The sequence below is a fragment of the Streptomyces sp. CAU 1734 genome, from assembly GCF_039888735.1.
In the GTDB taxonomy this organism is placed as follows: Bacteria; Actinomycetota; Actinomycetes; order Streptomycetales; family Streptomycetaceae; genus Streptomyces.
In genome coordinates this window covers 1-47,356 of sequence record NZ_JBDQQP010000028.1, presented here as the reverse complement: position 1 = coordinate 47,356, position 47,356 = coordinate 1, and the positions used below count along the sequence as shown (strand labels likewise).

Annotated in this window: 39 protein-coding genes, 4 tRNA genes and 2 pseudogenes; 24 read left to right on the top strand and 21 right to left on the bottom strand. The window is 71.6% G+C overall.

The annotated features are described in order from the left end of the window. Positions 1-326: 326 nt before the first annotated feature. The 3 genes from AAFN69_RS34305 to glmS all read left to right on the top strand — a co-directional run bounded on the left by AAFN69_RS34305 (position 327) and on the right by glmS (position 3,508). On the top strand, positions 327-1,262 hold the full coding sequence (locus tag AAFN69_RS34305) for a DUF4429 domain-containing protein (RefSeq protein ID WP_347732853.1): 936 nt from the start codon (positions 327-329) through the stop codon (positions 1,260-1,262). Positions 1,263-1,328: 66 nt separating this feature from the next. Further along, complete coding sequence (locus AAFN69_RS34300) at positions 1,329-1,619, top strand: hypothetical protein (RefSeq protein ID WP_347732852.1); 291 nt, start codon at positions 1,329-1,331, stop codon at positions 1,617-1,619. 71 nt (positions 1,620-1,690) lie between these two features. Beyond that, positions 1,691-3,508: a glutamine--fructose-6-phosphate transaminase (isomerizing) gene (gene glmS, locus AAFN69_RS34295; RefSeq protein WP_347732850.1), complete on the top strand. Its 1,818-nt coding sequence runs from the start codon at positions 1,691-1,693 to the stop codon at positions 3,506-3,508. Positions 3,509-3,609: 101 nt separating this feature from the next. On the opposite strand, the gene AAFN69_RS34290 is transcribed toward glmS, so the two are convergent. Together AAFN69_RS34290 and AAFN69_RS34285 are read right to left on the bottom strand one after the other, a co-directional pair. Further along, the gene (locus tag AAFN69_RS34290) at positions 3,610-4,185 is read right to left on the bottom strand and encodes a GPR1/FUN34/YaaH family transporter (protein WP_347732849.1); all 576 of its coding nucleotides are present in this window, start codon (positions 4,183-4,185) and stop codon (positions 3,610-3,612) included. 191 nt (positions 4,186-4,376) lie between these two features. Then, a complete protein-coding gene (locus AAFN69_RS34285; protein WP_347732848.1) occupies positions 4,377-4,898 on the bottom strand; it encodes a universal stress protein in 522 nt (173 codons plus the stop codon). Between the two features lie 794 nt (positions 4,899-5,692). On the opposite strand from AAFN69_RS34285, the gene AAFN69_RS34280 reads away from it, so the two are divergent. The 4 genes from AAFN69_RS34280 (at position 5,693) to AAFN69_RS34265 (ending at position 8,492) form a co-directional block, all read left to right on the top strand. Beyond that, complete coding sequence (locus AAFN69_RS34280; protein ID WP_347732847.1) at positions 5,693-6,067, top strand: hypothetical protein; 375 nt, start codon at positions 5,693-5,695, stop codon at positions 6,065-6,067. Positions 6,068-6,453: 386 nt separating this feature from the next. Further along, positions 6,454-7,659: a helix-turn-helix domain-containing protein gene (locus AAFN69_RS34275; protein WP_347732846.1), complete on the top strand. Its 1,206-nt coding sequence runs from the start codon at positions 6,454-6,456 to the stop codon at positions 7,657-7,659. A gap of 9 nt (positions 7,660-7,668) precedes the next feature. Then, positions 7,669-8,271, top strand: a complete 603-nt coding sequence (orn, locus tag AAFN69_RS34270) for an oligoribonuclease (protein ID WP_347732845.1) — start codon at positions 7,669-7,671, stop codon at positions 8,269-8,271. A 148-nt stretch (positions 8,272-8,419) separates the two neighbouring features. Then, positions 8,420-8,492, top strand: a tRNA-His gene (locus tag AAFN69_RS34265). 79 nt (positions 8,493-8,571) lie between these two features. Here AAFN69_RS34265 and AAFN69_RS34260 read toward each other — a convergent pair. The 4 genes from AAFN69_RS34260 to AAFN69_RS34245 all read right to left on the bottom strand — a co-directional run bounded on the left by AAFN69_RS34260 (position 8,572) and on the right by AAFN69_RS34245 (position 12,270). Continuing rightward, complete coding sequence (locus AAFN69_RS34260; protein WP_347732844.1) at positions 8,572-9,384, bottom strand: alpha/beta hydrolase; 813 nt, start codon at positions 9,382-9,384, stop codon at positions 8,572-8,574. Positions 9,385-9,541: 157 nt separating this feature from the next. Then, the gene (locus tag AAFN69_RS34255) at positions 9,542-9,850 is read right to left on the bottom strand and encodes a hypothetical protein (RefSeq protein WP_347732843.1); all 309 of its coding nucleotides are present in this window, start codon (positions 9,848-9,850) and stop codon (positions 9,542-9,544) included. A gap of 270 nt (positions 9,851-10,120) precedes the next feature. Continuing rightward, a complete protein-coding gene (locus AAFN69_RS34250; RefSeq protein WP_347732842.1) occupies positions 10,121-11,548 on the bottom strand; it encodes a HAMP domain-containing sensor histidine kinase in 1,428 nt (475 codons plus the stop codon). Next, positions 11,545-12,270, bottom strand: coding sequence for a response regulator transcription factor (locus AAFN69_RS34245; protein WP_347732841.1), 726 nt, complete (start codon positions 12,268-12,270; stop codon positions 11,545-11,547). Before AAFN69_RS34245 ends, AAFN69_RS34250 begins: the two co-directional genes overlap by 4 nt. Positions 12,271-12,390: 120 nt before the next feature. Here AAFN69_RS34245 and AAFN69_RS34240 point away from each other — a divergent pair, with 120 nt between their 5' ends. Beyond that, a complete protein-coding gene (locus tag AAFN69_RS34240) occupies positions 12,391-12,990 on the top strand; it encodes a hypothetical protein (protein ID WP_347732840.1) in 600 nt (199 codons plus the stop codon). 15 nt (positions 12,991-13,005) lie between these two features. Here the strand turns inward: AAFN69_RS34240 and AAFN69_RS34235 are convergent, their stop codons facing one another. Together AAFN69_RS34235 and AAFN69_RS34230 are read right to left on the bottom strand one after the other, a co-directional pair. Continuing rightward, complete coding sequence (locus AAFN69_RS34235) at positions 13,006-13,878, bottom strand: fused MFS/spermidine synthase (RefSeq protein WP_347732839.1); 873 nt, start codon at positions 13,876-13,878, stop codon at positions 13,006-13,008. A 111-nt stretch (positions 13,879-13,989) separates the two neighbouring features. Beyond that, complete coding sequence (locus tag AAFN69_RS34230) at positions 13,990-14,556, bottom strand: hypothetical protein (RefSeq protein ID WP_347732857.1); 567 nt, start codon at positions 14,554-14,556, stop codon at positions 13,990-13,992. Positions 14,557-14,741: 185 nt separating this feature from the next. Between AAFN69_RS34230 and AAFN69_RS34225 the strand changes: the two are divergent. Both AAFN69_RS34225 and AAFN69_RS34220 read left to right on the top strand, forming a co-directional pair. Continuing rightward, positions 14,742-15,035 (top strand): annotated as a pseudogene (locus AAFN69_RS34225) (Tat pathway signal protein); the annotation flags it as partial. A 176-nt stretch (positions 15,036-15,211) separates the two neighbouring features. Then, positions 15,212-16,771: an FG-GAP and VCBS repeat-containing protein gene (locus AAFN69_RS34220; RefSeq protein ID WP_347732838.1), complete on the top strand. Its 1,560-nt coding sequence runs from the start codon at positions 15,212-15,214 to the stop codon at positions 16,769-16,771. A 66-nt stretch (positions 16,772-16,837) separates the two neighbouring features. Here AAFN69_RS34220 and AAFN69_RS34215 read toward each other — a convergent pair whose 3' ends face one another. Genes AAFN69_RS34215 through AAFN69_RS34200 form a run of 4 tightly spaced genes read right to left on the bottom strand, consistent with a single transcriptional unit; the run spans position 16,838 to position 21,963 of the window. Then, entirely contained in the window at positions 16,838-18,196 is a 1,359-nt protein-coding gene (locus AAFN69_RS34215) for an AAA domain-containing protein (RefSeq protein WP_347732837.1), read from the bottom strand. Then, complete coding sequence (locus tag AAFN69_RS34210; protein ID WP_347732836.1) at positions 18,193-19,779, bottom strand: hypothetical protein; 1,587 nt, start codon at positions 19,777-19,779, stop codon at positions 18,193-18,195. Before AAFN69_RS34210 ends, AAFN69_RS34215 begins: the two co-directional genes overlap by 4 nt. Continuing rightward, complete coding sequence (locus tag AAFN69_RS34205; RefSeq protein ID WP_347732835.1) at positions 19,770-21,119, bottom strand: hypothetical protein; 1,350 nt, start codon at positions 21,117-21,119, stop codon at positions 19,770-19,772. Before AAFN69_RS34205 ends, AAFN69_RS34210 begins: the two co-directional genes overlap by 10 nt. Next, positions 21,013-21,963: a phosphatase PAP2 family protein gene (locus AAFN69_RS34200; protein WP_347732834.1), complete on the bottom strand. Its 951-nt coding sequence runs from the start codon at positions 21,961-21,963 to the stop codon at positions 21,013-21,015. The genes AAFN69_RS34205 and AAFN69_RS34200 overlap by 107 nt, the downstream gene beginning before the upstream one ends. Positions 21,964-22,179: 216 nt before the next feature. Between AAFN69_RS34200 and AAFN69_RS34195 the strand changes: the two genes are divergently transcribed. The 4 genes from AAFN69_RS34195 to AAFN69_RS34180 all read left to right on the top strand — a co-directional run bounded on the left by AAFN69_RS34195 (position 22,180) and on the right by AAFN69_RS34180 (position 24,295). Further along, positions 22,180-22,779: a histidine phosphatase family protein gene (locus AAFN69_RS34195; RefSeq protein WP_347732833.1), complete on the top strand. Its 600-nt coding sequence runs from the start codon at positions 22,180-22,182 to the stop codon at positions 22,777-22,779. A 196-nt stretch (positions 22,780-22,975) separates the two neighbouring features. Next, the gene (locus tag AAFN69_RS34190) at positions 22,976-23,317 is read left to right on the top strand and encodes a hypothetical protein (RefSeq protein WP_347732832.1); all 342 of its coding nucleotides are present in this window, start codon (positions 22,976-22,978) and stop codon (positions 23,315-23,317) included. 278 nt (positions 23,318-23,595) lie between these two features. Beyond that, complete coding sequence (locus tag AAFN69_RS34185; protein ID WP_347732831.1) at positions 23,596-24,231, top strand: bifunctional DNA primase/polymerase; 636 nt, start codon at positions 23,596-23,598, stop codon at positions 24,229-24,231. Further along, positions 24,222-24,295, top strand: a tRNA-Lys gene (locus AAFN69_RS34180). The genes AAFN69_RS34185 and AAFN69_RS34180 overlap by 10 nt, the downstream gene beginning before the upstream one ends. A gap of 66 nt (positions 24,296-24,361) precedes the next feature. On the opposite strand, the gene AAFN69_RS34175 is transcribed toward AAFN69_RS34180, so the two are convergent. Next, entirely contained in the window at positions 24,362-25,747 is a 1,386-nt protein-coding gene (locus AAFN69_RS34175; RefSeq protein WP_347732830.1) for a M6 family metalloprotease domain-containing protein, read from the bottom strand. Between the two features lie 597 nt (positions 25,748-26,344). On the opposite strand from AAFN69_RS34175, the gene AAFN69_RS34170 reads away from it, so the two are divergent. After that, the gene (locus tag AAFN69_RS34170) at positions 26,345-28,165 is read left to right on the top strand and encodes an EAL domain-containing protein (RefSeq protein ID WP_347732829.1); all 1,821 of its coding nucleotides are present in this window, start codon (positions 26,345-26,347) and stop codon (positions 28,163-28,165) included. 164 nt (positions 28,166-28,329) lie between these two features. Here AAFN69_RS34170 and AAFN69_RS34165 read toward each other — a convergent pair whose 3' ends face one another. The 3 genes from AAFN69_RS34165 to AAFN69_RS34155 form a co-directional block, all read right to left on the bottom strand. Then, positions 28,330-30,012: a glycosyl hydrolase family 18 protein gene (locus AAFN69_RS34165; RefSeq protein WP_347732828.1), complete on the bottom strand. Its 1,683-nt coding sequence runs from the start codon at positions 30,010-30,012 to the stop codon at positions 28,330-28,332. A 381-nt stretch (positions 30,013-30,393) separates the two neighbouring features. Beyond that, positions 30,394-31,539, bottom strand: coding sequence for an LLM class flavin-dependent oxidoreductase (locus AAFN69_RS34160; protein ID WP_347732856.1), 1,146 nt, complete (start codon positions 31,537-31,539; stop codon positions 30,394-30,396). Positions 31,540-31,633: 94 nt separating this feature from the next. After that, positions 31,634-32,506, bottom strand: a complete 873-nt coding sequence (locus AAFN69_RS34155) for a decarboxylase (RefSeq protein WP_347732827.1) — start codon at positions 32,504-32,506, stop codon at positions 31,634-31,636. A gap of 245 nt (positions 32,507-32,751) precedes the next feature. On the opposite strand from AAFN69_RS34155, the gene ehuB reads away from it, so the two are divergent. From ehuB to AAFN69_RS34125, 6 genes are all read left to right on the top strand, one after another. Beyond that, positions 32,752-33,684, top strand: a complete 933-nt coding sequence (ehuB, locus tag AAFN69_RS34150; protein ID WP_347732826.1) for an ectoine/hydroxyectoine ABC transporter substrate-binding protein EhuB — start codon at positions 32,752-32,754, stop codon at positions 33,682-33,684. Continuing rightward, a complete protein-coding gene (gene ehuC, locus AAFN69_RS34145) occupies positions 33,681-34,436 on the top strand; it encodes an ectoine/hydroxyectoine ABC transporter permease subunit EhuC (RefSeq protein WP_347732825.1) in 756 nt (251 codons plus the stop codon). Before ehuB ends, ehuC begins: the two co-directional genes overlap by 4 nt. Next, positions 34,436-35,086: an ectoine/hydroxyectoine ABC transporter permease subunit EhuD gene (gene ehuD, locus AAFN69_RS34140; RefSeq protein ID WP_347732824.1), complete on the top strand. Its 651-nt coding sequence runs from the start codon at positions 34,436-34,438 to the stop codon at positions 35,084-35,086. Before ehuC ends, ehuD begins: the two co-directional genes overlap by 1 nt. A 61-nt stretch (positions 35,087-35,147) precedes the next feature. Further along, positions 35,148-35,960 (top strand): ectoine/hydroxyectoine ABC transporter ATP-binding protein EhuA, encoded by an 813-nt coding sequence (gene ehuA, locus AAFN69_RS34135; RefSeq protein WP_347732855.1) that lies wholly within the window; start codon positions 35,148-35,150, stop codon positions 35,958-35,960. Between the two features lie 211 nt (positions 35,961-36,171). Beyond that, positions 36,172-36,930 (top strand): IclR family transcriptional regulator C-terminal domain-containing protein, encoded by a 759-nt coding sequence (locus AAFN69_RS34130; RefSeq protein ID WP_347732823.1) that lies wholly within the window; start codon positions 36,172-36,174, stop codon positions 36,928-36,930. 153 nt (positions 36,931-37,083) lie between these two features. Next, a tRNA-Lys gene (locus AAFN69_RS34125) sits at positions 37,084-37,157 on the top strand. Between the two features lie 294 nt (positions 37,158-37,451). Here the strand turns inward: AAFN69_RS34125 and AAFN69_RS34120 are convergent. The 3 genes from AAFN69_RS34120 to AAFN69_RS34110 form a co-directional block, all read right to left on the bottom strand. Continuing rightward, the gene (locus AAFN69_RS34120) at positions 37,452-38,042 is read right to left on the bottom strand and encodes a lytic polysaccharide monooxygenase auxiliary activity family 9 protein (RefSeq protein ID WP_347732822.1); all 591 of its coding nucleotides are present in this window, start codon (positions 38,040-38,042) and stop codon (positions 37,452-37,454) included. Between the two features lie 558 nt (positions 38,043-38,600). Continuing rightward, complete coding sequence (locus AAFN69_RS34115) at positions 38,601-39,836, bottom strand: SPFH domain-containing protein (protein WP_347732821.1); 1,236 nt, start codon at positions 39,834-39,836, stop codon at positions 38,601-38,603. Further along, on the bottom strand, positions 39,833-41,386 hold the full coding sequence (locus AAFN69_RS34110; RefSeq protein WP_347732854.1) for a peptidoglycan-binding protein: 1,554 nt from the start codon (positions 41,384-41,386) through the stop codon (positions 39,833-39,835). Before AAFN69_RS34110 ends, AAFN69_RS34115 begins: the two co-directional genes overlap by 4 nt. Positions 41,387-41,583: 197 nt before the next feature. Here AAFN69_RS34110 and AAFN69_RS34105 point away from each other — a divergent pair. The 3 genes from AAFN69_RS34105 to AAFN69_RS34095 all read left to right on the top strand — a co-directional run bounded on the left by AAFN69_RS34105 (position 41,584) and on the right by AAFN69_RS34095 (position 46,042). Next, a tRNA-Lys gene (locus AAFN69_RS34105) sits at positions 41,584-41,657 on the top strand. Between the two features lie 441 nt (positions 41,658-42,098). Then, entirely contained in the window at positions 42,099-44,090 is a 1,992-nt protein-coding gene (locus AAFN69_RS34100) for a cellulose synthase catalytic subunit (protein WP_347732820.1), read from the top strand. Next, a complete protein-coding gene (locus AAFN69_RS34095) occupies positions 44,087-46,042 on the top strand; it encodes a kelch motif-containing protein (RefSeq protein WP_347732819.1) in 1,956 nt (651 codons plus the stop codon). Before AAFN69_RS34100 ends, AAFN69_RS34095 begins: the two co-directional genes overlap by 4 nt. 75 nt (positions 46,043-46,117) lie before the next feature. Here the strand turns inward: AAFN69_RS34095 and AAFN69_RS34090 are convergent, their stop codons facing one another. After that, on the bottom strand, positions 46,118-47,113 hold the full coding sequence (locus AAFN69_RS34090; protein WP_347732818.1) for a glycoside hydrolase family 6 protein: 996 nt from the start codon (positions 47,111-47,113) through the stop codon (positions 46,118-46,120). 115 nt (positions 47,114-47,228) lie between these two features. Beyond that, a pseudogene (locus tag AAFN69_RS34085) lies at positions 47,229-47,356 on the bottom strand (IS481 family transposase); the annotation flags it as partial.

The window sequence follows — 47,356 nt, the reverse complement described above, 5'->3', positions numbered from 1 at the left end:
GTTCCCCGCCTTGTGAAACCGTCTCGGAACGCGCGGACGGGCAAAGCATCGTCATCACGCACTGGGCTTACTCGCGGAAGGGGGGACGCGCAGGAGCGGTACTGGGGCATCAAGCGTGATTTGCGGCGCAAACCCGGGCGAACAAAACAAGACCGGGTGCACGCGCCGTAAATCATGCAGCCCCAGTACCGAACCGGAGCGGCACCCAACCCGCACCAACAAGACCCCCACCCGGGCAAACAGGCAACCCGCACCAAGCAACAGCCCCGCCGAAGGCAGCCGCGCCGGGCCCAGGGCCGAGCCCCGGGAAATGAAACAATCACACCATGGCGGAAATCATCCAGAAGGACGGCACCTGGACCTTCGACGGCGACGCCGTCCGCATCGTCCCCGGCTCCGACAAATCCGTGAGTCTGCTGCGCAGGACCATCGGAGAGCTCACCGTCCCCCTGGAGGCCATCGCCGGGATCTCCTTCGAGGCGGGGCGGAAGACCGGACGGCTCCGGCTCCGCCTCCGCAACGGGGCCGATCCCCTGTTGCAGATAACCGGCGGCACCAAGTCGGACAGCATGGACCCGTATCTGCTGACCGTGGAGAGCGACCGTTCCGGCGTCGCCGAGTACTTCGTGGACGAGGTGCGGAATTCGCTGCTGCTGGAGCAGGTACCCACCGGGCCGGTGGACCGCTATCTGCTCCGGGGGCCGGATCTGCCGATCTCGGTCGGGGCGGGCGACGGCACCGCCGCCTTCGACGGGGAGCAGATCAGGCTCAGCTGGAACTGGAAGACGGAGGAGTCGAAGTCCTCCGGCGGCCCCCGCATCATCGCCGTCGAGGATGTGGAGGCGGTGGAGTGGCAGCCGTCGGCGGGGCTCGAAGGCGGGCATCTGCGGTTCGTGGTGGCGAGGGTCTCCGCGCGCACGCCGCCGAAGTACGACCCGTATGCGATCGATCTGTGGGGGTTCCGCAAGGACCCCCTGATGGCGCTGGTCGCCGCCGCGGTGGTGGCGCGGATGCCGCATCCGTACGCCGCGGGGCGGGACGAGCCACAGGACGCGGCACCCGCGGCCAGGGCCGACGGGGCCAGCGGGGCCGGCGGGACCGCCAGGACCGGCGGGGAGCCGGAGGGCACCGGCGCCGGGCAGGTCAGTGATCATGACGCGCTGCTGCGGCGGCTGAGGGAGCTCGGTGAGCTGCGGGAGGCCGGGATCTTGACGGAGGAGGAGTTCACCACCGCCAAACAGGCGATCCTGAAGCGCATGTAGCCGATCCCTGCCCGATTTCGGGCAGGATTCTTGCCATACCGCACAGTGAACCTTCAGTATCTACGAGTGCTCGAACAACGCCGGCCCATTCGTCTGCCCTCACATGACGACCTCATCGACCATCTGGTCCGCAGCACCGCGCTCCCGCGCGGCGAGGCTGCCCGGGTGGTGCTCGATGTGCTGGCGTACTTCGACGAGACGACCGAGGAGTATGTCCGCCGCCGCCACCGCGAGCTCCAGACCGCCGGCGCGGCCAACGCGGAGATCTTCGACCGGATCGCGGCCGAGCTGCCGCACCGGGCCGTGGCGCCGCCGGAGCTCTCGCTCCGGCAGCTGCGCCGCATCGTCTATGGCTGACCGCCCTTGTGCGGGGCGAACCGTCAGCCGTCGTTCGAGCGCCATCCGAACCATGGAGGGGTAACAACAAAATGTGCGGAATTGTTGGATATATCGGTAAGCGTGATGTGGCACCGCTGCTGCTGGAAGGGCTTCAGCGGCTGGAGTACCGGGGGTACGACTCCGCCGGGATCGTGATCACCGGCGCCAAGTCCGCCGGGCTGAAGCTGGTCAAGGCCAAGGGCCGGGTCCGTGAGCTGGAGGCCCGGATCCCCAAGCGGTTCGCCGGGACCACCGGTATCGCCCACACCCGCTGGGCCACCCACGGCGCGCCCAGCGACGCCAACGCCCACCCGCATCTCTCCCCCGACAGCACGGTCGCCGTCGTCCACAACGGCATCATCGACAACGCCTCCGAGCTGCGCCTCCGGCTGGAGGCCGAGGGCGTGGTCTTCGCCTCCGAGACCGACACCGAGGTACTGACCCATCTGATCGCCCGTTCCCCCGCGGACACCCTGGAGGAGAAGGTCCGCCAGGCGGTGAAGGCGGTCGAGGGCACGTACGGCATCGCGGTGATGCACGCGGACTTCAAGGACCGCATCGTGGTGGCCCGCAACGGCTCCCCGGTCGTCCTCGGCATCGGCGAGAAGGAGATGTTCGTCGCCTCGGACGTCGCCGCGCTGATCGCCCACACCCGGCAGATCGTCACTCTCGACGACGGCGAGATGGCCACCATCAAGGCCGACGACTTCCGTACGTACACCACCGAGGGCTCGACCACCACGGCCACCCCGACCACCGTGGAGTGGGAGGCCGAGTCGTACGACATGGGCGGCCACGACACGTATATGCACAAGGAGATCTCGGAGCAGGCGGACGCCGTGGACCGGGTGCTGCGCGGCCGGATCGACGACCGGTTCTCCACCGTGCACCTCGGCGGGCTCAATCTGGACGCCCGGGAGGCCCGGGGCATCCGCCGGGTGAAGATCCTCGGCTGCGGCACCTCGTACCACGCGGGCATGATCGGCGCCGGGCTCATCGAGTCGCTGGCCCGGATCCCGGCGGACGCCGAACCCGCCTCCGAGTTCCGCTACCGCAATCCGGTGGTCGACCCCGATACCCTGTACATCGCGGTCTCCCAGTCGGGCGAGACCTATGACGTGCTCGCGGCCGTCCAGGAGCTGAAGCGCAAGGGCGCCCGGGTGCTGGGCGTGGTGAATGTGGTCGGCTCCGCGATCGCCCGGGAGGCGGACGGCGGTGTCTATGTCCACGCCGGGCCCGAGGTCTGTGTCGTCTCCACCAAGTGCTTCACCAACACGGTGGTCGCCTTCGCGCTGCTCGCGCTGCATCTGGGCCGGATCCGCGATCTGTCGGTCGCCGAGGGCCGCCGGATCATCGACGGTCTGCGCAGGCTGCCCGAGCAGATCACCGAGATCCTGGAGGCGGAGGCGGACATCAAGAAGCTGGCGGAGGAGTACGCCGGCGCCCAGTCGATGATGTTCATCGGGCGGGTACGGGGCTATCCGGTGGCGCTGGAGGCGTCGCTGAAGCTGAAGGAGATCTCCTACATCCACGCCGAGGCGTATCCGGCGTCGGAGCTGAAGCACGGCCCGCTGGCGCTGATCGAGCCCGCGCTGCCGACCGTGGCGATCGTGCCCAACGACGATCTGCTGGAGAAGAACCGCGCGGCGCTGGAGGAGATCAAGGCCCGGAGCGGCCGGATCCTCGCGGTGGCCCACCGGGAGCAGGAGAAGGCCGACCACACCATCGTCGTGCCGAAGAACGAGAACGAGCTGGACCCGATCCTGATGGGCATCCCGCTCCAGCTCTTCGCCTACCACACGGCCCTGGCGATGGGCCGCGACATCGACAAGCCGCGGAACCTCGCGAAGTCGGTGACGGTGGAGTAGCGGACCCGTACAACACACTCCCCCCGCGCGTCGTCCGAAGACGCGCGCGGGGGGAGTGTGCCGGACGGCGCGCGGCCCAGTGCGCGCCGTCCTGCGCGGCCTCAGCCGATGGCCGTCACTCCCCGGCCGGCAGCGCGTCCTGAGAGGGTCGGCCAGTGCGCGAGCGCGGCCGTGGCGCCGTACCAGGCGCCGAGGCCCGCGGCGGCGGCGATCCAGCCGCCCGCCTTGGCCAGACCGCCGCTCTCGGCGAAGGCGGCCACCCCGAGCAGCACCAGGGCGACCGTGAAGAGCCCGTACACCCCCTGGGTGACGACTCCGGCGCCCGCCGACGCGGCCGTCAGGGTGAGCGACAGCAGCGCCCACAGCAGGAAGAAGAGGCCCGCGGCCTCCGCGGTGAGGTCGGGACCCGAGGCGATTCCCCAGGTGAACCAGAAGGCGCCGAGGCCGGCGAACGCCGTGCCCGAGCCTCCGTCACCCGCGCGGAAGGCGAGTATTCCGGTGACGAACAGCGCGACGCCACCGAGCCAGGTGGCTATCGCCGCGGCATGCGCGGCGGACACACCGTCGATCACACCGGTGTTGGCCACACCGAAGGCCAGCAGGGTCAGTCCGAGGGCGAGATGGCCGAGAGTCTGTGGTGAGGCGGTGGCACTTCCCGCGGAGACGTCCTTGTCCACAGCGGGCTCCCTTCATGTCCTTGTGCAGTTGCCGTACTGCGGCCCAGCGGCCGTTATGTACCCTTCACAAAGGCACAATGCACCTCTACGGATGAGTAGATTTCCTTGCGGCACAAGGGAGTTGACCGGCTGTCATCCGATCGGGGCCGGCCCTGCGCCCGGCCCGACGATACGTGCGGGGCGGGGCGGAGTCACGGAATGACGACCACCGGGCGCTGCGCGCGCCGGGCGAGCCGTCCGGCCACCGAGCCGAAGATTCGGCCGACGATGCCCTGGGTGGAGCCGACCACGATGGCGTCGGCCGAGTACTCCCGGCCGACCTCCTCCAGCTCGTGGCAGATGTCGCCGCCGCGCTCCACGAGGATCCACGGCACCTCGGTGAGGTAGTCGGCGCAGGCCAGCTCCAGGCCGAGGACCTCGGTGCGGTGATCGGGGACGTCCACGAAGACCGGGGGCTCGCAGCCCGCCCAGACGGTGGTGGGGAGCCGGTTGGCGACATGCACGATGATCAGTCCGGAGCCGGAGCGGCGCGCCATGCCGATGGCGTAGGCGAGCGCCCGCTCACTGGAGGTCGATCCGTCGAAGCCGACGACGACTCCGTGGCGGAACGCCGGGTCGCAGGAATGGCGTGACTCTTCCGCCGCGCGCAGATCCGACGTGGGGTCGGCTACCTGCTTGCGGTCCGCGGGTTCGGGGATCTCGTGACCTGCCATCGGTGTCTCGGCGAAGGAAGTCCTCAGTGAGGGGAACGACATGGCGGCGGATGCGGTGTCCGGGAATCATCTTCCCCGGCCCTACCCGCAAGGGTACGGCGACACTCTTCTCCTGCCCAGGACCGGTCGGCCCATTCAGGCGTTCAAGGGAGCATGCCTGAGGGCGTGCCGGTTGGCAATGCCGCTTGCGCCCTACAGCCGTCAGAGGGTACCTGGAAGGCCGTTGGGGCGGCGCACCCCTCCCCCCGGCGGTGCGCACCGGGGCCGCCGGGGAGGGCCGCCAGACGCCGTACGCGGCCGCCGGTGACAGCCGGCGACACCGCGCGAGGGATGCTTTTGAGCCGGGTGAGCAGGGAGAGATCGAGAGGGGTTCGAGAGACCTGGGAGGCCGGAGAGACAGCCGGCATCTCCTGGGCCGAAAAGCGATCAATGTGAGCCAGTCGCACAGCTGGATGAAAGGGTCGGCGGGGACTGAAGGGACGAGTGATACGGAAGGGGGTGAAGCCGCCACCTGGCCGAGGCACCGCGTGCCGCAGTGACCGGATGGCTCCGCGTCTCGTTGGCACCTCGGTCACCCCGCAGCCACCCCCCGTCCCGAGGGAGCCCCCGTGCCCGCACGCCCGCCCGCCCGGTCCCGCACTCCCGCCCCCGGCCTCCCCCGGCCGCCCCGCACCGCGCGTGACCGGTGCGAACAGACCGCACCCCCGCCCGAAGCCGCCGCGCGCCCCGCGTCGCCCGGCCCGGCGCCCCGTCCCGTACCGTGCACCGCGGCCCGCGCCGCGCCGCCGGACCCGGTGAGCGATGTGGTCCGCTGGGCCGCCTTCAGCTGTCTGCTCGTCCCCGTGGTGCTCGTCGCCTACGGGGCATCGGTCGGCGGCGCCGCCGCGGCGGCGGCCGGTCTCGCGGCGGTCACCACCGCCTGCCGGCTGGTGATCGGACACGCGGAACGCGGAGCCGCGCGGGCCCGCGCGGCGGACGCCCGCCGGGGCTCCGGGGGCCGGCGGGCGGCGGCGGGGGGCCCGGCCGGCGGCCGGCACGGAGGCCCGGCCCGGCGGCGGCGGACGGCCCGGACGGACCGCCGCGAGGACACCCGCGGAGACGGCCGGGAAGACGGTGGAGGAGAGGGCCGGGCAGGCCGTCACAGCGCCCGGCGCCCCACCGGAGACTGACCCATTCGTACGCACGCACCCGTATAGTTTCAGCCAACTTCGGGTTGGTGTCTCCCCCTTGGGGAAATGGCCTGCGTACCCCCTTGTCACCAGGCAGGAAAGGACTAATCGCGGCTCTTGCACCCTACGGGGACGGGCCATGCGCGTCAGGCGCACTTCCCTGGGGGCGCTGCGAGTGGAACGCTTCGTGATCGAATGCTTCGCGCCAAGTTCCCATGCAGACATAGCGGGGCATGCCGAACTTGTTACGGCGGAGTCACGGGACACAGTAGATTCGATCTTGAGTGTTGAAGGCTCGGGACTCGCGCAAAACCGAGGGGAAACGTGCAGCAGCGACAGGCCCGAAACGAACGGGGAGACGCGAATACCGAGGGGGGCTTAGCGTCATGAGTCAGGACTCCGCCGCACCGGAGGTGGCACGAAAGCTCTCCGGGCGTCGGCGCCGGGAAGTTGTCGCCGTACTGCTGTTCAGCGGCGGCCCCATTTTTGAGAGCTCCATCCCGCTCTCGGTGTTCGGAATCGACCGTCAGGACGCCGGAGTACCACGTTACCGACTGCTCGTCTGCGCGGGTGAGGACGGACCGCTGCGGACCACCGGCGGTCTCGAACTGACCGCGCCGTACGGCCTGGAGGCCATCGGCAGGGCGGGCACCGTCGTCGTGCCGGCCTGGCGGTCGATCACCTCGCCGCCGCCGCCGGAGGCGCTCGACGCACTCCGCCGCGCGCATGAGGAAGGCGCCCGGATAGTGGGGCTGTGCACCGGCGCGTTCGTGCTGGCCGCGGCCGGCCTGCTGGACGGCAGACCGGCCACCACGCACTGGATGTACGCGCCGACACTGGCCAAGCGCTACCCGTCCGTCCATGTGGACCCCCGGGAGCTCTTCGTCGACGACGGCGATGTGCTCACCTCCGCGGGCACGGCGGCCGGAATCGATCTCTGTCTGCACATCGTGCGCACCGACCACGGCACGGAGGCCGCCGGGGCGCTCGCCCGCAGGCTGGTCGTGCCGCCGAGGCGCAGTGGCGGGCAGGAACGCTATCTGGACAGGTCTTTACCCGAGGAAATCGGGTCGGATCCGTTGGCCGAGGTCGTTTCCTGGGCGCTGGAGCACCTTCACGAGCAGTTCGACGTGGAGACGCTGGCGGCCAGGGCGTACATGAGCCGACGCACCTTCGACCGGCGATTCCGTTCGCTCACCGGCAGCGCTCCGCTCCAGTGGCTGATCACTCAGCGGGTCCTCCAGGCCCAGCGTCTGCTGGAGACGTCCGACTACTCGGTGGACGAGGTGGCCGGCCGCTGCGGCTTCCGCTCGCCGGTCGCCCTGCGCGGGCACTTCCGGAGGCAGCTGGGCTCGTCCCCGGCCGCGTACCGGGCCGCCTACCGGGTCCGCCGGCCGCAGAACGACCCGGCGCCGCCCTCGGTGGTCGACTCGGTCGTCCCCGTACAGGCCAGACGGGCGGCGGCAGCGGCCGGAATGTCTCATTCGGGTGCGACCGCCTCCGTACCGCCGGAGCTCGGAAAGCCGCCATCCGGTGCTTACGCAGCAGGTCACGGCCGACCGAGCCTGCCCGGCCAGCGGAGCGCGCCATAAGGTAGACGCATGAACGATCGCATGGTGTGGATCGACTGCGAGATGACCGGGCTCTCGTTGACGGACGACGCACTCATCGAGGTGGCCGCACTGGTCACCGACTCGGAACTGAACATCCTCGGCGAGGGGGTGGATGTCGTCATCCGCCCCCCCGACGGGGCCCTGGCGACGATGCCCGAGGTGGTGCGGCAGATGCACACCGCCTCGGGCCTCCTCGACGAACTGGCGGACGGCACGACGCTCGCCGACGCGGAGGCTCAGGTGCTCGCGTATGTGCGCGAGCATGTGAAGGAGCCGGGGAAGGCCCCGCTCTGCGGAAATTCGGTGGGCACGGACCGGGGCTTCCTCGCCCGTGACATGGCCGCTCTGGAGAGTCACCTCCACTATCGGATCGTCGATGTCTCCTCGGTGAAGGAGCTGGCGCGCCGCTGGTATCCGAGGGCGTACTTCAACAGTCCGGAGAAGAGCGGCAACCACCGGGCGCTGGCCGATATCCGCGAGTCCATCGCCGAGCTGCGGTACTACCGGGAGGCGGTCTTCGTGCCGCAGCCCGGGCCGGACTCGGACACGGCCCGGAAGATCGCGGCCAGACACGTGCTGCCGGCCGAGTGAGCGGGCCGGCACACTCCGCGAGCCGGGCGGGCGGGCCCGCGGCGGCCCGGGGGGAGGGCGGCGCGTCGGCGGCGGAATAATCTGGCGCGAGCACCCTCCCCGACCCAGTACACTTTTTCTCGGCCGGTCGGTGGAATGACCGGTCGTGGTGGGTGTAGCTCAGCTGGCAGAGCACCTGGTTGTGGTCCAGGATGTCGCGGGTTCAAGTCCCGTCACTCACCCTGATGGATCAAGGGCCCCGGTCTTCGGACCGGGGCCCTTGGTGTGCGCCCGGGGGCGCCTCTCAGGGCGCCTCGGGGGTCAGCCGGGCAGGAAGGCCGCGACCTCCTTCAGAAAGACCGAGGGGGCCTCCAGGCTGACCATGTGACCCGCTCCGGCCACCCTGACGACCCGGCTGTCCGGTACGGCGGCGGCGATGGCCGCCGCGTTCCGCTCGATGTCCCCGCAGTCCAGCTCCCCCACCAGGGTCAGCACCGGGACCGCGATCTCGCCCAACCGCCCGTGCGCGCCGACCTCCCGCACCCGTGCGGTGCCGAGCTCGCTCGGATGGAGACAGACGTTCTCCACGGCGGCGGCCCGCAGCCGCTCGCGCAGCTCCGGATCGACGTCCCCGGGACCGCGGTACGGCCCGTCGACCCACATCCGCAGATACTCCTCCACGAACCCCTCGACGGCGTCGGGCCGGGTGACGGCCTTCATCTGCGCGGCCGTGCGCTCGATGACATAGGGGTCGGTGCACGGGCTGCCGCTGATCCCCGGCGCGGCGAGCACCAGTGATCCGGTCAGCTCCGGGTGGAGCAGGGTGAAGTCCAGTGCCGTGCGGGCCCCCAGGGAGAGTCCCACCAGATGGGCGCGCTCGACGCCCAGATGGGTCAGGAGGGCGTACAGATCCTCGGCGTGGGACCAGTCGCGGGTCACCGAGGACGAGCGGCCGTGCCCCCGGGCGTCGTAGCGGATCACCTGGTACTCGGCCGCGAGCGCCTCGAACTCCTCGTCCCACATGGTCAGATCGAGCAGACCACCGTGGAGCAGGACGACGACGGGACCGTCTCCCGCGATGTCATGGGCGAGACGCCCGTCATCGTCCACGGGTGCGGTCGGCAGGCTGTTCATCACAACTCCTCGTACTCGTCAGGGCGGCGAGGGGGCGGCCGACTGCACTTCTACCCGGCTTCGTCACCCATGACCATGACATTTACGGAGAAGCAAAAGGCGCGTCCCGGTCGGATTGGGGGAGCCGACCGGGACGCGCGGGTGGGGGGCGGATTCGTCAGGGTGTACGGCGGGGCGGGAGCTGTACCGGGAGCCATCCGGGACGGGACGCGGCCTGCCTGGCGGGGAGGTGCCGGGCGGCCGGTACGCCGCCGCCGAAGGAGACGGCGAGCGGGCGGGGGCGGCTGGTTGTGGGGGTACGGGTGCCGGTGCCGGGGCACTCGGTGCCACCGGCGTTCTGAGCGGCACGGGCACCCGTACCGGGGTTCTCGGCACCCGTCACCGCGTTCGCAGCCGTCGGCTGGGCCGTGTCGGCCGCCATGGCACGGGCGCTGGATCCGGACCGCCGGTGCGTCCTGGTCGCCATCGAGTGCCTGCCTCTGCGATGCGGGGGTGGGGGGTGGGTGCCGGTGTGGGGGGATCGGCGGACACGGCTCGGATGGGGGTTGGGCCGCGGACCGCCGGGTGCAGGAGCACGCTAGCGAGCCCGCGCCCGGCAAATCGACAGTTCCACCGCGTGATGGCTGTTCTTAGGGTCCTCTTAAGGACAGCATCGGAACCGATTAACCCAAAGACGCTTCGTGGGGTGAATTGTCCGGGTCCGGCTTGAAGGTACAGACCTGGCCGGGGGCCCGGTTCAGAGCTCCATGCCGCTGCCGACGCGGGGGCGGGAGCGGCCGGGGCGGAGCCGGCGGCGTTCGGTTCCCCGGTGGCCGCGGCGGCGTTCGCCGGGGGCGGCCACGCGCGCGTCCAGGCCGAGCCAGACGCGTACCTCCGTACCGCCCAGGACCGAGCTGCCGATGCGGACATCGCCGCCCGTCGACTCGGCGACCCGGCGCACTATGTCCAGGCCGAGGCCGGTCGAGCCGTCGCGGCCGTTGCTGTTGCCCCGGGCCATCGCGGCCTCGGGGTCGACGATGCCGGGGCCGGCGTCGGAGACGAGGACGATGACGGCGTCCTCGCCGTTGTGGACGTCGACGGAGAAGGCGGTGCCCTCCGGGGTGTGGCGGAAGACATTGCCGAGCAGCGCGTCCAGCGCGGCGGCCAGTTCGGGGCGGGCCACCGGGAGGCGTACCGGCCGCTCGACACCGGCGACGCGCACCTTGCGTCCCTCGTCCTCGGCGAGCGCGGACCAGAAGTCCATGCGTTCCCGGACCACTTCGGAGACATCGCACCCGGCGCCGGGGCCGGCGGCGGTGGTCTGCGGCTTGGCCTCGCGGGCGGTGCGGATGATGGTGTCGACCTCGCGCTCCAGCTGCTCGACCGCGGCCCGGGTCTGGTCGGCGGCCGGGCCCTCGCCGAGCGAGGCGGCGTTGAGCCGGAGCACCGTGAGCGGGGTCCGCAGCCGGTGGGAGAGGTCGGCGGCCAGCTCGCGCTCATTGGCCAGCAGCTGGACCACCTGGTCGGCCATGGCGTTGAAGGCGATGGCGGCGGAGCGGAGTTCGGGCGGGCCCTCCTCGGGCACCCGCGCGCCGAGTTTGCCCTCGCCCAGCTCATGGGCGGCGCCCGCGAGCCGCTGCGCGGGCTGCACCATCCGGATGCCCAGCCGGTCGGCGACCGCGACCGAGCCGACGATCAGCGCGATGCCGACTCCGGCGAGCATCAGCCAGGCGGTGACCACACCCCTGGAGACCTCGTCGTCGGGGATGAAGACCTCGACCAGCGCGATCTGCTTGGTGCTGATCATGGAGGGCTGGATCAGCGCCCAGCCGCCGGGGACCTCGGTGGTGGAGACCCGGGTGACGCGCCGGACGGTGGCGAGGTCCGCCGGGTCGGCCCGGCGGGTCCCGATCTCGATGGGGAAGCTGCCCGGTTCATTGGCCGCGGGCAGATGGACCGCCATCCGGTTGTCCGCACCGGCCTCGGTCGACTTCACCGCGAGCTCCAGCGGGCCGCGTTCATGGGTGATGGAGAGAGTGGGCCCGAGGGCGGCGGCCTGCCGCTCGGCATTGGAAAAGGCCCGGTCGCGGGCCATCTCCTTGATCACGAGCCCCAGTGGAATGGCGAAAGCCACCACAACCATCACGGTGACGGCCAGGGAGACCTTGACCAGCGCCCATCTCATCTTTGTTGTCCTCGTTGCTGTCCTGGGTGGGGGCCATTCGGCGGTTCGAGCTTCACTCCGACGCCGCGGAGGGTGTGCAGATAGCGGGGCCGGGCCGCGGTCTCTCCGAGTTTCCGCCGCAGCCAGCTCAGATGGACGTCGATGGTCTGGTCGTCGCCGTAGCTCTGCTGCCAGACCTCGGCGAGCAGTTCCTTGCGCGCGACCACCACACCGGGACGTCCGGCGAGAAAGGCGAGCAGATCGAATTCACGGCGGGTCAGATCGAGCCGGGACCCGTCGAGTTCGGCCTGTCGGCGGAGCGGATCAATGGAGAGACCGCCTACCTGGATCACCCGCGAGGGGGGAGCCTCCCCGGCCGAGGAGCGCGATCTGCGCAGTACGGCCGCCATCCTCGCGGAGAGATGCTCCACGGAGAAGGGTTTGGTGAGGTAGTCGTCGGCTCCGTCGTTGAGGAGCCGGACGATCTCCGTCTCATCATCGCGGGCGGTGGCGATGATCACCGGAACATCGGTGATCCCGCGCAGCATCTTCAGCGCCTCGGAGCCGTCCAGATCGGGTAGTCCGAGGTCGAGAATGACCACGTCAAACCGGAAATGGGCCACCTCACGCAGCGCCTCAAGTGCCGTACCGACGCTCCGTACCGTGTGGTGGGCCTCGGTCAGATGCCGGATGAGGGCGGAGCGTACGAACTGGTCGTCCTCGACGACGAGCACACTTGCCATGGGCGGCACCGTACGCCATTCGGAGTAGTACGGTCGCCATCCGCAGTCCTCTGCTCACTATCCGGAATAGGCCGGTCCCATCGGGGACAAGGTTGGGATGCGTGGTGCAGTATGGCCCCGATGCGTAGAGGACTTGTGCATGGCGTGGCGTGGTCGATGGCCACCGGAGCCGCGGTGACACTCACCTGGTGGGGCGTTCACACGGTCATGTCCGGAACCGCGTACAACCGGCCGATGGCGCTGCCGATCAACGCGCCCGCCGCGGACACACCGACGTCCGAGCCGAGTGTCTCGGCGACCCACCGGGAGCGGAGCACCACGGCCGAGCCCGGCTCGAAGACGGTTTCGGGCACGGGGGGCGGGGGCGGCGGCGGGTCCACCGCGCCGTCCGGGCCGACCCCGCGGCCCCCGGACGCCCCGCCGGGGAAGAGCCCGGAGGCTCCGGAACAGCCGGCCGACGGCGGTTCGCCGTCCGCCCCGGTGACGGCGGAGAGCGGCGAGATGAAGGCGTACACGGTCGAGGGCGGCCGGGCCGTCTTCAACATGCAGGAGAAAACGGCCACGCTGGCGTCGGCGACGCCCAACGCGGGCTGGCAGATGCATGTATGGAACCAGGAGGCGCAGATCCGGGTGACCTTCACCAAGGACGGCCGCGAGGCATCGGTCTTCTGCACCTGGAACGGCGGCACGCCGACGGTGATGTTCTACGAGGAACCCTGACGGGACGGCGCGTCCTCAGCGGAAGACGGCCGGCGGCGGTGCGGGTGAGGGCCTGGCGTTCGCGTCGGTGACCGCGAGCGCGCCGCCGGTGGAGTCGATGAGTTCCCGGCCGTGTTCCACCCGGCCGGGGTGCGGGTCGGTCGCCACCCGCCGGGTCAGTTCGGCGACCGGCAGCGGAAGGTCCGACGCCAGCAGGATCGCGTTGCCGAAGCGGCGGCCGCGCAGCACCGCGGGATCGGCCGCGAGGGCCAGTTCGGGGAAGACGGCCGCCGCGGTGGCCACCTGGGCGCGGAGATGCGCCAGCGGCGGGCCGTCGGCGAGGTTGGCGGCGTACTGCCCGCCGGGCCCGAGCACACGGCGGACCTCGGCCAGGAATTCGGTGCTGGTGAGGTGTGCGGGGGTACGGGCGCCGCTGAACACATCGGCGATGATCAGATCGGCCCAGCCGTCCGGTATCCGGCCGAGGCCGGCGCGGGCGTCGGCGGAACGCACCCGGATGCGCGCCCGCGCGTCGAGCGGGAGCCGCTCGCGGACGAGCTGGACCAGGGGCGCGTCGACCTCCAGGACCTGCTGGGTGGAGCGGGGCCGGGTGGCGGCTATGTAACGGGCGAGGGTGAAGGCCCCGCCGCCGAGGTGGACGGCCCGGAGCGGCTGTCCGGCGGGGGCGGCCAGATCGGCGACATGGCCGAGCCGGCGCTGGTAGGCGAAGGTGAGCCGGGCCGGGTCGGCGAGATCGACATGGGACTGGGGCGCGCCGTCGATGAGCAGCGACCAGCCGTGCGGCACCTCGGGGTCGGGTATCAGCTCGGCGACTCCGCCGTCCACCTGTGCGACGACGGTCTCGGGCCGGCCCGGCCCGCCCGCGCGGCCGCGCTTGCTCTTTCCCATCAGCCCATTATCCGCCCGGACGGCGGTCGGCTGCCCGGCGGGGGCGGGGAGACAGGGGATACGGGGATACAAGGGACAGGCGATACGCGGGTACGGGGACGGCGGCCCAGCTCAGCGGCGGCTGTCGGCGGCCTCGATGAGCCGGGCCGCCTCGCCCAGGGCCGCGCGGAGCGTCACCGGGTCGGTGACCTGGTCGGGGCCGTCGGGGGGCAGCAGCCAGCCGGTGCCGCGGACCGGGGGTTCGGTACGGAGGCGGGGGGTGCGGCTCCAGGTCTGGGTGCAGGCGCTGCCCGGCAGATTCCAGCCGTCGGCGGTGCCGGGCGGGACGAGGAAGCCGAGGGTGTCGCAGCCGCGGTCGTGGAGCACGGGGCCGACGCGCGGGGCCGCGGTGCGGCGCAGGATGTCCACCGCTTCGAGGCCCTGCCGGGCGGGGACGGTCACCAGATCGCAGGAGGCGGCGAGGGCCTCCGCGGGCAGGGTGCTGCTCTCGGGGCTGGGGAGGTGCCGGGCCGTGGAGACATTGCGGGCCGCCGCCCTGGTCACGCCCGGCCCGGCGGGGACGGCGGGGACGCCAGGCGCGGCGGGGACGGCGGCGGGTACTGCGGATGTGGCGATCACGGCGGGTGTCACGGACCCGCGGACGCCGTGCCCGGCGCCGCTCTGCATACCGGTCTCCATCACGGGGACCCCTCCTCACTCGGCCGGGGACACGGAGCGCGCCTCCGCGGGGTTCAACGCCTCCGGGTGTCAAGGGCTACGGCGCCACACCGCCCAAAGGATGGCGCTTCATGGCATTTCTCGGCGGAGTCGCCCTTTTGGCCGTCAAACTCCGGATACACGGATCGGCAGAGGGGGGCTCGGTCATGGCGTCGTCGTCACCGGCACGGGCGGAGCGGGGCGCGCCCCCGGTTCCCAACACGGCTTTCCGGCGGCTGCGCGGGCTGCTCTCGCCGGCGGAGTTCGCGGCCCGGGTGCGGCGGGCGGCACGCGAGATCGGCGAGCAGGTGTCGTGCGACGCCCGCTATGTCGGGCGGGTGGAGGCGGGCGAGATCCGCTGCCCCAACTACGCCTATGAGCGGGTTTTCCGCCATATGTTCCCGGGTCTGACGCTGGCGGATCTGGGGTTCACCGCACGGGAGCAGGTACGCGGCAGGCGCGGCGCGCCGGAGCGGTCCCCCGCCGCGGAGGAGGCCGGGGGCGGGGTCCCGGGGCCGGCGGCGGAGGGTCCGCACGGCCGGCTCGCGGAAGCGGGCAACCATCCGCCGGGCTCGCGGGTCAAGCAGGGGCACAACAGGTACGCCTGTCCCGTCGCACGGCATCCAGGGGATGACACATGACCTCGTACACCTCGCCCCGCAGTCACGGTCGCTCTCTCGGTCCCGGTCTCGCTCTCACCGCGGCCATCGCGGTCTCGGCCGCGCTGATCGCCCCGACGGCCTCCGCCGCCCCCGGGCACTCCGCGCGGCCGGCCGCCGCGCCCGCCGACCGGGCCGGGACGGCGGCCGGGGCAGTCGCCAAGCCGGTCGCCAAGCCGGAGGACTTCAACGGCGACGGCTACCGCGATGTCGCCGTCAGCGCCTCGCGCGCCACCGTGAACGGACACCGGAACGCGGGATACGTCGCCGTCCTGTACGGATCGAAATCCACCGCGCTCCCCGCGAAGAGACAGATCATCCACCAGGACACCCCGGGCATACCGGGGACCGCCGAGCCCGGTGACGGCTACGGCAGCACGCTGGCGGCGAGCGATCTCGACCGCGACGGCTACACGGATCTGCTCGTCGAATCCTCCGACGGCACCGGCGCCGACGGCAGGCACGGCATGATCTCGGCCGTCTGGGGCGGCCGGGGCGGTCTGAAGGGATCGGCCGTGGTGGCGCGGGGCAGCGCGCGGGACCGCATCGGCTCCGTGCTCACCGGGGACTTCGACGGCGACCGCAACCCGGACTTCGCCACCGTCCTCGGCGCGGAGACGGACGACGGCGGCCATGTCACCCAGCTCCGGGTCTCCTACGGGCCGTTCACCCGCGCCGGGACCGCCGCCCGGGTGGCCACGGCCGGGGAGCGCAAGGACCACTCCCACGACGATCTGGTGGCGGGCGATCTGAACGGCGACGGGAGAACCGATGTCGTCGCGGTGCGGGAGTGGATCGCGGACATCACCCCCAGGCCCTATGTCGAGGTGCGGATGGGCGGCGCCAAGGGACTGAGCGGGACCGCCACCCGTCTGCGCAAGGGCGACATGGATCTCCAGGGGCGCAGCCTGGGCATCGGCGATGTCAACAAGGACGGTTTCAAGGACATCGTCATGGGCGGCGGCGGCCGTTGGAGCACCCGCCCCGGCGACCATGTCCTCGGCGGGCTGATCACCTTCGTACCCGGCTCCGCGCAGGGCGCGGTCCCGCAGCGGGCGGCCTTCGTCCACCAGAACACCCCGGGGGTCCCGGGGACGGACGAGATGGGGGACGGTTTCGGGGTGGGTGTCTCGGTGGGCGACATCAACGGTGACGGCTACGCGGATGTCTCGACCGGTGTCCAGTACGAGGATCTCGACGGCGTCCGGGACGCGGGGGCCGTGGTCACCCTGCGCGGCTCGAAGAGCGGGCTGACCGGGGCCGGGGCCACGTCCTTCAGCCAGAACACCGCGGGCGTGCCGGGGGCCGCCGAGGCGATGGATCAGTTCGGCACCGCGACGAAGCTGGTGGACCTCGACAACGACAAGAGGGCCGAACTGCTCGTCGGCGCGCCGCACGAGAACGCCAGTGAGGGCGCCGTGTGGATCCTGCGGGCCACGAAGTCCGGGATCACCCCCAAGGGCGCGGTCACCTTCGGCTCCGGCACGCTCGGCATGAAGGCGCCCCGGGGCTGGCTGGGAACGGCCTTCAACCGCTGAGACACCGCGCCGCGCCCGCCCGGCCGGCCGCCTCTCCGGGGCGGCCGGCCGGGAGACCCCGGCCGGCTACTCCCGCAGGCTCACCCGGTGCTCCGCCAGCCGTGCCAGTACCGCGTGGTTCGCCTCCCAGCCGTCCGGGAATTTGACGGTCACCCCGAGCTGTACGGGCTCGGTGGAGGGGTGTTCGTCCAGGAGCTCGCTCACACCGGCGCGGCAGACCACGACGCAGGCGTGACGGTGCCGGGAGGCGAGCACGCAGAGGCGGCCGGTCTCCAGGTGGAAGGCGGTGGCGTCGGGGCGTCCGGAGAGCGGGTGCAGGACCACCGTGACGTCGAACTCGCGGCCCTGGAGGCGGTTGGCGGTGTCCACCGTGACGGCGGTGACGCCCAGTTCGGCGAGGGCCGCGCGGATGGCCGCGGCCTGGTCGCGGTGGGCGGTGCCGACCGCGATCCGGTCGGCGGTGACCGGTGCGGGGTCGGCGCCCGCGGTGGCGGTGGCGGCGCCGCCGCGGTCCAGCAGCCGGCGGACGACCCGGGCCACCGCCCGCACCGCCTCGGGGTCGGTGCGCGGGGTGTGCCGGGCGGGCAGCTCCAGCAGGCCCCAGCCGGACTCGGCCGCCTCGTCGATCACCCGGTCGTGTGCCGAACCGTCCGAGGCGACGCCGAAGGCGAGCTTGCGGTCCTCCGGGCCGGTGCCGCTGCGGAAGCGGGTGTACGGGTAGAAGGCGTCCGACACGAGGGGCGCGGCCGAGGCGGGGAGCCGCCAGGAGACCGGCAGGCGGTGCTGCGGGAGCTCGGGGTTGTGGGCCAGCAGGGTGGAGACCGCGCTGGCGGACGGGTCGTAGGACAGCCCGGCCCACTGGTCGGCGCCGACGATCGAGAACGGGTCGAGCTGGCCGGGATCCCCCACGAACAGGGCTCGTTCGAAGAGGCCCGCGACGGCGAGCAGGGCGTCCGAGCGCATCTGGTACGCCTCGTCCACGATGGCGTGGGACCAGGGCTCCACTCCCTGGACGTGCGCCCATTTGGCGGCCGTGGAGATGACGACGTCGAGGCCGGCCAGATCCGCCGCCCGCGATGACTTGCGTACCTGGGGGAGTCCGTCCAGCGCCCTGTCATAGGGGTCGGCGTCGGTGCTGTGCAGCCGCCCGACCGGGAGGTCGGGGTCCTTCTCGGCGAGGCGCAGCACCAGGTCGTCGACCTGGGCGTTGGTCTGGGCGATGACCATCAGCGGATGCCCGGCGGCGGCCAGTTCGCGGGCCGCGCGCACCACGAGGGTGGATTTCCCGGCGCCGGGGGGTGAGTCGACGACGACTCCGCGGTGACCGCCCCCGAGGGTGTCGGCGAGGATCGCCCGGGTGGCCCGCGCGGCCTCGGCGGCGGGGTCGAAGTCCCGGGGCGGCGGCGGGATCGGCGGGGCGGTCACAGGATGTCCTCCGAGGTGACGGGGTCGGGATTCTCCGCCGCTGTGCCGGGCGGTCCGCCGTGGGTCCACGGCGTCTCCTCCGGGTCGGGCAGCTTGGGCCCGCCCCGCTGGTCGTGCTCGAAGAGGGTCCAGGCGATCCGGTCGCCCTTGGCCGGCACGCTGCCCTGAGCCGGATCCTTCGAGCGGCCCATCCGGTCGGTGAGGCGGAGGGTGAGGGAGCCGTCGGTCTCGTACCCCGCGAACTCGGCCGACTGCGGCTTGCCGTCCAGCGAGCGGAAGACCTTGATCCGCTCGCCGAGGTGGGGAGTGTCGTCGGTGCGGAGGGTGACCAGCGGGCGCGGGGCGGGGCGCTTCGACTCGGACCAGGCCATGACCACTTCGGTGACCTCGCCGAGGAACGCCTCGCCCGCGAGCCGGCGGCCGGCCAGGACCAGCGGGTCGTCCAGTGCCTCCTGGGCCTCCAGCTGAGCCTGTGCGGTCTCCCGGGCGGAGAGTTTCCGCGCGGCGGTGACCGCGTCATCGCGGCGGGGCTGCGGTGGTTCACCGGCGCGTACCCGGTCGCGGTGTCCGGTGAAAGACCAGCGGTCCCGGGTCCAGCGGTCCGCGACCCGGGTGCCCTCCGGCAGTCGGCGCACCAGGTCGAGGCCGTGCCAGACCGCGTCCCAGGTGGGTTTCAGCTGGGACGCGAGCAGCCGGCGGATCTCCCGCTCGGCGAGGGCGAGTTCACCGAGCCGGGCATCGGCCTCGGCGCCGTCCTCGGCGGCGGCGTGGGCGGCGCGGATCCGGTCGTACGCCTCCACCGCCGGGGCGAGGAGCCGGTTGTCGAACGCAGGGTCGGTGGCGGGCCCGGCGGGCGGGTGGAGGAGCTGTCCGGCGGCGTCGCGGCCCAGCTCGGCCCGGAGCGCCGCACGGGCGCCCGATTCGCCCTCGGGCGGGTCGATCCAGGCGAGGAGCGCGCCCAGATGCTGGTCCTCCAGGGCGGACTGCCCGGTGGCCCAGTGACGGCTCAGCAGATCGGTGGCGGCGAGCAGGAGCGAGGAGCCGGGTACCCGGGCCCGCTCGCCGTAGTGGGTCAGCCAGCGGCCGAGCAGGGGCACCCGGGGCGGGGCGGGATAGGCGGCGTCCGGGTCCTGTTCGGCGGTGCGGCGGAACCGCATGGAGCGGCCGAGCAGCCGGATGAATTCGATGCCCGCCCGGCCCGGCACGATCAGCTGCGGTGCGTCCGCGCAGAGTTCGGTCTCGACCTTGGTGCGCTTGCCGGTCGCGGGGTCGGTCTCATTCCGCTCGACCAGCTCGATGTCGTCGGCACCGGCTTCGAGATGGGGCAGTACGGCGCCGGCGAGCTCGGCGAGGAAGGCGAAGCGCAGTTCGCGGTCGCGCGGCTGGGCGACGGTGAGCAGCCGCGGGGCGTCGCGGTCGGTGCCGACGAGCGCGCCGAGCGGGGCGCCGGCCTCACCGGCGGTGGTGAGCGGCACCAGCACGAGGGGCCGTTCGGACAGATGCCGGTGGCGTACGGTCGCCAGCGGCTGGGCCCGGCCGGATTCGACGGCCTCCAGCCGGGCGAGGGTGGTGATCAGTGACATGCCCTTCCCTCCAGCGGTCCGGCGTCCGTGTTCCCGTACTCGTGCCCGTGCCCGGTGTGCCGCGCGGGATGCGGTACGCGCGGTACGGCGCCGGCGGCCGGCGACGGCTCCGGGATCCCGGGCCCCGCCGATCCGGCCGCCGTCCGTGCCTGCGCCTCTGCCTCTGCCTGTGCCTGCGCCTGCGCCTGCGCCTGCGCCGCCGAGAGTGCCTCCGCCCGCAGGGCGGCGGCCCGGCGCAGTGCGATGACCGCCGGGTCCCGCGGATCGCCCCCGGTGCCGCGCGCCGCCCCGAGGACGTCGCCGATGGTGGTGAGGCCGCCCAGCTCACCCCGGACCGAGCGGCCGAGCGCGCCCACGGCGCCCCGGTCGCGGGCCCGGCCCCGGCAGTGGAAGGCGAGCTCGCAGGCGGCGAGGCAGTCGGGGGCGTACGCCGCGGGCACCGCCTCCACGGCGGCCGTCAGCTCCTCGGGGGAGCGCCCGGGGTCGAAGCAGGCGCCCTCCGGCAGCGCGGCGGCGATGTCCTCGATCCGGGTCAGCCGGGCCAGCTGGCGGCGGGTGACCGAGAGCTGTTTGCGGACATCGACGACCGAGGCGGTCGGCAGATTGGAGAAATCCCGGGGGCAGACCAGCAGCACCGCGGGGGCGACCTCCGCGCCCCGGGTGTGCGCGGCGATCCGCTCCAGCGCGAGCACATAGACGGCCGCCTGCCGGGCCGCCGCGCCCACCTTCGCCGGGTCGGCGGAGGCGTCGATCATCGGGAAGGACTTGATCTCGACCACGGTCCACCGGCCGCCGGGGTGGACCACCACCGCGTCCGGCTCCAGATAGGCGGGTGAGCCCGCGACCTCCAGGGCGAGCAGCGGATGGTCGAGCAGTGTCCAGGCCCCGCGCGCCGTGGCCTCGCGCAGCGCCATCGCGGTGCGCGCCGCGCGCCCCTCGGGGCCGGCCGCCGTGAGGTCGGGCACCAGGAACTCCGCCGTCTCCGCCACCCCGAGGAGCCGCATCAGCTCCGCGCCGCCGTCGGACTTGACCCGGGCCTCGAAGGCATTGCCGCGCATGAAGGCGAACTGCGACTGGCCGAAGGCGGTGGGCGAACCGAGCGCGGCGGCGAGCGACGCCTTGTCGACCCCGGCGCCGTCGAGCAGCGCCCGCCGCTCGCAGCCGGGGTTGGCCGCGAGCGCCGCCAGCGCCCGCGCGTCGAGCGGACGCGGGCGGGTGTCGGGGCCGCGCAGCTCAGCGAGCCGCCGCCGAAGTGCTGTCGTCGACGCTGCTGTTGCCGGCGCCGGAACCGACGCCGGCGCCACCGGCGGAGGGGAGCCGCTGTCCAGGGATTCGCTCACCCGGGGCAGTCTGGCATCCGCCACCGACAATGGGGGAGCCGACGGCCGCGGCGGCCGTGCCGCCGCGCGGGCCGGGGGCGGCCGGCGAGCCGCCCGCGAACCGCGCGCGCACCCGGTTCGCGAACCGCGTGGCGGGCCGGGTGAGCAGCGCGCCGAGACCCATCACGGCGGCTCCGGCGACCGCGTCCAGGAAGTAGTGGTTGGCGGTGCCCATCACCACGATCACCGTGACCAGCGGATAGGCGACCGCGAGGGTGCGCACCAGCGGGGTGCGGCCGTGCCGCCACAGCAGCACACCGCACCACAGCGCCCAGCCCACGTGCAGGCTCGGCATCGCGGCGTACTGATTGGTCAGCCCGCCCATCCCGCGCGGCGCGCTGGCCTCGGCGCCCCACCAGCCGTAGGAGCTGTACTGGGCCATCGTGTCGACGAATCCGTACGAGGCGTCGAGCAGCCGGGGCGGGCAGGTGGGCACCAGGGTGAAGCCGACCAGGCCGAGCAGGGTGGAGAGCATCAGCCAGGTGCGGGCGGCCCGGTAGTGGGCGGGGCGCCGCCGGAAGAGCCAGACGAGGATGGCCGGGGTCACCAGGTAGTGCAGGGTGGCGTAGAGGAAGTCGGCGGGGATGCCGATCGCCGGGACGTCGGTGAAGAGCCGGTTGAGCGGCGTCTCCGCGTCCAGGAAGAGTGCCTTCTCGGCCCGGAGTATCGCGAGGCCGTGGTCGACGGCGGTGTTCACGTCGCCGCGGGCGAGCAGCCGCCCGCCCGAGTACGCGAGATAGACCACGACGATCAGGATGAGTTCGGCCCACCAGCGAGGCCGAAGCCGGGTCGCGGAGTACTGCATCCGAGCGATTCCCCCTGTTGTGCGTTCAATGACCGGTGCTCTCGGCCGGCGGCAACCGGTCAACCGTAAGGCGTGGGAGGCGGCGGTCGGTGCGTGGGGCCGGTTCAGAGAGGGACGCCGGGACCCGCGAGGAGGTTGCCCGCCCGCCGTCCGAGATCGGCGTGGGCGATGATGGAACGCCACCACCTGCGCTTATTACCTACGGAGGCCCGTGATATGGCACCCCGCATTCTGCTCGTCCGGCATGGGCAGACGGAATGGTCCCTGCTCGGCCGGCACACCGGCCGGACCGATATTCCGCTGCTGGAGGAGGGACGGCGCGGGGCGCGGCTGGTGGGCGAGCGGCTGCGGCGTTCCCCCTGGTCGGGGCTGCCGGACGTGGAGGTGCGGACCAGCCCGCTGGTGCGCGCGTCGGAGACCTGCGAACTGGCCGGATTCGGTGACCGGGCGACGCCGTGGGACGCGCTGATGGAGTGGGACTACGGGGCGTACGAGGGCATGACGCCGCCGGAGATCCGCGCGGCGGCCGGTCCGGACTGGGTGATCTGGCGGGACGGGGTGGTGGACGGCGAGACCCTGGCCCGGGTGGGTGCCCGCGCGGACGAGGTCGTGGAGTGGGCGCGGTCGGCGGACCGGGATGTCCTGGTCTTCGCGCACGGGCACATCCTGCGGGTGCTGGCCGCGCGCTGGCTCGGCCTGGACCCGTCCTTCGCGGCGCGGCTGAAGCTGAATCCGACCTCGCTGTCGATCCTGGGCTGGGCCTACGGCGACCCGTCCATGGACCAGTGGAACGACACGGCCCACCAAGAGGGCTGACCGCCGCGCCCGCCCGGCGACCGCCGGGCCGGGTGACGGGGCGGGCACGGCGCGCACGGCCGCCGGCCCGCCCCGGACCCGGGACCTCCGCTGAAGTCGCGCAAGTGCGCCACTCGTGCGTACTTGCACACGCCTGGACAATGGATGGCGGTCCGGACGATCAGCCGGTGCATCCGGTGCGAGGAGGAAGCAGCACATGGCGGAACCCCAGCAGCCCGCGCGCAGGATGCGTCCCGCTCCCCTGCTCTTCGAGCCCTCGGAGGCGGTGTCCGACCCGGAGCACTTCTTCGACCTGGAGTCGATGGACGATCCCCGGGAGCTGCTCGCCCGTGCCACCGAGCTGACCCTCGCCTTCCGGGCCGCCACCGACCGGGCGGTCGAGTTCCAGGCCCTCGCCGCCGCCCAGCTGGCCGATCCCCGCCGGTTCGACCGGCTGACCACGGCCGATATCGCCGGGCGGGCGGGGTGGACCGAGGACTACACCCTGAAGATGATCGAATTCGGGCAGGGCCTGGAGCGGGACGGCTCACCGCAGTGACGGCGGCCCCTGACGCCGGACCGGTGACACCGGGGGCCCGCCCGCCGCGGACCGGTGACACCGGGGGCCCGCCCGCCGCGGACCGCCGCGCGGAGCCGTCCACGGCCGCGCCCCGCCGCGTACCGCCCGTCCACAGCCGTGGTCACCGGCCGTCCGTCATCCGCCGGGCATATGTCAGGGGCCAGGACAGCGCGCAAGATACCCCTCCGCGCCCGGCCCTGTCCCCGGTTTCGCCAACTCTCGGGAATCCCCCTGTTACTCCGGGTAGATCTTCTGTCATGAGCGTATGGGCCCGAGACACCCGCACCGACCGCCGGACCACCCCCACCACCCCGCCGGAGGCGGCGCAACCCGATCACTTCTCCCGGGTCACGGCACCCGGCGCCCAGTGGCTGGCATCCGCCGGAACGTATCCGCGGTACATGCTCGACGCCTGGGAGACCACCCCCACGGCGGCGGCCGTGCTCCCCTGCGGCAGCGTCTTCGACGTGGTGAACGTGCCCGCGGTCTTCGGCCGCCACATGCTCGACCGGCTCTGGGAGGAGGGGCCCGGCTCCGGCCCCGTCGCCATGCAGCGCGGCCGGATGCTGATCTTCGCCGCGCCCGGCACCGCCGGCCGGCTGCCCTCCCTGCTCGGCTGGGAGGAATGGAGCGGCTCCGTACCGCCCCTGCTCTGCCACGGCACCGGCGACGCCGTGACGGTGCCGCCACTGAGCGGGAGCGAACCGGCCGCCGCCGGCTCCCGCTGGGTGGTGGCCCCGGACACCCGCCACCCCTGGCTCCCCGGGCCCGAGGTGCTGCTCTGGGCCTGTGTCCGGGCCGCCCGCGCCACCGCCGCTCCGGGCCTGCGCTTATCGATTTTTCTCGGCGCCGGGGTGGGTGCTAAGGTCTACGACGTCAGCAGGCGCCGCTAGCTCAGTTGGTTAGAGCAGCTGACTCTTAATCAGCGGGTCCGGGGTTCGAGTCCCTGGCGGCGCACAGACGGAGAAAGGCCCCTCGCGCGAGCGGGGGGCCTTTTTCGTGCGCTCTCGCGCCGTGCGGTGGCTACGCCGTCGTCACCCTGACCGTCCAGGCGCCCGAGCGGGAGCGGTCCACCACCTCCACCCGGGTCCGCTCCTCCCGCAGGGTGAAGGTCTCCCCCACGCCCAGCGGCGCGTCCGCCAGCTCCGGATAGACCGACCGGTCCCAGCACGCCTCGCTCCCCGGATGGGTGTCCACCACCTCGATGGGCCCCCCGCCGGAGGCCGTGTCCGACCGCACCCGGTAGAGCAGCACCCCCTCCGTGCAGAGGGAGGCGTCATTGCCCACCGCGCCGCGCGCCTCGATCGCCAGCGCCGTGCCGGGGCCGGTCCGCACCACCACCAGCCGGGTGCCGAGCCCGCCGCCGGGCGCCGGCGCGCCGATCGGCTCCAGGGTGACCAGCGCCGGCTCATGGACACAGCGCACCGCCCGGCCGCCCAGCCAGCCGAGCTTCCACTTGTGCCAGCCGAAGAGATCGGGCGCCATGCCGAACTGGCTGCCCATGACATCCCAGTCGCCGACATGGGTGTCCCAGTCACCCTTGCCGTTCCTCGGCCGGTGGTACAGATCCGGCAGGTCGAAGACGTGCCCGGTCTCATGGGCCAGCACATTGCGGTCGGGCGGATGCCGCTCGAACACGGTCACCACCCGGCGCAGCCCGGTGCCGTCGAAGGTCATCGGGCGGTCGAAGTTGACGACCTTCGTGGCGTCCGAGTCCACCCCCGGGGCATCCGGGTCGGCGACCAGATAGACGATGTCGTACCGGGAGAAATCAACCTCGGGATCGGCGGCGGTGAGCGCGTCGCGCAGATAGGCGCCCCGGCTCTCCGGCTCCCAGTCACGGCTTATCCCGTAGCGGGTGGACGCCTTCGGCATCCGCAGCCAGGTGCGCCGGGCGTCGGTCCGCAGCGAGAACTGCCCGTACGACGCCCGCTCGAAGAATCTGCTGGTCGCCGGGAAGTGGTCGGCGGCGAGCCGGCCGGGGGTGAGCCGCGGCTCCGCGTCCGGGAAGGACAGGAAGATCATCACGGCGTCGAGCGCGCGCTCCGGGCGGGGGTAGGCGGAGTTCCAGCTGTCCAGGCCGAGGGAGTGATGGGTCGGGGTGCGCGGCAGCGCGCAGGCGGTGGCGGAGCTCTTCGCCACCGCCGGGCCGGCCACCAGCGAGGTGGCCGCGAGCGCCATCAGCGAGGTGAACGCCGCGGCGGCGCTGCGGAGCCGCCCGCGCGGCGGCGGACCGGGGGCCGCCGGGGCGCCGGACGGGGGCGGGGGCGGGGGGCCGGTCGGCGGTGGGGGTCCCGGCGGGGGCGCAGCTTCCGGCGAACCCGGCGGGCCGGGCGGACCGGGCGGCGGCGGGCCGTGGCCCCCGACCGGCCCTCCGCTCCCGCCGTCTCCGCGACCGGCACCGTCCACGCGCCCCTCACCGTCCCCGCGACCGGCACCGACCCCGTGACCGCCCGGCGTGCGCGCCGTTTCCGAGCGCCCCTGTGCACCACCTGGCGCACCACCGGCCCGCGCCGAGTCGCCGCCGTCTCGCGTGCCGCGCGTACGCCCCCGTCCACCCCCACGCGGACCGGATCCTTCCACTCCCCCGGGTGTTCCCGCGGGTGACTGCTGACCCTCCACGTAGACCTCCGGCTGCGGAATGGGAGACACCGCAACCACCTTGTGCGGTTTTCCGGTCGTACGCCCTGTTCCGGTGCCCCAGTCGGGTGATCCGCGCCCGCCCGGAGCAGCCCGGTACCGGTACGAGGACGAGATCCTCCGACACTCCGATGAATCACGGACTGTCACATCCGGTCATCCAGGAATCGGCCTCCGAAAAGAGGTGTGCAGAAACGATCGAGCGGGCACCACGGACGGGCGGCACCCATGTGGCGGAGCTGGAACGGTGCTGGGAACAGCCCCTATGATCGGCACACTTTCCCGATCCCTTTGCCCAAGTCCCCGACCCTTCCCGACCACATCTGCACGCCCCTGTACGACACAACTGCACTGCGGGAGTGAGCGGTGAGCGCAACCTCCGAAGGACCAGGGCCCGCGGGTGTCGCAAGCCCCCGCAGGACCCGGCAGAAGATCACGGAACGTAACGGCTGTTCCGTCTCCGAACTACGCGACTACCGAGCCGCCTTCACCGCGGCCAGGATCGCGATGGCTCTCCTCGACCGCGAGGGGACCGTCGTCAGCGCCAATCCGGCGTTCGCCGCTCTGCTGGGCGCCGCCGAACCCGCCGCGCTCGTGGCGCGTGCGGCGGGCGATCTCGTCGATCTCACCTCCGAGCGCCGGGTGCGGCAGGCGTACGAGGAGGTGCTGAGCGGCAGCCGCTCGCGGTTCCGCTGCACCCGGCGGCTGAAACAGCCCGGCGGGCGGGTCCTCTGGGGCGAGATCACCCTCGCCCCGCTGCCCGGCAGCGGCGGCGGCGTGCTGCTCTCGGTCGCCGATGTCAGCGACCGGCGCGAGCTGCGCGCCCGGCTGCGCCATCTGGAGATGCACGACGCGGTGACCCGGCTGCCCAATCGCGCGCTGTTCTTCGAGCGGCTGGCGGGCGCGCTGGAGTCCTCCGCGTACGACGAGGGCTCGACCGGGCGGATCGGGCTCTGCTATCTCGACCTGGACGGCTTCAAGGCCATCAACGACACCCTCGGCCACCGGGTCGGCGACCGGCTGCTGACGGCGGTCGCCGGACGGCTGACCGACTGCGCGGACCGGGCATGCGCCGAGCGCCCCCGGGGCGGCCATCTGGTGGCCCGGCTCGGCGGCGACGAGTTCGCCGTGCTGGTGGAGGACTCCACCGGTACGGAGCAGATCGCCGATCTGGCCGGATCGGTGCTGGAGGCGCTCCAGCGGCCGTTCGATCTCGACGGGCAGCGGCTGTCGGTCTCGGCCTCGATCGGTGTGGTGGAGCGGGCGGTGGACGGGACCACGGCCACCGGGCTGATGCAGGCGGCGGACACCACGCTCTACTGGGCGAAGGAGGACGGCAAGGCCCGCTGGACCCTCTTCGATCCGGAGCGCAACGCCCACCGGGTGACCCGCCAGGCGCTGTCCTCCACCCTGCGCCCGGCGGTGGAGCGCGGCGAGTTCGAGCTGGAGTACCAGCCGCTGGTGGGACTCGCCGACGGGGTCACCCGCGGCGTGGAGGCGCTGGTGCGGTGGAATCATCCGCAGTTCGGGACGCTGACGCCGAATCGGTTCGTCGGGATCGCCGAGGAGGACGGCTCCATCGTCCAGCTCGGGCAGTGGGTGCTGCGGACCGCGTGCCGCCAGGCATGCCAGTGGCAGCGCGAGCATCCGGACGCCCCGCCGCTCTTCATGAGCGTCAATGTCGCGGTGCGCCAGGTCTGGGATTCGGACCTGGTGGCGGATGTGGCGGAGATTCTCGCCGAGACCGGTCTGGAACCGGGACTGCTCCAGCTGGAGCTGACCGAGTCCGCGGTGATGGGCTCGGCGGGCCGCCCCCTCCAGGCGCTTCAGGCGCTCAGCGACATGGGGGTGCAGATCGCCATCGACGACTTCGGCACGGGGTATTCGAATCTGGCGTATCTGAGCCGGCTGCCGGTCTCGGTGCTGAAGCTGGACGGCTCCTTCGTCCGGGGCTTCCAGGACGAGGAGCACCCGAATCCGGCGGACGAGACGATCGTGGAGGCGATGGTCCAGCTGGCGCACCGGCTGGGGCTGACCGTGACCGCCGAGTGCGTGGAGACCTCGGGCCAGGCGGCCCGGCTCCGCCGGATCGGCTGTGACAACGGCCAGGGCTGGCTGTACTCGCGGGCCGTGCCCCCCGACCGGATCGGCGAGCTCATCGGCGACCGGGCCCCGCTCTCGGCCTGAGGTTCGTACCCCCGCGCATGGAAACCGCCCCCGGCCGGAAGATTCTTCCGGGCGGGGGCGGCGGTGTGGGGGGATTCGGCGCTCCGGCGTGGGGTCCGGGTCAGCGCCGACCGGGCGGGCCGGCGGCGGTTGCGGTGCCGCCGCCGGCCGTGGTGCGGGGTGGGTCAGCAGGCGCCCTGATCGCGCCAGACGCCCCACTGACCGGTGGTGCCGGGCTCCTCGCCCTGGGTCCACCAGCCGGCCTTCCAGGTGCGGCCCTTGTGGGAGACGAGACCACCGGTGTTGAAGGTGCCGGCGGCGGTCCACGGAGTCGCGGTGCAGGTGCCCGGGTTCGGGGTGGACGGCTGCGGCGTCGGGGTGGACGGCTGCGGCGAGCTGGGCTCGGGCGTGGGGGATCCGCCGACCGCGGCCACGATCTCGTTGAGCAGGTGGGTCTGCTCGTCCAGACCGATCAGGGAGTAGAGCATCGCGCCGCCGAGACCGCGCTGGTGCCCGTAGGCCGCACGGGCCTGGATGGCCCGCTTGTCGAGACCGGTGAAGAACTCGCCGTCCTTGTAGAAGTACGCGGCCTTCGCCTCGTCGTCCCAGAAGGTCGTCGCCGGGTTGTCGACGATGCCGCCGAGCTCGTTGTAGTTGGCGATACCCGCGCCCAGGCTCTTCGGGCGCGGTGCGCTGGCACCGGTGGCCGTCTGGCCGAGGCCGTTCTTGGCGCCCGCCGGGACACCCTTCCAGCCGCGGTAGTACATCTCGTAGCCGAGGGTGATCTTGTTGGCCGGGAAGCCGCCCGTGATGCCGTACGCCGGGTTGCCGTCGATCCAGGAGTCGATCGCGTTGTCGATCGAGTACTTCTGGGTGCCCGGGGCGATCGGGTTGGTCGGGTCGGACGCCGGCGAGTACAGCGGCGACTGGTGGTACGTCGGGCCGTTGCCGTTCCAGCCGCCGTGCATGTCGTACGTCATGATGTTCGCGTAGTCGAGGTACGCGCCCACCTTGTCCGTCTCGATGTGCTTGATCTTGTCCTGGCCGGCCGGCATGGCGGCGGTCAGCAGGTACTTCTTGCCGCCGTTGGCCGTGCCCTTCGCGTCGAGCTGCTTGCGGAACTCGGCGAGCAGCAGGGTGAAGTTGGCCTTGTCCTCGGGTCCGTAGTGGTTGCCGAGGTGGCCGCCGGACGAGCCCGGGTACTCCCAGTCGATGTCGATGCCGTCGAAGACCCCGGCCGCGGTGCCGACACCGCCGTAGCCGTCGGCCACGGGCAGGTCACCGTCGATGTACTGCTTGATACAGGACGCCACCAGCTTCTTGCGGCTCGCGTCGGTCTTCGCCGCGTCGTGGAAGTACTTGGAGTACGTCCAGCCGCCGAGCGAGATGTTGATCTTCAGGTTGGGGTACTTGACCTTGAGCTTCTTGAACTGGTTGAACACACCGGCGATCGGCTGGTCCCAGCGGTCCGCGACACCGTCGACGCTGGTCGCGGCGTTGAAGGTGCGCTGGTAGTCGGCGTAGGAGTCGCCCGCGCCGTCACCCGCGTTCGGGTTGTTGTCATCGCCCGCGGCCTTGTTCGCCTGGAAACAGGTGAGGTCGGTCGGGTGGATGTTGCCGAACGAGTAGTTCAGGATGTCCAGCTTGCCCGCGATGCCGCGGGTGTCCAGGTGCTTGGGGTAGAAGGCGTTGCCGTACACGCTCCACTGGTCGTAGTACGCGATCTTGACTCCGCCGGTGGTGGGGGCGGCGGCGGACGCGGCGGGGGCCGTCGCGCTCGCGGTGCCGTTCACGGCGAAGCCGGCCAGGACGCCGGCGGCGACTGCCGCTGTCGTCAAGGCCGCGATCAGGGGTCTGCGGGAGCTCACGTACAGCCTCCGAGAGTGGGGGGAGAGGACTCCTGGGTGCAGGGATGCAACAGGAGTTGGAGACAAGATGACGATCGAGTAGCCACTGAGTCAATGGTCTCGACCAAAGAAGGACTAGACCAATTCCAGCGAGAAACCGCTCGTCAGGGCCGTGCGAAATACAGATAACCGCCCGCCACCTTCGGTGACGAGCGGTTTAAGGAGCGGTTAAGGGTGACTTGATCACACCATAGGGATGGTTCGGAAATGAACCAGTTCGCGAAATCAGTGGTGCGGGCATGCAAGCAGTCCGGCGGGCGCGGAGCGCTCAACGCGCGCCGCCGGCGGTGCGGTTGAGCGTTCCGGGGCGGGCCGTGCGGCCGCCCGCCGCCGCGTGCCGGATCAGCCGGCGGTACCCGTCGGCGGCGCGTCTCCCCCGCTCCCGCCCGCGCGTACGGGCGCTTCCTCCCCCGCGAGTACGGGCATGTCGTACACATCCGCGATCAGTTGATAGGAGCGGACCCGTATGTCCCCGCTGTGCGCGTTCGCGGTGATCATCAGTTCGTCCGCGCCGGTCCGCTTCCGGAGGACGTCGAGCCCGTCGCGGACCGCGTCCGCCGTGCCGTGCACCGTGTGCGAGAGCCAGTTCTCCACGAACTCCCGCTCGGACGGGGTGAAGGGATACGCCTCGGCCTCCTCCGGGGTGGGGATCAGCCCCGGGCGGCCGGTGCGCAGCCGCAGCATCGAGAGGGCGCTGGTGAGGATCTGCCGGCGGGCCTCGCGCTCCTCGTCGGCGGCGAGGGCGGAGACCCCGATCAGGGTGTACGGGGTGTCGAGCACGGCCGAGGGGCGGAAGGACTCCCGGTACAGCTCCAGCGCGGGGAGGGTGTTCTGCCCGGAGAAGTGGTGGGCGAAGGCGAAGGGCAGGCCGAGGACCCCGGCGAGCCGGGCACTGAAGCCGGAGGAGCCGAGCAGCCAGATCGGGGGCCGGGAGAGCGATCCCTGGACCGGGCCGGGGACGGCGTGGATCCGCCGGTAGGGGTGGCCGTCGGGAAAGTCGCCGTCGAGGAAGCGGGTGAGCTCGGCGAGCTGCTGCGGGAAGTCCTCGGCGCCCTCGCCGAGCCGGTCGGTGCGCCGCAGGGCGGCGGCGGTCGCGCCGTCGGTGCCGGGGGCGCGGCCGAGCCCGAGGTCGATCCGGCCGGGGGCGAGGGCTTCGAGGGTGCCGAACTGCTCGGCGATCACGAGCGGGGGGTGGTTGGGCAGCATCACACCGCCGGAACCGAGGCGGATGCGCCGGGTGTGGGCGGCCAGATGGGCGAGGATCACGGCCGGCGAGGACGAGGCGACCCCGGGCATGGAGTGGTGCTCGGCCACCCAGTGCCGGTGGTAACCCCGGGATTCCGCCAGCCGGGCGATGCGGACACTGGTGCGCAGGGCGTCCCCCGCGGTGGTGCCCGCTCCGACGGTGACCAGATCGAGGACGGACAGGGGAGTGGGGGCGGTGCCCGGTGCGGTGCCTCGAATGGCGTCCGTGTCCACGGGGTTCAGTCCTCCTGCGCATGAGGCGGCGTACGGAACTCGCCAACAGGAGGCCCGGTCCGATTATTCCGGAGGCTTGTTCCGGAACCTTGTTCCACCAGCCTCATTCCGGCCCGTGCGGGGGCCGGGGACGGGTGTGCGCACGGGCCCTCGGCCCCGGATCGGCCGGATTTCGCCGGGTGTCATCCGCGGTGCCGGTCCCCGCCGCTCCGGGTGTGCCGTCCTCTCCCGGCTTGGCGAAAAGGGTCCCCAGGTCGAAGGCCCAGGCACGGCGCTCGGCCAGCCGCAGCCCTTCCCAGACGGTGACCTGGTGGGCGGTGAGCACCGGCTTGCCCAGCAGTTTCTCCAGGTCGGCGAGGTGGGCGACGGTGTGCAGACCGGTGTCCGGGAGCAGTACGGCGGCGGCCTCGGGACGGTCGGCCGCCCGCGCCAGCTCCAGGACCGCGGCCCGGTCCCAGCTCTCGACCGGCTCCGCGGCCGGGGCGCCGCCGGTGAGAGCACCCGGGGCGTCACCGGCGCGGGCCGCACCCGCATGGGTGGCGACCACCTCCACCCCTCCGGCCGCGAGGAACTCCGCGAAGAGGGCGGCCCGCGCCGACGGTCCGGCGGTGCCCACCGCGACGGGGCGGGTTCCCAGCTTCCGTACCGCGTGGACGAAGCCGAAGGCGGTACTCGACGCGGGGAGCCCGGCGGCCCGGGCCAGCGCCCGGATCTGCCGGTGAGCGCCCTCCCAGCCGTGGCCGAAGCTCTCCTCGGCCGAGGCCCACACCACTGACTCCGCCCCCGCGAGCCGCAATTCCGCCACCTGCTCGGTGAGCCGGCCGGCCGGGCCGAGTGCCGCTTCCGCGTCCCCGCCGGGGCCGGGGGCGTCGGTGTGGACGATGGGGAGCCTGATGTCGCTGTCGAGGAGTACCTCCAGCCGGGGATAGTCGTCCTCGGCGCCGTGTGCGGGGTGGAGAAGTCCGACCGTGGTCATGTCCAGCCTTCCTTGACGTGTTCTGCGTACCGCATGCCTTCGTGTCGCCGCATGCCTTTTCGCCGGTGATGTTCGTATTCGCCACTCGGGGTCATCAGGTACCACCACCGGGCGCCGTCCAAGCCTCCCGGCGGCGGATGCGGCCCCCGGAAGGGCGGACCGCGTCCCCGCCACGGGTCCGGCCGCGCGGCACGGGGCGGCTCCGGCACCGCATACCCGCTGTCCGGCGGGGTAGCCGCGCGACCATGGCTCGACCAGGAGACAGAACAGGACACCGCCCGGACACCTCGCCCCGGGGCCCGCGGCGCCGCTCGCTGCTCGCCGGGGCCGCCGCGCTGGGGGCTCTGGGTGCCGTCGGGGCGACCGCCGGATGCAGCCGGGTGACCACCGCGGACACCGGGGACGGGGGCCGGCTGCTGCAACGGCTGAGGGCGAACGGAACCGTACGGCTGGGGATCGCCGGGGAGCAGCCCTACGGCTACATCGGCAAGGACGGCGAGCTGACCGGATCCGCACCGGCCATAGCCGAGCGCATCTTCCGCGAGCTGGGGGTGGCGAGGGTCGACCCGTTCCCCACCGAATTCGGGTCGCTGATCACCGGGCTCAATTCGCTCCAGTTCGACTGTGTCGCGGCCGGGATGTACATCAACCCGGCCCGCTGCGAACAGGTGATCTTCGCGGATCCCGAATATCAGATGCGCGACGCCTTCATCGTCCCCAGGGGAAATCCGAAGAATCTCCGCACCTACCGGGACATCGCCGATTCGGGTGTACGGATGGCGACCGGTGTCGGCCATGCCCAGATCGGATACGCGAAGGAGGCCGGGATCGGGAAGGTCATCACGCTCCCCGATCAGCTGGCGGGTCTGCTCGCGGTGGAACAGGGCCGGATCGATGTGTTCGCCGGAACGGCCGTCACCGTGCGCAATGTCGTACGGGAGACGAGGAGCACCCGGGCGGAGGCGACCGAGGAGGTCACCCCCCGGGTGGACGGAAAACCGGTCGTCAGTGTCGGCGGATTCGCCTTCCGCAGCCCGGAGACCGATCTGCGGGCCGCTTTCAATCGCGAACTCCACAAGCTGAAGAGGAGCGGCGAACTGCTGGAGATCATGCGGCCCTTCGGATTCACCGAGGACCAGATGACCACCATCACCGCCGGGGAGAGGTGCCGCCCGTGAGCGAGATGACCCCCGGATTGTGGGAACTCCTGCTGAAAAGTGTCTGGATCACGGTCCAGCTCACCGTCGGCGGTGCCGCGCTCGCCGCGGTGGTAGCCCTGGTCATCGGCCTGGCACGGGATCACCGGCGCTGGATCGTCCGTTTCGCGGCCGGTGTCTACTTCGAGGTCTTCCGCGGCACCTCGGCGCTGATCCTGATGTTCTGGATCTTCTTCGTGCTGCCTCTGGGCTTCGGCTGGCAGCTGGTGCCCATGTGGGCGGCGGTGCTGTCGCTCGGTCTCACCTATGGCGCGTACGGCTCCGAGGTGGTGCGGGGCGCGATAGCCGCCGTGCCGCGGGGGCAGCGCGAGGCGGGGATCGCGCTGAGCCTCACTCCGGCGCAGCAACTGCGGAAAATCGTTCTGCCGCAGGCCCTGCCGGAGATGATCCCGCCCTTCAACAATCTGCTGATCGAGCTGCTCAAGGGCACGGCGCTGGTGTCCGTCATGGGAGTGGCCGATATCGCCTTCGGCGCCTCGCTGGTGCGGAACGCGACCGGTCAGAGCGCTCCCGTCTACTCGGTGGTCCTGGTGATGTACTTCGTGCTCGCCTTCGTCCTGACCCGCGGGATGCGGGTACTGGAGCGGCGGGCGAAGGCCGGGATCGGCGGGGCTCCGGAGCCCCGCCCCCGTCTCCTCCCGAGGCGCGGGAAGCCGGGGGCGTCCGCCGGGCGGCGGACGGCCGCCGCGGCGGGCGCGGGGGGTGAGCGCTGATGGCGTGGGACTGGTCGGCGGTCGGGGACTTCCTGCCGCGTTTCCTGGACGGTCTGCTGGTGACCCTCCAGGCCCTGGTGATGGGCGCGCTGGTGGCCTTCGCCCTGGGGCTGGTCTGGGCGGTGGCGCTGCGCTCGGGTCCGGTGTGGGTGCGCGGGCCGGTGGCGGTCCTCACCGAGTTCATCCGCAACACCCCGCTGCTGGTGCAGCTGTTCTTCCTCTACTACGTACTGCCGGAGTGGGGAGTGACCCTCTCGGCGATGGTCACCGGAGTCGCCGGGCTCGGACTGCACTACTCGACCTATACGGCCGAGGTCTACCGGGCCGGGATCGACGGTGTCCCGAAGGGGCAGTGGGAGGCGGCCACCGCGCTGAGCCTGCCGCGCACCAGGACCTGGGGCGCGGTGATCCTGCCGCAGGCGGTCCGGCGGGTGGCGCCGGCGCTCGGCAATTACGTCATCGCGATGCTGAAGGACACTCCGATGATTTTCGTCATCGGGGTGATGGACATGCTCGGCGAGGCCCGGCAGTTCGCGTCCGAGACCTTCCTCACGGTCGAGGCGTTCACGGTCGTCGGTGTCGCCTTCATTCTCATCTCCTATCCGGCATCCCTTCTCATGCGAGCACTGGAGCGTCGTCTTGTCCGCTGAAATCACCCGCGCCAATGTCCCGGCCGGCGGCCCGGCGCCGGAAACCTTCCCGGACCCCGCCGTGAAAGCGGCCTCCGGAGATCTGCTGAAACCCTCCGCCGACGAGGCCCGGGAACATCTGATCCACTTCGACCGGGTCACCAAGAGGTTCGGCTCGCAGACCGTGCTGGACTCGCTGGATTTCAAGGTCTATCCCCGGAAGCACGTGACCCTGATCGGGCCGTCCGGTTCCGGCAAGACCACGATTCTGCGGCTGCTGATGACCCTGCTGAAGCCCGATGAGGGCACCATCACGGTCGACGGCCGGTATCTGAACCATGAGACGCGGAAGGGAAAGCTGGTGCCGGCGGGTGAGAAACACATCCGTGAGGTGCGGAAGAACATCGGCATGGTGTTCCAGCAGTTCAATCTCTTCCCCAATATGACCGTGCTGCGGAACATCACCGAGGCACCGGTGCAGGTGCTCGGGCTCTCCCGGGACGAGGCGGAGGAGCGGGCCCGCGAGCTCCTGGAGCTGGTGGGGCTCTCGGACAAGTGCGACGCCTATCCGAGCCGGCTCTCCGGCGGGCAGCAGCAGCGGGTGGCGATCGCGCGGGCGCTGGCGATGCGGCCGAAGGTGCTGCTGCTGGACGAGGTCACCTCGGCGCTGGACCCGGAGCTGGTGGCGGGGGTGCTGGATCTGCTGCGGGACATCGCGCGCACCACCGACGTCACGATGGTCTGTGTCACCCATGAGATGAGTTTCGCGCGCGATGTCTCGGACTGCGTGATGATGTTCGACGGGGGCAAGGTGATCGAATACGGCCATCCCGACAAGATCTTCGGGGATCCGGACCAGGACCGTACCCGTGAGTTCCTGAGCGCGGTGCTCTGACATGCGCAAACACCGAGGAGTGGGAGGGAGGCGCGTAAACAGGTCATGCCTCTGGCATATGCCAGAGAGCTACCGCGCAGAGCAGAGGTCGGGTGGGCGCGGGGCGCGGACGGGCATTCTCGCCAACAGCCGCCCTCGGGAGCACCCTTGACCGCTATCGTGGTACGGATGCACGGAAGCTGTGCGGTGCCGGACTTGCAAGGGGGAGACCGTGACGCTGAAGCCGGAACCGACCACGCCGTTCCACTCGGTGCAGTACGTCCTCCGGGTTCTGGAGACGGTCTCCCGGCACGCCAGTGGTGTCAGTGACGCCCAGATCGCCCGCGAGGCGGGGCTGCCGGCCGGCCATCTGACCCCGCTGCTCACGATGCTGCACCGCGAGGGATATGTGGAGCAGATCACCGGCGGCGCCTATGTCATAGGCGACTCGCTGGTACTCCTCGGCTCCGGCGCGAGCCGGGAGCGGGCGCTGGAGGCGAAGCTCCAGGAGACGCTCTCGGAGATCCGGGACTCGGTGGGCGCGGCGATCTATCTCAGCCGCTATGTGGACGGCGAGGTCAGGGTCACCCAGTACGCCGACAGTCCGCACACGCCCAAGGTCAATGAGTACGTCGACTTCCGCTCGGCGGCCCACGCCAGCGCGCTCGGCAAGTGCCTGCTGACCCAGCTCGACCGGAACGGCCGCCGCGATCATCTGGCCCGGCACAAGATCACCCGGTTCACCTCGCGGACGATCACCAGCGAGAAGCTGCTCTTCTCCAAGCTGGACAGCCAGCCGCCGACGGTCCCGGTGCTCGATCTCCAGGAGTACGCGGTGGGCACCGTCTGCGCGGCGGTCCCGCTGACCGCGGGATCCGCCGTGGGCTGTCTGGCGCTCTCCCTCCCGGTCGAGCATGCCCACCGGCTCCGCGCCGCGGCCGAGAAGCTGAACCGCAAGGCGGCGCCGGTGGTGCTGTCGCTGGTGCTCTGACCTGGCCTTTCCCCACTCATCGGGGCCGGCGGACACCGGCCCGGTGCCGGTTCCCCGTGTCCCGCCGACGGGACACGGGGGGCCGCTGGTGCCCCTGTGGCGGGCCGGGTGTCAGAAGCACCCTCCGGAACCGGGTACTATTTACCTCGTCAAGCGCCGCTAGCTCAGTTGGTTAGAGCAGCTGACTCTTAATCAGCGGGTCCGGGGTTCGAGTCCCTGGCGGCGCACAGCTTGATCCTCAGGGCGTTCCGGTTCACCGGGACGCCCTGAGGGCGTTTTCCGTCTCCCGCACCCTGCTCAGGGGGCAGGGGTGGACATGCCGAAGGGAGCGGCCGGCCGCCGCCGGTCGCTCCCGGTTCCCGGGCCCGCGGGGTGCGGGGCAGGGCAGCCGGGTGGGGCCGAGGACCCGGCTCCGGTTCCTCGGCCCCACTCGGTGATCACCTCATCGGCCCACCTCGGGGGGCCGTCACTGTGGGTGCAGTGGCGGCGGCCCCGAGGCCGGCGTCAGGACTGCGCGGCTGTCAGAACTTGACGTCCGAGCAGGCGTAGAACGCCATGGGCGTGTCGTGCACGGTCCAGACCGCGAGAACCACGGCCTTGCCCGTGCGCGCCGGCAGCTTGCCGGAGTGCGAGAGCGTCGCCGGCGGCTGCTGGCCGTTGTACGGCACGGTCAGGAACGGCTGGGACTCCAGCGCGGCCCTCGTCAGCTTCTGGTTCGGGTTCCAGCCCTGCTTGGTGATGTAGTACTTGAAGTCCGTCGTGCGGTGACGGGCCGTGAAGCGCCAGGTGAACGTCTGGTTCTGGCCGGACGAGACCTGGGTGGCGGGCCATGCCCCACCGCGCGGGTCGTCGAGCTGGGAGAACTGACCGTTCCCGCCCGCGCAGATGGTTCCGTCGGCGGGGCCGGCGGACGGGAAGCCCTTGTACCCTTCGACGCTCTGCGGCTCGTACTGGATGTTTCCGCATCCCGTCACCGCGCCGGTGGCACAGAGCTTCTGGCGGCTCGCCAGAGGGGAGTCGGTGTATCCATGGCTGCTTGCGCTGCCGGTGGCGACGACGGTCGCGCCGGTGACGAGAAGGCCGACGGCGGCAGCGGTAAACCTTTTGCGCATGCTTCGCTCCAGGGAACGTGGGGGAGTTCAGTGAGCCTTGCTGCACGCGTGCATATCGATCGAGTGGTGCGGCGTTGATACGGGGCGCCCCTTCGACGCCTTCAGGTCTAGACCAAGACCCAATGTATTGACCGAAGTTCACCATGTCCAGACCAATAGCTAACCTTCCATCGCCTGAACGGCCCTTCCCCTTATCGGTTCGAGCAATCCTCCATTTCACTGGGATGGCGCCTCGAACCACCCTTCACACACCTTGGATCCCGGCGCCAGCGCGGCGTGATAGGGCCGCCGGGCTGCACACACGGCCCGTTTGATCATCCTCCGGTTAGCCGTCCTCGCGCCCTCCGGCAAGGCGTCATCGGCCGGTGATGACACCCGCTCCGGGCGAGAACCAAACCCGTTGACGGCCCGGTGATTTCTGTAACACGCAGAGCGCACCACGAGGTGGAAGAAGCCGGAGTGACGAGGATGACGAGGGTGGTGAGAGCGGCGGGAGGTTGCCTCGATGGTCATGAGGCGGGAGAGGCATGGGAGGCGCGTGGTCCCCGGGGCGGGCCGTCAGCTCTCGCCGCCGGCCGAACGGCCGTTGTAGAACGCCACCGTCAGATCCTTCACCAGCGCCTTGCGCTCATAGTCGTCCAGCTCCACCAGCCCGCGCGTGGTCAGCCGGGTCACCGTGTCGTCCACCGCGTCCACCACCGAGGTGAGCACGCTCTCCCGGTGCCGGGCGTCGATCGCCGCGACCCGGCGGCGCTGCATCGCCGCCGCCACCTCCGGCGCGTATTCGATGCCCACCGGCTGGGCCGAGAAGATCTCGACCCCCACCGGCGCGCACTCGGCCAGCAGCAGCCGGGTGAGCGCGCCGCCCACCGCCTCGGCGTCGCGCAGGGTGGGGGTGTCGTCGTGGAAGGCGTCGGCCGGCAGCTGGGAGACCACCCGGGCCATCGCCGACTCCACCTGTTCGCTCAGATACTCCTCGTGGTCCTCGACCCCGAGCATCGCGCGCGCGGTGTCCCGTACCCGCCAGACGACCATGACCACGACCCGCAGCGCCGTGCCGTCCGCGTCCACGGCGGGCATCGGGCCGCTCCGCCAGTGCCGCAGCCGGACATCGGCCCGGCGGCGCAGCAGCAGCGGATTCATCCAGAGCAGTCCGGAGCGCCGCACACTCCCCCGGTACTCACCCCAGAGGGTGAGCACCCAGGCGTGGCCGACCGGACCGCGCCCGATGCCGCCGAGGGCGAAGAGCGCGATCACCACCCCGAGCGCGAGCAGACTCCAGAGGCCGAGCCCGATGCCGTGGTACGGATACGGGGTCAGCCCCAGCGCCCGTGTCACCATCACCGGGAGCGCCCCGGCGCCCCAGAGCAGCACCGCGACCCCGGCCAGGGCGCAGCCCCCGGCGACCAGTCCGGTCCAGCCGGGGAGCACGGCCCCGGGCCGTTCGGCGAGAGCGGGGTCGACGGGGGGCGGCGGACGCAGCGGTACGGCGACGGCGCCGCGCGGCACGGCACCCCATCCCCCGGCCGAGGGCCGCTCACCGGTGCGGCCGGTCCGCTCCCGCTCACCGCCGGCCGGTTCCCCGGTGCGGCCCACCCTGGGCTGCTCCCCGGTGCCCCGGCGCCGGGCGACGACCGCCGGGCGCAGGGTCACGGGTGGTGCGTCGGTGTCGCGGAAGAGCAGATGGACGGGGATCTCGGTGGTCGCCTCCTGGGCGATGACCGGGTTGTGCCGGGACGCGGGCGCGTCGGACGGGGTGGGGCCGCCCTCCGGCTCGGAGGTGGTGGTGCTCATGACTGTTCCGGTCTCCCTTCGGCTGATTCGGTGAAGAGCCGGCGCCAGGTCTCCGGTCCCGGATAGCCGTCGGCGGCGGCGCCGCGCCAGCCCTGGGCGCGCTGGAACGCCTCCACATTGCGCCGGTCGGCCTCGCTCCAGCGCGGCCCCGGTCCGGCGGTGTAGTGCTTCCCGAAGCCGCGCTTCACCAGCTCCCGGCCGAGCCGGGTCACCTGGTCGCTCACCGCGCCGGGCCGGAAGTGACCGCGCCCGGGAAAGGAACCGGCCACCGTCCCGGAGGCGCCGGGAGCGCCCGCCGCGGCGGGGGGCGCCGTGCCCGTACCGCCCGGGGAAGTGGTGCCCGTACCGCCCGGTGAGGCCGTACCCGTGCCCGTACCGGCCGGCGGGATGTTCCGCCCCGCGCCGGTGACCAGCAGCCGCCAGGTGGCGGGGCCGGGCACTCCGTCGGCGGCGGCGCCGCGCCAGCCCTGGGCGCGCTGGAAGGCCCTGGTCGCCGCCTGGTCGGCCGGGCTCCAGCGCGGGCCGGGACCCGTCCGGTAGAAGCGCCGGGCGCCGCGCTCGATCAGCAGCTCGCCGAGCCGGGTGATGTGGGTGTTCGCCGCGCCCGGGCCGAAGGCCCCGGCTCCCGGGTACGCCGCCGCCGTCGCGGGCGCGGCGCCGGCGGGCACCCCGGCCGCGGCTCCGGCGGTCCGGCCGCTCAGTCCGTTGTGGCGGTAGGCGGCATAGCTGTCGGAGTTGGTCCAGTACGCCATGGGCGTGACCTGTTTGCGGGCGCTCGGCTTGGCCTGCTCATAGGCGAGATAGGAGGTGTGCGCCGCGTCGGTCCAGCCGCCGAAGATCGTGACATGGGAGCCGGTGACCGGGCTGGCGGGGTTGTGGAAGAGCAGGATGTCGCCGGGCTGGAGCTCCTCGCGGGTGATCCGGGTGGCGTACTCGGCGAGGGTTCCGGTCCACTCGTTGCCCGCGAGGTTCCAGGCCATGGAGACATAGCCGGAGCAGTCCTGGCGGTATCCGTCGGTCCAATAGGCGCTCATGCTGTACGGGACCCCGGCCGCGATCCACTTCTCGGCCCGTTCCATGATCTCGGCGCGGGTGGTGGTGCGCGCGGGGTCGGGGGCCGGATCGCCGGAGGGGCCGGAGAGCGGCCGGCCGTGCAGCGGCCCCCGACCGCCCTGCTCGTGCTCGCCGCCCCCGTCCCCCTCTCCCTCTCCCTCTCCCTCTCCCTCTCCCTCTCCCTCTCCCTCTCCCTCTCCACCGTGCGCCCTGTCCCTGTCCTCCCCGCCGCCCCCGGAGCGGAACGGGGTCCCGACCCCCACCCCGGCCCCGTCGGCGGCCGGCCCGGGAAACGGGTCCGTGTTCCCGGCCGCTGCGGCGCCCGTGCCGCCGCCGGCGCCGAGCACCACCCCCGCCGCGGTGACCAGCAGCAGTGCGCGGCGGCAGCCGTGGGCGGCGGGGTGCCCGCCCGACGCGAGCCCGCGCCGGTGCGTCACACACCCCGGGCAGCCGCAGTCGGGCGCGGGCTCGTACTCCTCGAAGACCGGCACCGTCATCGGTGGCCCCTCCGCCATGGGTGTCCCCTCCGCGCTCTGGAAGTCCCTCGGGCCCATCCGCAGACGCACCCTATTTGTCCTATCTGTTTACATTTTGGGGGATCAAAGGTAAGAAAAGACCATCCGACAGGCCGGGAGCGATCGGATTATGGGCCGGAGCACTCTCCGGGATCCGGTAAAGTTGTCCAGGTCAGCAGGCGCCGTTAGCTCAGTTGGTTAGAGCAGCTGACTCTTAATCAGCGGGTCCGGGGTTCGAGTCCCTGACGGCGCACGCGAAACAGAGGCCCCCTCGCCATCGGCGAGGGGGCCTCTGCCGTACCCCTTGGGCAAAGCCCGCGCACCACCCCGGCCAACCTTTTCCCAAGGTAGTTGCGAATCGTACATATGATCGCCTCTAGGGCATTTGACCCTTGCGATCATGACCGGGGTGGTGGAATCTATCCTGATCCAGCGGCTTCGACAGAAACATCCACTCTGTGCAGTTGAAGCCGCCCGGAATGCATGACTCCGCTGCGCGCGCACGGGGAGGGGGTCCCCTGCGCGTCCCGACCGGACAGCAGGCATCATGCAACCGGCGGGTGACTGTTCGATGTCCGTGTTGACAGTTGCCGCCAACCATCACGTTCAGGCCGGCGGGTCGAGGGGGCCCGCAGCCCGGACGCACCGACCGACCACACCGCACACAGACATCTGTGTGCCGGGGGGATGACTCATGACGTCGACGCCCAACGGCGCCGGGGAACCCGGCGACCCCGCCCGGACGGCCCAGCTGCGACTGCCGGCGAACCTCCGCACCGGCCGCCGGCCGCGCCCCGAGAAGGCGCCGCTCCCCCGTTACGACTACGAGCACTACAGCAGGCTCGCCGGCCCCCTCACCCAGCCCGCGCCGGACACCCCGTACCGCGTGCAGTACCGCTCCCTGCTCTCCCAGGAACCGCACCGGATACGGGCGGCGCTGCTGCTCGGCGCCGCTCCGCTGGTCTCGCTGGGGCTGCTGCTGTGGCTGCTCCAGCCCGCGCACTGGACCGAGCGGGACCCCAATCTCAAGGACGAGACACTGCTCGTCCTCGACATCATCATGCTGGTCTCGATCGGCCTGATCGAACTCTTCCGCACGATGAACGTGCTCTCCAACGCGCACGCCACCCTGGTCGCCCGCGACCCGGTCCCGGTGGTCCCCGAGAACGGCACCAGGGTCGCCTTCCTCACCTCCTTCGTCCCGGGCAAGGAACCGCTGGAGATGGTGACCAAGACCCTGGAGGCGGCGGTCCGCATCCGCCACCGGGGGCTGATGCACGTCTGGCTGCTCGACGAGGGCGACGACCCCGCGGTCAAGGAGGTCTGCGCCCGGCTCGGCGTCCACCACTTCTCCCGCAGGGGCATCGAGAAGTGGAACCAGGCCAAGGGCCCGCACCGGGCCAAGACCAAGCACGGCAACTACAACGCCTGGCTCCAGGCCCACGGCGACGACTACGACTACTTCGCCTCCGTGGACACCGACCACATCCCGCTGCCCAACTATCTGGAGCGGATGCTCGGTTACTTCCGCGACCCGGATGTCGGTTTCGTGATCGGCCCTCAGGTCTACGGCAACTACGACACCTTCGTCACCAAGGCCGCCGAATCGCAGCAGTTCCTCTTCCACGCGCTGATCCAGCGCGCGGGCAACCGCTACGGCGCCCCCATGTTCGTCGGCACCTCCAACGCCGTCCGGATCAAGGCGCTGAAGCAGATCGGCGGGCTGTACGACTCCATCACGGAGGACATGGCCACCGGCTTCGAGATGCACCGCGCCAAGAACCCGGCGACCGGCGAGCGCTGGCGCTCCGTCTACACCCCGGACGTACTGGCCGTCGGCGAGGGCCCGACCGCCTGGACCGACTTCTTCACCCAGCAGCTCCGCTGGTCCCGGGGCACCTACGAGACGATCCTCAAGCAGTACTGGAGAGGCTTCGGCACCCTGCCGCCCGGCAAGCTCTTCAACTACACCATGATGATCATCTTCTATCCGATCTCCGCGCTGAACTGGATCCTGGCCGCCCTGAGCTGCGCCCTCTTCCTGGGCATGGGCGCATCCGGTGTCCAGATCGACCCGGTCATGTGGATGATGCTGTACGGGAACGCCTCGGCGCTCCAGATCGGCCTCTACATCTGGAACCGGCGGCACAACATCTCGCCGCACGAGCCCGAGGGATCCGGCGGTCTCGCCGGCATGATGATGTCCGCGCTCTCCGCGCCGATCTACGCACGTTCGCTGATGGACGCCGTACTGCGCCGCAAGAGCTCCTTCGTCGTCACCCCCAAGGGCGACTCGTCGAGCCCGGACACCCTCTTCGGCACCTTCCGCATTCACCTGTTCTTCATCCTGGTGTTCGGCGGCTCCCTCCTCTCCTCCTTCTTCCTCGGGCACGATCATCCGGCGATGATCACCTGGGCCGTACTGGCCATGCTGATCACGGCCGCGCCGATTCTGGTCTGGCGGTACTCCGTCGGCGAGGAGAAGAAGAAGCGCGGACGCGGCAGACGGCGGGCCGGGGCCGGCCGCCCCGCGGCGGGCACACCGGCCGCGCCCGCCACTCCCCTCCCTGCCGCCCTTGCCGCCCCTGCCGCACCCGGGGCCGCGGACAGGGAGAGCGCCGACGGCACACCGGAGAACAAGATGGAACAGACCATGCAGATCGCCCTTGGGGGACGTAAGAAATGAGTCAGCGTCGTGCTGCCCGGACCGACTACCGCAAGCGGCGGGCCCGCCGGCTGGCGATAGGCGCGGCGGTGGCCGTCGCGGTGGCCGGTGTGAACGGCCCCGCGCTGTGGCGCTTCGGCGATGAGAAGTACCACGAGTACACGATCAACAAGCCGGAGTACAAGGCCGCCAACGGTCACTGGTCCTATCTCGGCATACCCGCGAAGTTCCGCGTCAACGGTGTCCACGCGGCGGTGCTGCACACCGGCAAGGTGCTGCTGATCGCCGGCTCCGGCAACAACGAGAAGAACTTCGACGCGAAGAAGTTCGAGACCATCCTGTGGGACCCGGAGACCGACGCCTTCAAGCACATACCCACCCCGAAGGACCTCTTCTGCGCGGGCCACACCCAGCTGCCGGACGGCAAGCTCCTGGTGGCCGGCGGCACCAAGCGGTACGAGAAGCTCCGCGGCGATGTCACCAAGGCCGGCGGCCTGATGATCGTGCACAACGAGGACCCGCGCGAGCCCAAGACCCTGCCCGCCGGAACCAAGTTCACCGGCAAGAAGAACGGCAAGACCTTCGTCTCCAAGGACCCGGTCCTGATCGAGCGGGCGAAGAAGATCAACGACCCTCGGACGGGGAAGTTCCTGCGCACCGAGCGCAGCTTCGCCCGGGTCTACGTCGAGGCCGAGAAGAGCGGGAAGAAGTACGAGACCGGCGCCGAGGAGAACTTCCGCGTCCAGGGTCTGACCAATGCCGACGCCCGCAATGTGTACGGCATGGCGCAGAAGCTGGCGCTCGACAAGAAGGACTTCCAGGGCATCAAGGACACCTACGAGTTCGATCCGGTGGCGGAGAAGTACGTCCCGGTCGACCCGATGGACCAGGCGCGCTGGTACCCGACCCTGGCGACCCTGGAGGACGGCCGGATCCTCGCGGTCTCCGGGCTCAATGACATCGGCGAGCTGGTCCCGGGCAAGAACGAGATCTACGACCCGAAGACCAGGAAGTGGGAGTACGCCGAGAAGCTGCGGAAGTTCCCCACCTATCCGGCGCTCTTCCTGATGGCCAACGGCAAGCTCTTCTTCACGGGCTCCAACTCCGGCTACGGACAGGCGGACGAGGGCCGCGACCCGGGCATCTGGGACTGGAAGACCGACGAGTTCGAGAAGGTCCCCGGGCTGAGCGACCCCGACCAGATGGAGACCTCCGCCTCGGTGATGCTGCCGCCCGCCCAGGACCAGCGGTTCATGGTGATCGGCGGCGGCGGGATCGGCGAGTCGGAGAAGTCGACCGGCAAGTCCCGGCTCATCGATCTGCGCGACCCGAAGCCGCGCTTCACCGACGGCGCCGAGCTGGAGAAGGGCACCCGCTATCCGAGCGCCTCCCTGCTGCCGGACGACACCGTGCTGGTCACGGGCGGTGCGGAGGACTACCGGGGCCGGGGCGGCACGGACATCCTCCAGGCCAGGACATACGACCCGAAGACGGGCGAGTACACCCGGGTCGCCGATCCCCGGGTCGGCCGCAACTACCACTCGGGGTCGGTCCTGCTCCCCGACGGCCGGGTCATGATCTTCGGCTCGGACCCGCTCTTCTCGGACAAGGCCAACACAAGGACCGGTGTCTTCGAGCAGCGGATCGAGATCTACAAGCCGCCGTATCTCTTCCGGGACAGCAGGCCCGAGGTGACGGACGGACCGAAGTCCATCAAGCGCGGCGCGTCCGGCACCTTCCGGGTGACGAGCGGGAAGGGGATCGCGACGGCGAAGCTGATGCGTCCCAGCGCGGTCACCCATGTCACCGATGTCGACCAGCGGTCGATCGCCCTGGAGATGACGGAGACGGCGGACGGGGTCGAGGTCACGGTCCCGGAGAATCCGGCGCTGGTGCCCTCGGGCCGCTACATGCTCTTCCTGACGGACGAGGAGGGCACCCCGTCGGAGGCGGCGTGGGTGGAGGTCCCGTAGACCGCGGAGGCCGCACGGATCGCGCGGGAGCCCCCGGCCCGTTCTCCGGCCGGGGGCTCCCGCGCTCCGCGGGCGCTACCGCCCGCCGGCCAGGCCGAGCGCGTACTCCGGCCACCAGTCGCCCGCCTTGGGCCCGCCCTTGCAGTCGCCGTCCGACTCCCCCGGGCGCTTGATCCACAGATAGGCGTCGACCAGCGGATCGCCGGTCTTGACGGTGGGCGTCTCGCCCAGCGCGCGGCCCGGCGGATTGCACCAGTTCTCGGCCGGGTCGCCGCCGGTGTACCGGCCGTTGCCATTGCGGCTGGTGTCGATCACGAACGGCTTGTCGCCGACCCACTGGGAGAGCCGCTTGCCGTACTCCGCGCTGGCGGCGGTCGGATAGAAGTTGGAGACATTGACGGAGAATCCGTCGGCCTTCTCGATACCGGCCCGCCACAGCGAGTCGTGCAGCGCCCGGGGCTGCGACCAGCCGGGGTTGCCCGCGTCCAGATAGACGGTGGTGCCCGGCTGCCGCTTCAGCCGCTCGATCGCGCCCCGCAGCAGCCGGTACCGCTCCTCGTGGTACTCCCGAGGGGTGCAGTTGTCCACGAGATGCAGCACCGCGTCCGGTTCCAGGATCACGGTGGCCCGCCGGTCGCCGATCCCCTCGGCCACCTTGTCGACCCACTCGCGGTAGGTGTCGCCGTCGGCCGCGCCGCCCTTGGAGAACTGGCCGCAGTCGCGGTGCGGGATGTTGTAGAGCACCAGCAGCGCGTCCCGGTCGGCCTTCGCCGCGCCCTCGGTGAGCCGCCGGGTCTGCTCCTCGGTGTTGTCCGTGCCGATCCACTCGGCGACCGGCTGGCCGGCTATCCGCTCGATCAGCTTCGCCTTGGCGTCCTCGCCGTCCTCGCGGTACGAGGCGATCTGACGCGGCGCGTTCCCCTCCGGATTGACCCAGTAGCGGGCGGTCTCCCTGGGCTGCTGCGCGATCTCGGGCAGCTTCTCGCCGTCGTCGGACGAACACCCGGAGAGCAGCAGCGCCGCGGCTCCCGCCAGCCCCGTCACGGCACGCCCGGACCGACTCCCGTACATGGTGTTCCCCCCTGGCCGTACTCCTCCGAAGGCGCTACCGCCCTCCCGCCCCCGGACAAGGCCCGGATGGACGCATCCTGACACAACGGATCGGCGGACCACGAGAGCCCTCCCGCTAGGTGTATTGACCCGCAGGGTTGTTTACGCGGCTGATGGGTGGGTGTCCGCCGAGGGCGGTGTGGCTGCGGTGGTGGTTGTAGGTGTGGAGGAAGTCTGCCAGGGCTCGGGTCCGCTCGTCATTCG

What these genes read in the sequence shown, in the direction of transcription:
- AAFN69_RS34305 (WP_347732853.1), top strand. Translation starts at nt 327, where the DNA reads ATGGCGGAAATCATCCAGAAGGACGGCACCTGGACCTTCGACGGCGAC.
- glmS (WP_347732850.1), top strand. Translation starts at nt 1,691, where the DNA reads ATGTGCGGAATTGTTGGATATATCGGTAAGCGTGATGTGGCACCGCTG.
- AAFN69_RS34285 (WP_347732848.1), bottom strand. Translation starts at nt 4,898, where the DNA reads ATGGCAGGTCACGAGATCCCCGAACCCGCGGACCGCAAGCAGGTAGCC.
- AAFN69_RS34275 (WP_347732846.1), top strand. Translation starts at nt 6,454, where the DNA reads ATGAGTCAGGACTCCGCCGCACCGGAGGTGGCACGAAAGCTCTCCGGG.
- orn (WP_347732845.1), top strand. Translation starts at nt 7,669, where the DNA reads ATGAACGATCGCATGGTGTGGATCGACTGCGAGATGACCGGGCTCTCG.
- AAFN69_RS34260 (WP_347732844.1), bottom strand. Translation starts at nt 9,384, where the DNA reads ATGAACAGCCTGCCGACCGCACCCGTGGACGATGACGGGCGTCTCGCC.
- AAFN69_RS34255 (WP_347732843.1), bottom strand. Translation starts at nt 9,850, where the DNA reads ATGGCGACCAGGACGCACCGGCGGTCCGGATCCAGCGCCCGTGCCATG.
- AAFN69_RS34250 (WP_347732842.1), bottom strand. Translation starts at nt 11,548, where the DNA reads ATGAGATGGGCGCTGGTCAAGGTCTCCCTGGCCGTCACCGTGATGGTT.
- AAFN69_RS34245 (WP_347732841.1), bottom strand. Translation starts at nt 12,270, where the DNA reads ATGGCAAGTGTGCTCGTCGTCGAGGACGACCAGTTCGTACGCTCCGCC.
- AAFN69_RS34240 (WP_347732840.1), top strand. Translation starts at nt 12,391, where the DNA reads ATGCGTAGAGGACTTGTGCATGGCGTGGCGTGGTCGATGGCCACCGGA.
- AAFN69_RS34235 (WP_347732839.1), bottom strand. Translation starts at nt 13,878, where the DNA reads ATGGGAAAGAGCAAGCGCGGCCGCGCGGGCGGGCCGGGCCGGCCCGAG.
- AAFN69_RS34230 (WP_347732857.1), bottom strand. Translation starts at nt 14,556, where the DNA reads ATGGAGACCGGTATGCAGAGCGGCGCCGGGCACGGCGTCCGCGGGTCC.
- AAFN69_RS34220 (WP_347732838.1), top strand. Translation starts at nt 15,212, where the DNA reads ATGACCTCGTACACCTCGCCCCGCAGTCACGGTCGCTCTCTCGGTCCC.
- AAFN69_RS34210 (WP_347732836.1), bottom strand. Translation starts at nt 19,779, where the DNA reads ATGTCACTGATCACCACCCTCGCCCGGCTGGAGGCCGTCGAATCCGGC.
- AAFN69_RS34200 (WP_347732834.1), bottom strand. Translation starts at nt 21,963, where the DNA reads ATGCAGTACTCCGCGACCCGGCTTCGGCCTCGCTGGTGGGCCGAACTC.
- AAFN69_RS34195 (WP_347732833.1), top strand. Translation starts at nt 22,180, where the DNA reads ATGGCACCCCGCATTCTGCTCGTCCGGCATGGGCAGACGGAATGGTCC.
- AAFN69_RS34190 (WP_347732832.1), top strand. Translation starts at nt 22,976, where the DNA reads ATGGCGGAACCCCAGCAGCCCGCGCGCAGGATGCGTCCCGCTCCCCTG.
- AAFN69_RS34185 (WP_347732831.1), top strand. Translation starts at nt 23,596, where the DNA reads ATGAGCGTATGGGCCCGAGACACCCGCACCGACCGCCGGACCACCCCC.
- AAFN69_RS34155 (WP_347732827.1), bottom strand. Translation starts at nt 32,506, where the DNA reads ATGACCACGGTCGGACTTCTCCACCCCGCACACGGCGCCGAGGACGAC.
- ehuB (WP_347732826.1), top strand. Translation starts at nt 32,752, where the DNA reads ATGGCTCGACCAGGAGACAGAACAGGACACCGCCCGGACACCTCGCCC.
- ehuD (WP_347732824.1), top strand. Translation starts at nt 34,436, where the DNA reads ATGGCGTGGGACTGGTCGGCGGTCGGGGACTTCCTGCCGCGTTTCCTG.
- AAFN69_RS34120 (WP_347732822.1), bottom strand. Translation starts at nt 38,042, where the DNA reads ATGCGCAAAAGGTTTACCGCTGCCGCCGTCGGCCTTCTCGTCACCGGC.
- AAFN69_RS34115 (WP_347732821.1), bottom strand. Translation starts at nt 39,836, where the DNA reads ATGAGCACCACCACCTCCGAGCCGGAGGGCGGCCCCACCCCGTCCGAC.
- AAFN69_RS34110 (WP_347732854.1), bottom strand. Translation starts at nt 41,386, where the DNA reads ATGACGGTGCCGGTCTTCGAGGAGTACGAGCCCGCGCCCGACTGCGGC.
- AAFN69_RS34100 (WP_347732820.1), top strand. Translation starts at nt 42,099, where the DNA reads ATGACGTCGACGCCCAACGGCGCCGGGGAACCCGGCGACCCCGCCCGG.
- AAFN69_RS34095 (WP_347732819.1), top strand. Translation starts at nt 44,087, where the DNA reads ATGAGTCAGCGTCGTGCTGCCCGGACCGACTACCGCAAGCGGCGGGCC.
- AAFN69_RS34090 (WP_347732818.1), bottom strand. Translation starts at nt 47,113, where the DNA reads ATGTACGGGAGTCGGTCCGGGCGTGCCGTGACGGGGCTGGCGGGAGCC.